Origin of the sequence: Aurantimicrobium minutum (assembly GCF_029892845.1) — a bacterium.
GTDB lineage: Bacteria > Actinomycetota > Actinomycetes > Actinomycetales > Microbacteriaceae > Aurantimicrobium > Aurantimicrobium minutum_B.
Genome location: NZ_JARXVT010000006.1, coordinates 1 through 56,991, shown reverse-complemented (window position 1 = coordinate 56,991; position 56,991 = coordinate 1). Strand labels below are relative to the sequence as shown.

Annotated in this window: 59 protein-coding genes, 1 tRNA gene and 1 pseudogene (1 of these 61 only partly in view); 30 read left to right on the top strand and 31 right to left on the bottom strand. The window is 55.5% G+C overall.

What is annotated here, in order from left to right:
* The 4 genes in view from ubiE to M2118_RS07935 are tightly spaced (at most 19 nt apart) and all read left to right on the top strand, a layout consistent with a single transcriptional unit that may run on beyond the window.
* A protein-coding gene (gene ubiE / locus M2118_RS07950; RefSeq protein ID WP_280795409.1) for a bifunctional demethylmenaquinone methyltransferase/2-methoxy-6-polyprenyl-1,4-benzoquinol methylase UbiE crosses the window boundary here: on the top strand, positions 1-3 show its 3' end. 705 nt of this gene lie to the left of the window's left edge; only the last 3 of its 708 coding nucleotides appear in the window; its start codon lies off the left edge, out of view; it ends in the stop codon at positions 1-3.
* Between the two features lie 19 nt (positions 4-22).
* Entirely contained in the window at positions 23-1,084 is a 1,062-nt protein-coding gene (locus M2118_RS07945; protein ID WP_280795408.1) for a polyprenyl synthetase family protein, read from the top strand.
* A gap of 3 nt (positions 1,085-1,087) precedes the next feature.
* The gene (locus M2118_RS07940; RefSeq protein WP_280795407.1) at positions 1,088-1,447 is read left to right on the top strand and encodes a sterol carrier family protein; all 360 of its coding nucleotides are present in this window, start codon (positions 1,088-1,090) and stop codon (positions 1,445-1,447) included.
* Position 1,448: 1 nt separating this feature from the next.
* A complete protein-coding gene (locus M2118_RS07935; protein ID WP_280795406.1) occupies positions 1,449-1,742 on the top strand; it encodes a hypothetical protein in 294 nt (97 codons plus the stop codon).
* Between the two features lie 11 nt (positions 1,743-1,753).
* Here M2118_RS07935 and purF read toward each other — a convergent pair whose 3' ends face one another.
* Complete coding sequence (purF, locus tag M2118_RS07930; RefSeq protein ID WP_280795404.1) at positions 1,754-3,211, bottom strand: amidophosphoribosyltransferase; 1,458 nt, start codon at positions 3,209-3,211, stop codon at positions 1,754-1,756.
* 97 nt (positions 3,212-3,308) lie between these two features.
* On the opposite strand from purF, the gene purM reads away from it, so the two are divergent.
* Together purM and M2118_RS07920 are read left to right on the top strand one after the other, a co-directional pair.
* The gene (gene purM, locus M2118_RS07925; protein ID WP_280795403.1) at positions 3,309-4,415 is read left to right on the top strand and encodes a phosphoribosylformylglycinamidine cyclo-ligase; all 1,107 of its coding nucleotides are present in this window, start codon (positions 3,309-3,311) and stop codon (positions 4,413-4,415) included.
* A 12-nt stretch (positions 4,416-4,427) separates the two neighbouring features.
* Positions 4,428-5,180 (top strand): sulfite exporter TauE/SafE family protein, encoded by a 753-nt coding sequence (locus tag M2118_RS07920; RefSeq protein ID WP_280795402.1) that lies wholly within the window; start codon positions 4,428-4,430, stop codon positions 5,178-5,180.
* On the opposite strand, the gene M2118_RS07915 is transcribed toward M2118_RS07920, so the two are convergent.
* The 4 genes from M2118_RS07915 to M2118_RS07900 all read right to left on the bottom strand — a co-directional run bounded on the left by M2118_RS07915 (position 5,181) and on the right by M2118_RS07900 (position 8,231).
* On the bottom strand, positions 5,181-5,375 hold the full coding sequence (locus M2118_RS07915; protein WP_280795401.1) for a DUF3073 domain-containing protein: 195 nt from the start codon (positions 5,373-5,375) through the stop codon (positions 5,181-5,183).
* A 91-nt stretch (positions 5,376-5,466) separates the two neighbouring features.
* Positions 5,467-5,847 (bottom strand): fluoride efflux transporter FluC, encoded by a 381-nt coding sequence (locus M2118_RS07910; RefSeq protein ID WP_280795400.1) that lies wholly within the window; start codon positions 5,845-5,847, stop codon positions 5,467-5,469.
* The gene (locus tag M2118_RS07905; protein ID WP_280795399.1) at positions 5,844-6,248 is read right to left on the bottom strand and encodes a fluoride efflux transporter FluC; all 405 of its coding nucleotides are present in this window, start codon (positions 6,246-6,248) and stop codon (positions 5,844-5,846) included. Before M2118_RS07905 ends, M2118_RS07910 begins: the two co-directional genes overlap by 4 nt.
* A 15-nt stretch (positions 6,249-6,263) precedes the next feature.
* Positions 6,264-8,231 (bottom strand): APC family permease, encoded by a 1,968-nt coding sequence (locus tag M2118_RS07900; RefSeq protein ID WP_280795448.1) that lies wholly within the window; start codon positions 8,229-8,231, stop codon positions 6,264-6,266.
* A 188-nt stretch (positions 8,232-8,419) separates the two neighbouring features.
* Between M2118_RS07900 and M2118_RS07895 the strand changes: the two genes are divergently transcribed.
* The 9 genes from M2118_RS07895 (at position 8,420) to M2118_RS07855 (ending at position 17,570) form a co-directional block, all read left to right on the top strand.
* On the top strand, positions 8,420-11,602 hold the full coding sequence (locus M2118_RS07895) for an efflux RND transporter permease subunit (RefSeq protein WP_280795398.1): 3,183 nt from the start codon (positions 8,420-8,422) through the stop codon (positions 11,600-11,602).
* Positions 11,603-11,615: 13 nt separating this feature from the next.
* A complete protein-coding gene (locus M2118_RS07890; RefSeq protein WP_280795397.1) occupies positions 11,616-12,536 on the top strand; it encodes a DMT family transporter in 921 nt (306 codons plus the stop codon).
* Between the two features lie 36 nt (positions 12,537-12,572).
* Entirely contained in the window at positions 12,573-13,127 is a 555-nt protein-coding gene (gene pyrE, locus M2118_RS07885) for an orotate phosphoribosyltransferase (RefSeq protein WP_280795396.1), read from the top strand.
* A gap of 2 nt (positions 13,128-13,129) precedes the next feature.
* The gene (locus M2118_RS07880; protein WP_280795395.1) at positions 13,130-13,765 is read left to right on the top strand and encodes a TrmH family RNA methyltransferase; all 636 of its coding nucleotides are present in this window, start codon (positions 13,130-13,132) and stop codon (positions 13,763-13,765) included.
* 9 nt (positions 13,766-13,774) lie between these two features.
* Positions 13,775-14,395, top strand: coding sequence for a class I SAM-dependent methyltransferase (locus M2118_RS07875; protein ID WP_280795394.1), 621 nt, complete (start codon positions 13,775-13,777; stop codon positions 14,393-14,395).
* 100 nt (positions 14,396-14,495) lie between these two features.
* Positions 14,496-15,782 carry an adenylosuccinate synthase gene (locus M2118_RS07870; RefSeq protein ID WP_280795393.1) on the top strand — a complete coding sequence of 429 codons (1,287 nt, stop codon included), beginning with the start codon at positions 14,496-14,498 and terminating at the stop codon, positions 15,780-15,782.
* 84 nt (positions 15,783-15,866) lie between these two features.
* Complete coding sequence (locus tag M2118_RS07865; protein WP_280795392.1) at positions 15,867-16,781, top strand: DMT family transporter; 915 nt, start codon at positions 15,867-15,869, stop codon at positions 16,779-16,781.
* A gap of 24 nt (positions 16,782-16,805) precedes the next feature.
* On the top strand, positions 16,806-17,108 hold the full coding sequence (locus M2118_RS07860) for a chorismate mutase (RefSeq protein WP_280795391.1): 303 nt from the start codon (positions 16,806-16,808) through the stop codon (positions 17,106-17,108).
* 3 nt (positions 17,109-17,111) lie between these two features.
* On the top strand, positions 17,112-17,570 hold the full coding sequence (locus tag M2118_RS07855; RefSeq protein ID WP_280795390.1) for an HtaA domain-containing protein: 459 nt from the start codon (positions 17,112-17,114) through the stop codon (positions 17,568-17,570).
* Positions 17,571-17,661: 91 nt separating this feature from the next.
* On the opposite strand, the gene M2118_RS07850 is transcribed toward M2118_RS07855, so the two are convergent.
* The 12 genes from M2118_RS07850 to kynA all read right to left on the bottom strand — a co-directional run bounded on the left by M2118_RS07850 (position 17,662) and on the right by kynA (position 31,428).
* Positions 17,662-17,862, bottom strand: coding sequence for a hypothetical protein (locus M2118_RS07850; RefSeq protein ID WP_280795389.1), 201 nt, complete (start codon positions 17,860-17,862; stop codon positions 17,662-17,664).
* A gap of 18 nt (positions 17,863-17,880) precedes the next feature.
* Positions 17,881-18,198 carry an AIR synthase-related protein gene (locus M2118_RS07845; RefSeq protein ID WP_432418397.1) on the bottom strand — a complete coding sequence of 106 codons (318 nt, stop codon included), beginning with the start codon at positions 18,196-18,198 and terminating at the stop codon, positions 17,881-17,883.
* A 56-nt stretch (positions 18,199-18,254) separates the two neighbouring features.
* Positions 18,255-19,802, bottom strand: coding sequence for a hypothetical protein (locus M2118_RS07840; protein WP_280795388.1), 1,548 nt, complete (start codon positions 19,800-19,802; stop codon positions 18,255-18,257).
* A 145-nt stretch (positions 19,803-19,947) separates the two neighbouring features.
* A complete protein-coding gene (locus tag M2118_RS07835; protein ID WP_280795387.1) occupies positions 19,948-20,580 on the bottom strand; it encodes a response regulator transcription factor in 633 nt (210 codons plus the stop codon).
* 4 nt (positions 20,581-20,584) lie between these two features.
* Complete coding sequence (locus tag M2118_RS07830) at positions 20,585-24,151, bottom strand: beta strand repeat-containing protein (RefSeq protein WP_280795385.1); 3,567 nt, start codon at positions 24,149-24,151, stop codon at positions 20,585-20,587.
* Between the two features lie 384 nt (positions 24,152-24,535).
* A complete protein-coding gene (gene purL / locus M2118_RS07825; RefSeq protein ID WP_280795384.1) occupies positions 24,536-26,827 on the bottom strand; it encodes a phosphoribosylformylglycinamidine synthase subunit PurL in 2,292 nt (763 codons plus the stop codon).
* A 51-nt stretch (positions 26,828-26,878) separates the two neighbouring features.
* A complete protein-coding gene (locus M2118_RS07820) occupies positions 26,879-27,361 on the bottom strand; it encodes a DUF3817 domain-containing protein (protein ID WP_280795383.1) in 483 nt (160 codons plus the stop codon).
* Positions 27,362-27,366: 5 nt separating this feature from the next.
* Positions 27,367-28,068 carry a phosphoribosylformylglycinamidine synthase subunit PurQ gene (gene purQ, locus M2118_RS07815; protein ID WP_280795382.1) on the bottom strand — a complete coding sequence of 234 codons (702 nt, stop codon included), beginning with the start codon at positions 28,066-28,068 and terminating at the stop codon, positions 27,367-27,369.
* The gene (purS, locus tag M2118_RS07810; protein ID WP_110234659.1) at positions 28,068-28,316 is read right to left on the bottom strand and encodes a phosphoribosylformylglycinamidine synthase subunit PurS; all 249 of its coding nucleotides are present in this window, start codon (positions 28,314-28,316) and stop codon (positions 28,068-28,070) included. The genes purQ and purS overlap by 1 nt, the downstream gene beginning before the upstream one ends.
* 44 nt (positions 28,317-28,360) lie before the next feature.
* Entirely contained in the window at positions 28,361-29,611 is a 1,251-nt protein-coding gene (locus M2118_RS07805) for a kynureninase (protein WP_432418396.1), read from the bottom strand.
* A complete protein-coding gene (locus M2118_RS07800; RefSeq protein WP_280795380.1) occupies positions 29,608-30,570 on the bottom strand; it encodes an amidohydrolase family protein in 963 nt (320 codons plus the stop codon). The genes M2118_RS07805 and M2118_RS07800 overlap by 4 nt, the downstream gene beginning before the upstream one ends.
* Positions 30,571-30,579: 9 nt before the next feature.
* On the bottom strand, positions 30,580-31,428 hold the full coding sequence (gene kynA / locus M2118_RS07795; protein ID WP_280795447.1) for a tryptophan 2,3-dioxygenase: 849 nt from the start codon (positions 31,426-31,428) through the stop codon (positions 30,580-30,582).
* A 130-nt stretch (positions 31,429-31,558) separates the two neighbouring features.
* Between kynA and M2118_RS07790 the strand changes: the two genes are divergently transcribed.
* A complete protein-coding gene (locus M2118_RS07790; RefSeq protein WP_280795379.1) occupies positions 31,559-33,196 on the top strand; it encodes an alpha-glucosidase in 1,638 nt (545 codons plus the stop codon).
* A 9-nt stretch (positions 33,197-33,205) separates the two neighbouring features.
* Here M2118_RS07790 and M2118_RS07785 read toward each other — a convergent pair whose 3' ends face one another.
* From M2118_RS07785 to purD, 7 genes are all read right to left on the bottom strand, one after another.
* Positions 33,206-33,418, bottom strand: a complete 213-nt coding sequence (locus M2118_RS07785; RefSeq protein WP_280795378.1) for a heavy-metal-associated domain-containing protein — start codon at positions 33,416-33,418, stop codon at positions 33,206-33,208.
* A 17-nt stretch (positions 33,419-33,435) separates the two neighbouring features.
* A complete protein-coding gene (locus M2118_RS07780) occupies positions 33,436-34,929 on the bottom strand; it encodes a multicopper oxidase family protein (protein WP_280795377.1) in 1,494 nt (497 codons plus the stop codon).
* Positions 34,929-35,531, bottom strand: a complete 603-nt coding sequence (locus tag M2118_RS07775) for a DUF305 domain-containing protein (protein WP_280795376.1) — start codon at positions 35,529-35,531, stop codon at positions 34,929-34,931. The genes M2118_RS07780 and M2118_RS07775 overlap by 1 nt, the downstream gene beginning before the upstream one ends.
* Before the next feature lie 86 nt (positions 35,532-35,617).
* A complete protein-coding gene (locus tag M2118_RS07770) occupies positions 35,618-36,076 on the bottom strand; it encodes a hypothetical protein (RefSeq protein WP_280795375.1) in 459 nt (152 codons plus the stop codon).
* A gap of 51 nt (positions 36,077-36,127) precedes the next feature.
* A complete protein-coding gene (locus M2118_RS07765; protein ID WP_280795374.1) occupies positions 36,128-36,784 on the bottom strand; it encodes a YczE/YyaS/YitT family protein in 657 nt (218 codons plus the stop codon).
* A 61-nt stretch (positions 36,785-36,845) separates the two neighbouring features.
* A complete protein-coding gene (locus M2118_RS07760; RefSeq protein WP_280795373.1) occupies positions 36,846-37,733 on the bottom strand; it encodes a phosphoribosylaminoimidazolesuccinocarboxamide synthase in 888 nt (295 codons plus the stop codon).
* Positions 37,733-39,001 (bottom strand): phosphoribosylamine--glycine ligase, encoded by a 1,269-nt coding sequence (gene purD, locus M2118_RS07755; protein WP_280795372.1) that lies wholly within the window; start codon positions 38,999-39,001, stop codon positions 37,733-37,735. Before purD ends, M2118_RS07760 begins: the two co-directional genes overlap by 1 nt.
* Before the next feature lie 69 nt (positions 39,002-39,070).
* Between purD and M2118_RS07750 the strand changes: the two genes are divergently transcribed.
* Positions 39,071-40,426: an FAD-dependent oxidoreductase gene (locus M2118_RS07750; RefSeq protein ID WP_280795371.1), complete on the top strand. Its 1,356-nt coding sequence runs from the start codon at positions 39,071-39,073 to the stop codon at positions 40,424-40,426.
* Positions 40,427-40,479: 53 nt separating this feature from the next.
* On the opposite strand, the gene M2118_RS07745 is transcribed toward M2118_RS07750, so the two are convergent.
* Both M2118_RS07745 and M2118_RS07740 read right to left on the bottom strand, forming a co-directional pair.
* The gene (locus M2118_RS07745; protein ID WP_280795370.1) at positions 40,480-40,890 is read right to left on the bottom strand and encodes an arsenate reductase ArsC; all 411 of its coding nucleotides are present in this window, start codon (positions 40,888-40,890) and stop codon (positions 40,480-40,482) included.
* Positions 40,880-41,560: an MIP/aquaporin family protein gene (locus M2118_RS07740; RefSeq protein ID WP_280795369.1), complete on the bottom strand. Its 681-nt coding sequence runs from the start codon at positions 41,558-41,560 to the stop codon at positions 40,880-40,882. The genes M2118_RS07745 and M2118_RS07740 overlap by 11 nt, the downstream gene beginning before the upstream one ends.
* Before the next feature lie 262 nt (positions 41,561-41,822).
* Here M2118_RS07740 and M2118_RS07735 point away from each other — a divergent pair, with 262 nt between their 5' ends.
* Entirely contained in the window at positions 41,823-42,149 is a 327-nt protein-coding gene (locus M2118_RS07735; RefSeq protein ID WP_280795368.1) for an ArsR/SmtB family transcription factor, read from the top strand.
* Positions 42,150-42,154: 5 nt separating this feature from the next.
* Here M2118_RS07735 and M2118_RS07730 read toward each other — a convergent pair whose 3' ends face one another.
* Positions 42,155-42,838 carry a response regulator transcription factor gene (locus M2118_RS07730; RefSeq protein ID WP_280795367.1) on the bottom strand — a complete coding sequence of 228 codons (684 nt, stop codon included), beginning with the start codon at positions 42,836-42,838 and terminating at the stop codon, positions 42,155-42,157.
* Positions 42,835-43,977, bottom strand: coding sequence for a sensor histidine kinase (locus tag M2118_RS07725; protein ID WP_280795366.1), 1,143 nt, complete (start codon positions 43,975-43,977; stop codon positions 42,835-42,837). Before M2118_RS07725 ends, M2118_RS07730 begins: the two co-directional genes overlap by 4 nt.
* A 177-nt stretch (positions 43,978-44,154) precedes the next feature.
* Here M2118_RS07725 and phoU point away from each other — a divergent pair, with 177 nt between their 5' ends.
* The 7 genes and pseudogenes from phoU to M2118_RS08885 form a co-directional block, all read left to right on the top strand.
* Complete coding sequence (gene phoU, locus M2118_RS07720) at positions 44,155-44,820, top strand: phosphate signaling complex protein PhoU (protein WP_280795365.1); 666 nt, start codon at positions 44,155-44,157, stop codon at positions 44,818-44,820.
* A gap of 176 nt (positions 44,821-44,996) precedes the next feature.
* Complete coding sequence (gene pstS / locus M2118_RS07715; RefSeq protein WP_432418395.1) at positions 44,997-46,091, top strand: phosphate ABC transporter substrate-binding protein PstS; 1,095 nt, start codon at positions 44,997-44,999, stop codon at positions 46,089-46,091.
* Positions 46,092-46,226: 135 nt separating this feature from the next.
* The gene (gene pstC, locus M2118_RS07710; RefSeq protein ID WP_280795445.1) at positions 46,227-47,123 is read left to right on the top strand and encodes a phosphate ABC transporter permease subunit PstC; all 897 of its coding nucleotides are present in this window, start codon (positions 46,227-46,229) and stop codon (positions 47,121-47,123) included.
* Positions 47,123-48,193: a phosphate ABC transporter permease PstA gene (pstA, locus tag M2118_RS07705; RefSeq protein WP_432418394.1), complete on the top strand. Its 1,071-nt coding sequence runs from the start codon at positions 47,123-47,125 to the stop codon at positions 48,191-48,193. Before pstC ends, pstA begins: the two co-directional genes overlap by 1 nt.
* A gap of 29 nt (positions 48,194-48,222) precedes the next feature.
* The gene (gene pstB, locus M2118_RS07700) at positions 48,223-49,002 is read left to right on the top strand and encodes a phosphate ABC transporter ATP-binding protein PstB (RefSeq protein ID WP_277494625.1); all 780 of its coding nucleotides are present in this window, start codon (positions 48,223-48,225) and stop codon (positions 49,000-49,002) included.
* Between the two features lie 67 nt (positions 49,003-49,069).
* Positions 49,070-49,429: a hypothetical protein gene (locus M2118_RS07695; RefSeq protein ID WP_280795364.1), complete on the top strand. Its 360-nt coding sequence runs from the start codon at positions 49,070-49,072 to the stop codon at positions 49,427-49,429.
* Between the two features lie 15 nt (positions 49,430-49,444).
* A pseudogene (locus tag M2118_RS08885) lies at positions 49,445-49,726 on the top strand (hypothetical protein); the annotation flags it as partial.
* Positions 49,727-49,832: 106 nt separating this feature from the next.
* Here the strand turns inward: M2118_RS08885 and M2118_RS07690 are convergent.
* On the bottom strand, positions 49,833-51,158 hold the full coding sequence (locus M2118_RS07690; RefSeq protein ID WP_280795362.1) for an aspartate aminotransferase family protein: 1,326 nt from the start codon (positions 51,156-51,158) through the stop codon (positions 49,833-49,835).
* A gap of 155 nt (positions 51,159-51,313) precedes the next feature.
* On the opposite strand from M2118_RS07690, the gene M2118_RS07685 reads away from it, so the two are divergent.
* Together M2118_RS07685 and M2118_RS07680 are read left to right on the top strand one after the other, a co-directional pair.
* Positions 51,314-52,342: an alpha/beta hydrolase gene (locus M2118_RS07685; protein WP_280795361.1), complete on the top strand. Its 1,029-nt coding sequence runs from the start codon at positions 51,314-51,316 to the stop codon at positions 52,340-52,342.
* A 4-nt stretch (positions 52,343-52,346) separates the two neighbouring features.
* Positions 52,347-53,927, top strand: a complete 1,581-nt coding sequence (locus tag M2118_RS07680; protein WP_280795360.1) for a carboxylesterase/lipase family protein — start codon at positions 52,347-52,349, stop codon at positions 53,925-53,927.
* Here M2118_RS07680 and M2118_RS07675 read toward each other — a convergent pair whose 3' ends face one another.
* The gene (locus M2118_RS07675; protein ID WP_280795359.1) at positions 53,928-54,383 is read right to left on the bottom strand and encodes an Lrp/AsnC family transcriptional regulator; all 456 of its coding nucleotides are present in this window, start codon (positions 54,381-54,383) and stop codon (positions 53,928-53,930) included.
* A 90-nt stretch (positions 54,384-54,473) separates the two neighbouring features.
* On the opposite strand from M2118_RS07675, the gene M2118_RS07670 reads away from it, so the two are divergent.
* On the top strand, positions 54,474-55,412 hold the full coding sequence (locus M2118_RS07670) for a DMT family transporter (RefSeq protein ID WP_280795357.1): 939 nt from the start codon (positions 54,474-54,476) through the stop codon (positions 55,410-55,412).
* On the opposite strand, the gene M2118_RS07665 is transcribed toward M2118_RS07670, so the two are convergent.
* Entirely contained in the window at positions 55,409-55,897 is a 489-nt protein-coding gene (locus M2118_RS07665; protein ID WP_280795356.1) for a YajQ family cyclic di-GMP-binding protein, read from the bottom strand. The genes M2118_RS07670 and M2118_RS07665 overlap by 4 nt on opposite strands.
* A 63-nt stretch (positions 55,898-55,960) precedes the next feature.
* On the opposite strand from M2118_RS07665, the gene M2118_RS07660 reads away from it, so the two are divergent.
* Positions 55,961-56,728, top strand: coding sequence for a hypothetical protein (locus M2118_RS07660; RefSeq protein WP_280795355.1), 768 nt, complete (start codon positions 55,961-55,963; stop codon positions 56,726-56,728).
* An 82-nt stretch (positions 56,729-56,810) separates the two neighbouring features.
* Positions 56,811-56,895, top strand: a tRNA-Tyr gene (locus M2118_RS07655).
* Positions 56,896-56,991: the final 96 nt, after the last annotated feature.

Here is a 56,991-nt window from a genome sequence, read left to right as displayed (position 1 = left end):
TGAGCAGGACTAGGCTGAACGGGTGAACGCAAGCGTGAGTGGAGTAGCCGGAGTCACCGGTCATCTTTCACTGCGCCAAAGACTTTTTGCATCACCTGAGTCCAAGCAGCTCGCTGAGACTATCGATGCGGGCGTTGCCACCATTGAAGAAGGCTTGAGCAAAGAGCTTCACTTCACTGATGCTCTGGCTGATGTTTCTGGTCGCTATTTGTTTGGCGCAGGCGGCAAGCGCGTTCGCCCCATGCTCACTTTGCTCACTGCTCAACTGGGTAATGGCGCAACTCCTGACGTGATCACAGCTGCACAGGCCATCGAGATAACTCACCTCGCGTCGCTGTATCACGATGACGTCATGGACGAAGCTCCGCTTCGTCGCGGTGTTCCCAGTGCACACGAAGTCTGGGGCAACTCGGTAGCGATCCTCACTGGTGACCTTCTGTTCTCTCGTGCCAGCACCCTGATGACTCGCTTGGGCCAGAAGGCGATGCTGTTGCAGTCAGAGACTTTTGAGCGCCTGTGCTTGGGCCAGCTGCACGAAACCATCGGTCCTCGACCCGATGAAGACCCTGTATCCCACTACATCCAGGTCCTGGCTGACAAGACAGGTTCGCTGATTTCTGCAGCAGCTCGCTGCGGCATTGTGTATTCCGGTGCACCTTTGGAATACGAAGACGCCATGGTGGAGTTCGGCGACAAGATCGGTGTGGCCTTCCAGCTCGCTGATGACGTGCTTGACCTCTCTCCTGAATCTGCTGCCACCGGCAAGCAGGCCGGTACTGACCTGCGTGCAGGCGTTCCCACTCTCCCTACTCTTTTGCTTGAGCAGCAAGCTGCGACTGATCCAGCCGCAGCTGCATTGCTCGCTCGCATCCGCGATGACGCGGATGACGCCTCTGCTGAAGCAGATGCTGACCTTCAGCTCGCTATCGCTGAGCTTTATGCACACCCGGTTACTCAGGCCACTCGCGAAGAGGCTCGTCGCTGGGCAGCAGAAGCTGTTGCCGCCTTGGACATTTTGCCTGCAGGTGCTGTCAAGCAGGCACTTTCTGCCTTCGCAGAGCACGTCGTATCCCGCTCGGCCTAAGCCATGGCGAAGCCACGGGTTGATCCCACTGAGGGACGTGCAGCTGTTGTTGCTGTTCTCGCTGGCTCGTCAGCGCGAGAAGATGTTGCCGGAGCGGTTCGATATCTCTTGCAGTTGATGAGTGACGCAGCACCCGGTCACACGGTGGAACTCCGTGTTCCTCCCTTCGGTGCTATCCAGTGCGTGGAAGGGCCAGAACATACTCGAGGAACCCCACCGAATGTGGTGGAGATGGATTCACCCACCTGGATTGCGCTGGCAACGGGCTCAGTGAGCTGGGCAGCTGCCTATGACGAGGGAAAGATCAGTGCCTCTGGCGTGCGCAGCAATCTGAGTTCTCAGCTACCACTGGCACAATGGTGACATGAGCGAAAAAGAGACGGTCACCACCGAACAGGTCACTGTTCGCAGAGCCCCTAAATTCCTGACCTTCATGGTCACCGGAATTATCTTGGGTATCCTCGCAGCACTCATCCTCACCTTTGCGTTGCCAAATGAGAGTGAGTTCACTCTGACGCAGATCTTCGGCTTCATGCTGTTGATCACGGGAACCGTGGGTGGGACCCTCGGCTTGATCTTCGCGTTGATTGTGGATCGCTACTTCTCGCGCCACGTCACTCAGGCAACAGCAGAGAAAATCGCTGTCACCAAGGACTAGTCCTTTTTGAACTAGCTCAGCTGGTTACGCTCGACCCAGTCCAAGTACTCAGGGGTGATGGTCCCGGTGACGTAGTCGCCGGTGAAGCAGCTGACATCAAGACCGGTGAGCTTGGAGCCTTCCATGATGGCCGCTTCCATGTCCGCAACTTCCTGATAAATCAGGTGGTCTGCGCCAAGTTCCTGAGCAATCTCAGGAATCTTGCGACCGTGAGCGATGAGCTCCTGACGCGACGGCATGTTGATGCCATAGACGTGGGGGTAACGAACTGGAGGAGCAGCAGAGGTGAAGGTCACCTTGTTTGCTCCAGCAGCACGGGCCATCTCCACGATCTCGCGAGAGGTGGTGCCACGCACAATCGAGTCATCCACAATGAGGACGTTCTTGCCCTTGAACTCTGCCGACATAGCGTTGAGCTTCTGGCGGACGGAACGCTTGCGCTGAGCCTGGCCAGGCATGATGAAGGTGCGACCAACGTAACGGTTCTTGAAGAAACCTTCGCGGTATTCCACCCCCAGCTTGCGAGCCACCTGCATGGCAGAAGGTCGTGAAGAGTCAGGAATAGGCATAACCACATCGATGTCACCCAGAGGCGCATACTGAGCAACCGTGGCTGCCAAGCGGTCGCCCATGCGTAGACGAGTTTCGTAAACCGAGATGCCGTTCATCACGGAGTCGGGACGAGCGAGGTACACATACTCGAACGAGCAGGGACGAAGAATGGGGTTCTCTGCGCACTGGCGTGAGAAGAGTTCACCATCCTTGGTGATGAAGATGGCTTCGCCGGGCTCAACATCGCGCACGATTTCGTAGCCACCGGATTCCAAAACGAGAGATTCGGACGCAACGACGTAGTCGAACTTGCCCTTCTCGTTGGCGCGCTGACCCAAGATGAGCGGGCGGATGCCAAACGGATCGCGGAAGGCCAAAAGGCCGTGACCTGCAATGATCGCGATGGTGGCATAAGAGCCCTCCACGCGCTTGTGAAGATTTTCTACTGCGGTGAAGACGTGCTCGGGACCGAGTTCGGTTCCCGAGACAGTTCCCTGGAGTTCGGTAGCGAGGACGTTGAGCAAAAGCTCAGTGTCGCTCGACGTGTTCACGTGACGACGGTCAATACGGAACAGGTCGTTGGTGAGTTCACGGGTGTTGGTGAGGTTACCGTTGTGAACCAAGATGATGCCGTAGGGGGCATTGACGTAGAAAGGCTGCGCCTCTTCTTCGTTAGCCGCAGCACCAGCAGTGGCGTAGCGGACGTGACCGAGGCCAACGTTACCTACCAGGGTGCGCATGTCGCGTGTGCGGAAACCCTCGCGCACCTGACCCTTGGTCTTGTGCATGTGCAGGTGTGAATCATCTGCCGTTGCGATACCGGTGGAGTCCTGACCGCGGTGCTGCAAAAGCAACAGTGCGTCGTAGATTTGCTGATTGACCGGCTCAGTAGAGACGATTCCGACGATGCCACACATGTGCGGTGGGAGCTCCTGAAAGTCGAGGGGCGTGAAGGAGCTCTGTCGAGTTCCTAGTCAAGTCTGGCACATCTTTCCTGAGGATAGACTTGACCCTGTGAGCCAGAATTCTTCCTACGCACGTGCGGGTGTAGACACCGCTGCCGGTGACCTCGCGGTCGAACTCATGAAGGCCTCGGTTAAGGCCACGCATGGCCCTGAAGTACTCGGTGGCGTAGGCGGTTTCGCGGGACTTTTTGACGTCACTTTCCTCAAATCTTTTGATCGCCCCTTGCTCGCAACCAGCACTGATGGTGTGGGTACCAAGGTGGCAATCGCTCAGGCTCTGGACAAGCACGACACCATTGGTCAGGACCTGGTCGGCATGGTTGTGGACGACATCATCGTCTGCGGCGCACGCCCCTTGTTCATGACTGACTACATCGCCTGCGGCAAGGTTTACCCTGACCGCATTGCCGCCATTGTGAAGGGCATCGCCGATGCCTGCTCCGCAACCGGCACCGCACTCGTCGGTGGCGAGACCGCAGAGCACCCAGGTCTCCTTGGTGTTGACGACTATGACGTAGCGGGTGCCGCTGTCGGTGTTGTCGAAGCAGTAGATCTTCTGGGTGCCGAGCGCGTGGTCAACGGTGACGTTGTTATCGCGATGGAATCTTCCGGTCTGCACTCCAACGGCTACTCGCTTGTTCGCCACATCCTGGCTGAGAACAAGCTTGGTTACTCCGACAACTCTGCTGACTTTGGTGGTGTGGTGGGCGAGGTTCTCCTCGAGCCCACTCGCCTTTACACCGGTCCTCTCGTTGAGGTGCTCGCTGACCCAGCCCTGGCTGGCAGCGTGCACGCGCTCAGCCACGTCACCGGTGGTGGCATTGCAGCTAACTTGGCTCGTGTGCTTCCCGTCGGTTCCTGGGTTGAAGTAGACCGCTCGACCTGGTCACCTAGCAACGTCTTCCGCGTGCTGACGTCTCTCTCTGGTGACACTCTCGAGAGCACGGAAGGAACCTGGAACCTGGGCGTGGGCATGTTCGCCGTCGTCAGCGCAGGTTCTGCTTCTGCCGTCGTGAGCAAGCTATCTGGCCTCGGTATTCCTTCGTGGGTTGTCGGTATGGTTTCCACTTCTGAGCGTGACTTCACTGGCTTTGAACAGGGCGCTAAGGGCGTCAACGGTGGCGCAGTGCGCCTGGTTGGCAACTACGCTAACTAGTTCCCCACTGCCGTGCTGATTCCTCTTCTTATCACCGGCGCTGTCGGAGGGTTTCTCTCTGGCTTCTTTGGTGTTGGCGGCGGCATCATCATGGTTCCGCTGCTCATGGCATGGGCGAAGTTTGACCAGAAGCGAGCTTCTGCCACATCACTGCTTGCCATTGTTCCCACTTCGCTTGTGGGCGCGATTACGTATGCCAGCAATCACCAGGTTGATGTTTTAGTTGCTGTGCTCGTTGCCATCGGCGCAATTGTTGGAGCCCCGTTTGGCTCCAAGTTGTTGCGAGTTCTTCCCGTGGCGGTCATTCACTGGACCTTCATCACCATGATGGTGATTGAGGCTGCGCGATTGCTCTTTGTCACCGAACAAACCCAGGGCAGTTTCGAACTGACGTTCCTCTCAGGTGCTGGACTGATCGGCTTGGGTCTGATTATGGGAGTTGCCTCCGGCATGCTCGGCATCGGCGGCGGTGTTATTGCCGTGCCGGTCTTCATGAGCTTCTTTGGGTTAGCTCCGTTACTGGCTAAGGGAACCTCGTTGCTGGCGATGGTGCCCACGGCGATTGCCGGAACTATCCCCAACCTCAGGGCAGGTCTCGTTGTGCTCACAGATGGAGTCATCGTGGGCATTGCTGCCGTGGCCGCATCGTTTGGTGGAGTCGCGCTGGCATTTATCTTGCCGGATCAACTCTCAGCACAGCTCTTTGGATTGCTGTTGCTGGGCGTTGCGATTCAGAGTTCAGTCCGAAGGCTGAAAAAGAAGTAGTTAGGCGGAAGCCGCAGCTTCACTTTCCTCATCTTCGTCATCGGGGTAGAGGTCAGCCCATTTGTCGATGAGTTCGTCACCTTCAGAAACGTGACCGATCTCTTTTTCAAGTGCAGAGAGGTCAGTGTTTGGGCTGAAGTACTTCAGCTCGCGCGCAACTTTAGTGTGCTTCGCTTTTTGACGGCCACGCCCCATGCGTAACCCCTTACCTTGCTAACCGGGAAAAATTCACCGGATGACCATTAGGAAAAATCTAAGCGTAAGTCTAACACTGGCTTTCGCCTGTTTAGCCGAGGGGACCGCCACCAAGAAGGTAACCAGCTCCGACAGCGAGAAGGCCAACCGCAGTACTACCCACTATGTTGAGACCGGCTTGCATCCAGTGCCCTGCGCGTAACCGCTCAATGGACTCCACCGCGAAGGTGCTCATGGTGGTGAGACCTCCACAGAATCCTGCAATCAGCACAAACCCCACTTCGGGAGCGAGGAGGGCATTCGCCATCAGTGCTGTGAGTAAGCCCACCAACAATGAACCGACTGCGTTCACGGCAAAGATCGCAAGAGGGAAGCCGTCCTTCTTTGTCGGGAGGATGGACGTGCTGGCATAACGCAGTCCTGCGCCCACACCACCGGCAATGATCGCCAGGAAGAGGGAAATGAAATTCATCGTTTCACCCTTCGCTTCGTGATGCTCTTCTTCGCAAAGGGTGTGCCCACCCACATGCCCAGAAGGGCTGCGAACAGGCTCATTCCAATAGACAGAGCAAGATAGCCAGCGGTTGTCCAGGGGTTTTGAATCAGCAGCGCTTGCAGCATCACGCCAGAAAAGGTGGTGAAGCCACCCAGCACACCAGGGCCCACAGCCAACTTCATCCAGTGCGGAGTCTTCGGCCTGGTCCAGATGCCTGCCACGAGAAAACCGAGCAGGAAAGAACCAATGGCATTGATCACCATCAAGCTGACCAGCGACATCGTGAAGAAGATGAGGCTGAGCATGATGTCCAACAAGATGCGTAAGGCGGTGCCAATGGCACCACCGATCGCAACCGGAAGGAGATTTTTTTTCACGAAGCTAGGTTTCAGCTACTGGTCGTCTTTGGTGCGCTTAGCCGGCGTGACAGGCTTACGCGCAATGGGGCGCACGGGCTCACCGCGTCGAGACTGTCCAGGAACTGGACGTGAACGGCGACCGTAGATGATGTCGGTGGAGTCAAGCAGCCAGGGCACAAGTGCAATGGCAACGCCGTGCTCCATCATGAGCTTCATCTTGAGACGACGAGCCTTGTGGTTGTGGAGCGCGTGCTCCCACCAGTGACCCACGATGTATTGGGGAAGGTAAACAGTCACAATCTCAGAACCATGCGTTGCACGGTGTTCGCGAATGTGCTGAATCAGTGGCCAGCTCAGGTCGCGATAGGGCGAGCTGATGATGCGCAGCGGCAGGTGAATGTTCTGACGGATCCAGTCGAGTTCCAGCTTGGCCGTAGAGAGCTCATTGATCGACACGTGCACAGCCTCGATGGAATCGTGACGGGCAGCGATGGCGTAGTCGATGGCCTTGAGGATGGGCTTTTGCATTTTGCCAACCAGCACGATGGCGTGGTCACCCTTGGCGCCGAAGGTAGTTTCTGCGTCCACAGTGACTTCTGCTTCGACGTCACGGTAGTAACGGTTCACGCCGATCATGAGGAAGTAGAGAATCGGCATTGTGACGAACACAATCCATGCACCGTGCGTGAACTTAGTAATCGTCACGATGATGAGAACGGTTGCGGTGAACGTGGCTCCGGTGATGTTGATCAGACGAGAGCGATGAATGCTTCCTGAGTTTTCAGGCTTGGTTTTCAGCAGCTTGGTCCAGTGCACCACCATGCCGGTTTGGCCGAGGGTGAAGGAAACGAATACACCGATGATGTAGAGCTGAATGAGCTGAGTGAGATCTGCACGGAAGACCGCCAGAATCACAATTGCAGCCAAGCCCAGTGCAATCACACCGTTCGAGTAGATGAGACGGTCACCGCGGGTCTCAAGAGCCTTGGGTGCGTAACCATCGTGAGCAAGAACAGAACCCAGCAGGGGGAAGCCGTTGAATGCAGTATTCGCAGCTAGCAACAGAACCAGTGCAGTACCAGCCTGGATGGCATAGAAGAACACGGTGTTATTACCGAAGGTCGCAGCTGCAATCTGAGCAATCAGCGAGCGCTGAGGCACCGTTTCACAGTTGGCATATCCAATAAGTTGGCAGGCACTTTCTGCATAGTGAACATTCGAGATGAATGCCATGGTGATCAAACCAGCGAAGAGGGTAATGGCGATAGCGCCCATCACGACAAGAGTGATCTGTGCGTTCTTAATCTTGGGAACGCGGAAAGCAGGAACACCGTTGGCGATTGCTTCCACACCGGTCAGTGCAGCACACCCACTGGCGAAGGAACGCAGCAACAGCAGAATCAGTGCTGCCTGAGCGATGCTTTCTCCCTCGACCATGTACTGAGCGGACTCAGCAATGGGAGCGTCACCCATCAGGGTGCGAGTGATGCCCACCACGATCATGATGAAGACGCTGGTGACGAAGAAGTAGGTGGGGATAGCGAAGGCCTTGCCGGACTCGCGCACACCACGCAGGTTGATAGCAGCCAGGATGATCACGAAGACGATGGCCAGCAGCACACGTTCAGGTGCAAGTTCTGGAATAGCCGAAATGATGTTGTCGACACCAGAGGCGACCGACACTGCCACGGTCATCACGTAGTCGACGAGCAGAGCCGAAGCGACAACAACACCAGATTTCTCACCCAAGTTCTTGTGAGCTACTTCGTAGTCACCACCACCGGAAGGGTAAGCCTTGATGAGCTGGCGGTAGCTGGCAATGACCACAACCATTAGCAAGATGACGCAGGCAGCAATCCAGGGGGCAAAGCTGAGGAATGCGAGGCCACCGATGAGCAGAATCATCAAGAGTTCCTGCGGGGCATAGGCCACCGAGGAGAGCGGGTCACTCGCGAAGATGGGAAGCGCGATGCGCTTCTTGAGCAGCTCGCCTTCCAGCATCGCTGTCGGCAGCGGGTCACCAATAATCCAACGCTTAGGTGACTTTGACTCAGGGATAGAACCAGTACCAGTATCTTCAGGACTCACGAAGAGCTACTTTACGCCGATTCACCCGGTAGAGAACTCACATTTTTTCGTTATAAAGAACTGCCAGACTGTTGTTTGTGTATTTCTTAGCTAAAGCCAGTATGAAAAACCGCGCCCTCATTGCGCTGGTGACCATTGTTGTAGCCATCTTCGGAGGGCTTGCACTAACCAACCTCAAGCAGGAATTGGCACCCAGCGTGCAGTTCCCGCAGCTGGCTGTCCTCACTGTTTACCCAGGTGCTGCACCTGAAGTCGTGAACCAGGATGTCTCTGGTCCTATCGAAACAGCTATCCAGGGTGTTCCGGGTATCGAAAACACCACCGCGACATCCAGCACCAACCTGAGCCTCATCTCGGTGTCCTTTACCTATGGCACCGACCTGATCATCTCTGAGCAGAAGATCAACCAGGCCATCAACCGCATCAAGTCACAGCTGCCCACCGATGTTGACCCTCAGGTCATTTCCGGATCGTTCAGTGACTTCCCCGTCATGCAGATTGCGGTATCCAGCGATCTAGACACACTCGAGCTGGCCGACATTCTCCGCTCCTCAACGCTGGCTGAAATCAAGGACGTCGAAGGCGTTCGTGATGCTGCACTCCTCGGTGCACCCGAGAAGCGCGTCACCATCGAGCCCAACCAGGCAGAACTCCGTGCACAGGGCCTGACCACCGCGTCGATCAAGGACACCCTGGATGCCAACGGCCTCCTGATTCCTGCCGGTGAGATCACCGAGAACGATCAGACGCTCTCGGTTCAGATTGGTGAGCGCATCAACTCTGTTGATGCCATTGCCGCTCTGCCTATTACCGGTGCTAACGGTCCTGGTGTTATCACCATCGGATCTGTCTCGACTGTTGCTCTCACCGACGCACCCACCACCACTCTTTCTCGCGTGAATGGAAAACCTGCGCTCACTATTGCGGTGACCAAGCTTCCTGGAGCAAACACTGTTGATGTGTCCAAGGCCGTCAACAAGGTTCTTCCCACCCTGGAAAAGAGCCTCGGCAACAACGCCGTCTTCACCACCGTCTTCGACCAGGCTCCCTACATTGAGAAGTCGATCGAATCTCTGACCACTGAAGGTCTGCTTGGTCTGCTCTTCGCTGTCATCATCATCCTGATCTTCCTGATGTCGATCAGATCCACCCTGGTGACCGCCATCTCCATCCCCACCTCGGTGCTGATTACCTTCATCGGTCTCCAGGCAGCGAACTACACCCTCAACATCCTGACTCTGGGTGCTCTGACAATTGCCATCGGCCGTGTGGTCGATGACTCCATCGTGGTCATTGAGAACATCAAGCGCCGTCTGGTGCCTGGAGTGGACCGCGCCACGGTCATCGTGGACGCTGTCCGTGAAGTTGCTGGCGCTATTACCGCCTCGACCGCAACCACCGTTGCTGTGTTCTTGCCGCTGGCCTTCGTCGGTGACATCACCGGTGAGCTGTTCCGTCCGTTTGCACTGACCGTGACCATCGCACTTGTTGCGTCACTGCTGGTCTCTCTCACCATCGTTCCTGTGCTGGCCTACTGGTTCCTCCGTGCTCCTTCTGAGACCGGTAAGCGTGCTGAGAAGGCAAAGGCTGCTGAGCTTGCTGGAGAAGAGAAGCCTGGCTTCCTCCAGAAGGGCTACCTGCCCGTTATCAATTGGACCCTCAAGCACTCGGTCACCACGATCATCTTGGCTGTCCTGGTTCTGGTTGGAACTGGCGCAATTCTGCCGCTGATGAAGACCAACTTCTTGGGCTCCTCTGGTCAAAACACCTTCACCGTGACCGAAGCCATCAAGCCCGGCACCAGCCTGGAAGCTCAGGACGTGATGGCTACCGATATTGAAGGTGCCCTGCTCGATACAGATGGTGTTGAGATTGTTCAGGTCTCGATTGGTTCTTCCGGAAACGCACTGCGTGACGCCTTCGTTGGCGGCGGCGACACCGCCATCACCTTCTCCGTCACCACCAAGGATGGCGGTGACCAGCAGAAGATTCAGGACGCTGCTCGCGTAGCTGTCGAAAAGGTAGCTGACAAGGACACCATTACCGTGGGCGCTCAGAGCGGCTTCGGCGCTTCGAGCGACATTGCTATCGACATCACTGCACCTAACCAGGAATCACTGGACAAGGCTGCAGCAGCCGTCGACAAGAGCATGCGTTCACTTCCTGCCGTCAAGCAGGTCACCAGCAACCTCACCGAGGCTCGCCCCTACATCGCCGTCACGGTCAACCGTGATGACGCTGCAGCTGCCGGCTTCTCTGAGGTCGCGCTCGCCGGCTATGTTGCTCAGGCCATGCGCCCGACCACCATCGGCACTGTTGTAATCGAGGGAACCACCCTGGACATCTACATCGCCTCGAATGATCCCCCCACCACAGAAGCAGAGCTTGCTGCTCTGACCGTGCCTACCGCCAAGGGACTCGTTCCTCTGGACACCCTGGCAACTGTCACGGTCAAGGATGGCCCTGCCACCGTGACCACCGTCAAGGGTCAGCGCAGTGCAACAGTGACGGTTACACCTAACAGTGAAGACTTGGGAACAGCTACTGCTGAAGTAACCAAGGCTCTCAAGGACGTGGATCTGCCTTCGGGTGCATCCGCCAAGATTGGTGGCGTCAGCGCAGACCAGGCTGCGGCGTTTAGCTCGCTCGGTATTGCTCTGCTTGTTGCCATCCTCGTGGTCTACATCATCATGGTTGCCACCTTCGGTTCTCTGCTGCAGCCACTGTTGCTGCTCATCTCTGTTCCCTTCGCAGCAACTGGTGCGATTGGTCTCCAGGTCATCACCGGTGTTCCACTCGGTGTTCCTTCCTTCATCGGTCTGCTGATGTTGGTCGGTATCGTCGTGACGAACGCCATCGTGCTTATCGACTTGGTCAACCAGTACCGCAACAAGGGTCTGGCCGTCTCAGATGCTCTCCGTGAGGGTGCCATCCGCCGTCTGCGTCCGATTTTGATGACCGCACTGGCAACCATCTTCGCGCTGATTCCTATGGCTGTCGGTATCACCGGCTCCGGCGGATTCATCTCGCAGCCGCTGGCCATTGTGGTTATCGGTGGTCTGATCTCCTCGACCCTGCTGACCCTGATTGTTCTTCCCACCATCTACAACCTGGTTGAAGGTGGCCGCGAGAAGCGCAAGGCAAAGCGAGCTGAGAAGAAGGCCGCCAAGGCAGGAGTCACTGCCTCAGCACCGGTCTCCAAGGAGCCCGTCTTTGACACCCTCGTCGTTGACGACGATGGTGACGATGACACTCCCATTCGTCGCCGCACTCCTTCCGCCTAACTAGGCTGGAGGGATGAAGACATCTCGCCTCGCATTGTGGTCACTGGTTTCAGTGGCTGCGATGTGGGGCGTTGCCTTTGTCGTGATGAAGCCGGCAATTGAGCAGCAGCCCTTCTTCGACTTCCTCGCTATTCGCTTCACTATTGCTGCCGCAATCATGTTGGTGATCAAACCCAAGGTGATCCTTGCACTCAAGGGCAAGATGCTTGCTGTGGGAGCTGTGCTGGGAGTTGTGCTGGGCCTGGCCTACGTCACCCAGACCATTGCACTCGAGATGACCACCGCGGCCATCACGGGATTCCTCACCGGAACCTACGTTGTGTTGACCCCCGTGCTGGGTTGGTTGATCTTCCGCCGCAAGGTGGGAATCAAGGTAGCAATTGGTGCCGTGCTGGCACTCATTGGTCTGGGTCTTATCTCCATCACGGGTGTCTCTATCGAGGTTGGTCAGATCTGGGGAATCATCTGTGCTGTTCTCTATGCCCTGCACATCGTGGGCTTGGGGCGCTTTAGTTCAGGACTTGATTCCTATGCGCTGACATTTGTCCAGCTGCTCTTCGTCGCAGTGGTCTGTTGGATCGGTGCCCTGCCCGATGGCTATCAAGGCCCACCCACGGTTGACGTCTGGATGGCAGTGCTATTCACTGCGATCTTTGCCACCGTTATTGGCTTTTTTGTTCAGACCTGGGCGCAAGCCCAGATGGAGCCCTCTAGAGTTGCCATCATCTTGACCCTCGAGGTCGTCTTCACAGCAGTTGTTTCGGTTGGTGTGGGACAAGAAGTTCTGGCGCTGAAGACCATCATCGGCGGGGCATTTATGGTCGCCGCCATGGTGATCGTGGAGATGCCCACGCGGGGACGGAAAGAACACATCGCAGGAACCCCCGGTCCCGAAGATGAGGACATCGTTCCTCTTGAGCCTCTCGCCCACTAGATATATCGGCTCTCTCGGGGCCGATAAACTGAAGTCATGACTTCTGCACGCGAACAGCTGATCAACTTCATTAAAGAAGAAGCCGTCTTCCACGGTGACTTCACGCTCACCAGCGGCAAGAAGGCCACGTATTACGTGGACATGCGCAAGATTTCTTTGGATCACCGCGTTGCCCCACTGATCGGACAGGTCATGTTGGACGTGCTGGCGCAGATTCCCGATGTGGACGCTGTGGGCGGTCTCACCATGGGCGCAGACCCCATCGCAACCGCAGTGCTTCACCAGGGCGCTGCCCAGGGCCTGACCTATGACGCCTTTGTTGTGCGCAAGGAGCCTAAGGATCACGGCCGGGGTCGTCAGGTTGAAGGACCCGACCTGGTGGGCAAGCGCGTCGTTGTTCTTGAAGACACCTCGACAACCGGTGGCTCACCACTGAAAGCTATTGAAGCTCTCGAGAAGGTTGGCGCCGAGATTGCTGGTGTTGCTGTGGTCGTCGACCGTGCGACAGATGCTCGTCAGCGCATTGAGACTGCTGGCTACCCCTACTTCTATGCCATTGGTCTCGAAGACCTCGGTCTCGAACCTCAGTAGTCGTGACTGACCTTCCAGAGTCACCCACCCACGAACTGAGCACCTCCGGTGTTGGTCCGTGGATTGGTGAACTCCCGGAAGACCCCTGGTTCGACCCTGAGCTCCTAGAAAAGGGCGATACGCGTAACGTTATCGACCGCTATCGCTACTGGACCATGGAAGCGATTGTCGCGGATCTCGACGAGAAGCGTCACCCGTTCCATGTCGCCATTGAGAACTGGCAGCACGATATGAACATCGGTTCAATCGTGCGCTCAGCCAATGCTTTTGGTGCAGACACTGTCCACATCGTGGGACGCCGTCGCTGGAACAAGCGCGGTGCGATGGTCACCGACCGCTACCAACACGTGGTTCACCACGACACAGTTGCTGACTTGGTCGAGTGGGCGAAGGCAGAGAACATGCCTATCCTCGCCATTGACAATGTTCCTGGCTGCGTGAAAATCGAAACCTTTGACTTGCCCGAGCGTTGCTTGTTCTTGTTTGGCCAAGAAGGCCCCGGGCTGTCTCCCGAAGCCATCGAAGCTGCAGAAGCAGTGATTGAAATCACGCAGTTTGGTTCAACCCGCTCCATCAATGCCAGTGCGGCAGCTGCTGTGACCATGCACTCATGGGTCATGCAGCACGTGACGTTCTAAAGGGGCACCATGACTACTCGGAACTCTCCTGAAGCCTGGGATAAGCGTTATGCCGAGGCAGAGATGGTCTGGTCGTTGGAGCCCAACGAGTTTGTCGTTGAGTACCTCTCCGATATTCCTGCTGGCAAGATGCTGGACCTGGGTGGCGGTGAAGGCCGCAATGCTCTCTGGTTTGCCAGCCGCGGTTGGCATGTGGAGAACTCCGACTTCTCCGCTGTGGCCGTGGGCAAGTTCTTGCAGCGCGCTGAGCACGAGGGGCTGACAGAACTCTGCACCGGCACGGCAGTTGATGCCACCAACCCTGAGTCCTGCGTGACCAAGCCCGTTGATCTGGCCGTGATGGCCTATCTTCAGATTCCTGCTGCAGACCTCGTTGCTGCGATTGCCACGGCAGCGCAGAGCCTGCGCTCGGGCGGCACGCTCTTTGGTGTGTGGCACGCACGTGAAAACCTTGAACACGGCTTCGGTGGTCCGCCCAGCCCAGAGCTCAACCCGACACAGGATGAGCTCCGCTCCGCCTGTGATGCCCTCGGATTAAACGTGCACACGCTGACGCTGCGGGATCGTTTCTTTGTCTCGGGTGGCGAAGAGCGCAAGGCCATTGACGTTGTGCTACTTGCCACTACTTAGCCTGAAGTAACCGCAAGAAAGAGGCGTTATTTAGCCGGTAGAATGAATTACTGGCAGGTCGCAGTTGCACAGGCCGTTCTAACGACGAGGGGATATCGTCATGCCAGCAATCGTTCTGATTGGTGCCCAGTGGGGCGACGAAGGTAAGGGTAAGGCTACCGACCTTCTTGCTGAACGTATCGACTACGTTGTGAAGTTCAACGGCGGTAACAACGCTGGTCACACCGTCGTTATTGGCGACGAGAAGTATGCCCTCCACTTACTTCCCTCCGGCATTTTGACTCCCGGCGTTACCCCCGTGATCTCCAACGGTGTGGTCATCGACATCTCAGTTCTTTTCGCTGAGCTCGACGCACTGAACTCACGCGGCATCGACACCTCGAAGCTGCGCGTGAGCGCAAACGCTCACGTCATCACCGACTACCACCGCACCTTGGACAAGGTCACCGAGCGCTTCCTCGGCAAGCGTCAGATCGGCACCACCGGCCGCGGCATTGGTCCCACCTATGCCGACAAGATCAACCGCGTGGGTATCCGCATCCAAGACATCTTCGACGAAGGCATCCTGCGCCAGAAGGTCGAAGCAGCGCTCGAGATCAAGAACCACTTGCTGGCCAAGATCTATAACCGTCGCGCCATCTCGGCTGATGCCGTGATTGAAGAACTACTTTCCTACCGTGAGCGTCTGGCACCCATGGTGGCTGACACTGCACTCGAACTGAACCAGGCTCTCGAAGCAGACAAGGTTGTGCTGTTCGAGGGTGGCCAGGCAACCATGCTCGACATAGACCACGGAACCTATCCTTTCGTCACCTCGTCGAACGCCACTGCAGGTGGTGCATCGACCGGTTCGGGAATTGGTCCTAACAAGATTGAGCGCGTGATTGCGGTCATCAAGGCCTACACAACCCGCGTGGGCGCAGGTCCGTTCCCCACCGAGCTCTTCGATGAAGACGGTGAATACCTGCGTGCCAAAGGCTTCGAGTTCGGCACCACCACTGGACGTCCCCGTCGCTGTGGTTGGTATGACGCCCCGATAGCTCGCTACACCGCACGCATCAATGGTGTGACCGACTTCGTCGTCACCAAGCTTGACGTTCTTACTGGCCTCGAGCAGATTCCGGTTTGTGTTGCCTATGACGTCGACGGTGTTCGTCACGATGAGGTTCCCGTGAACCAGAGCGACTTCCACCACGCCAAGCCCATCCTGGAATACTTCCCCGGTTGGACTGAGGACATCACCGGTGCACGTAAGTTCAGCGATCTTCCCAAGAACGCTCAGGACTACGTCACTGCACTAGAAGCAATGAGCGGTGCTCGATTCTCCGCTATCGGTGTTGGTCCTGCTCGCGATGCAATCATCGTTCAGCACGACCTCGTTGGCTAAAACCTCTCTCGTCTGACCTGCTGGTCAGATTGACTCGTTCGTTCATGCCCTAATGAACCTTGTCAGGTCTAGGCTGAAGAAGTTATGACCTCCACTTCTGTTGCCCACAAGCCTGGCCAGGCGCCCACCGTTGTCGTGTTCAAGTTCATTGCCTTAGCGCTGTTGTGGGGATCGAGCTTCTTCTTTATCAAGATCGCTCTGGACACCCTGAGTTGGGGGCAGATCGCGTGGTCGCGCGTTGTTGCCGGTGGAATTTTCATGTTGGTGTTCTGGCTGATTAGCCGTGAGCAACTTCCCAAAGACATCAAGCTCTGGGGACACATCGCCTTCGCAGGTGTCATTGGTATTGGAATCCCCTTCATCTTCTTCCCCTGGGCAGAGCAATACATCACTTCTGCTGTTGCCACAATCTATAACGGCCTCACCCCGATCATGACCGCGATCATTGCGGTCTATGTATTGCGCGTGGAGAACTTCAACCGCAATCAAGCAGTTGGTGTACTTGTGGGACTTGCAGGTCTTGTCGTTGTGATTGCGCCCTGGACCATTACTGACTTAGGCGGCAGCTTCTGGGGCCAGATTGCAGCACTTGGTGCAGCGGTGATGTATGGATTCTCCGGAACATACCTCAAGAAATACGTGTTCCCTCGAGGTGTCTCCTCGAAGTCCATCTCCATTATTGAAGTGGGCGCAGCAGCGATCTTCATCTTGTTGCTGACCCCCTTCCTTGCCACGGGACCTGTCACTATCGACTGGACCACCATCATCGCCATTAGCGTTATTGGCTTTGGTGGAACAGGGCTGGCCTATCTCTGGTTCAACGATGTGTTGGATTCATGGGGCCCCACTCGTGCTTCTTCCGTGACCTATGTCATGCCCATCGTGGGTGTCATGTTGGGCGTTGTCTTTTTGGGTGAAACCTTGCACTGGTATGAGCCCACAGGTGGGGCGATTGTCATCCTGGGTGTTCTGATTATGCGCAGGCAGGTCAAGAACTAATCCCTCCTGCGCTAACCTGAAAGCATGGCGCAGAACGAGATGACCCCTGAGGTTGCCCAAGAGCTCGCAGGTATTCGCGAGAGCATCGACAACATCGATGCAGCTCTCATTCACATGCTCGCTGAGCGTTTCAAGTTCACCCAGAAGGTGGGCAAGCTCAAGGCCACCAACGATCTTCCCCCCTCAGACCCCGAGCGTGAGGCCCGCCAGGTTGCGCGCCTGCGCGCACTGGCGGAAGAGGCCAACCTCGACCCTACCTTCGCGGAGAAGTGGTTCCACTTCGTGGTGGAAGAGGTCATTCACCACCACGAACAAGCTCGGGGCTAAACCATGAGCGACTTTGAACTGCACTGGTCTGTCAAAGACAGCCTCATTGCCTACATCTCTGGTTTAGAAGATGGCACCGTGGAAGCTCTCGAGCCTGCGACCAGAACAGAGTCCGGTTTCACTTTCGCACTCAACGAGGTTGCTTCAGACTTCAACGCTGATACTCACACCGGTGAGCTACAGTTCCTGGGAACTGCTCACTTCACCGGCCACTGGGGCATGATGAACATCACCATCAAGGACCCTCGTATTGAGCTCACTTCAGGTCATGGAACGTTGTCTATTGCGCAGGGAGGAATTCTCTCTCCGGAGGTTCATGTTCCCTTTGTGAATGTGAACGTCATTCCTGGATCACACCCACTCATGCTGACAGCTGCATTGACGGCAGAAGGCCGTGGCGTGATGGGTGAGCAATACAGTGTGGGGCAAGAACTCAGCACAGTGACTCTGGTTGCTAAATAACCCTTGCCAACAGGGTTATTTATCTGAGAAACTCAAATTCTTCGGGTGGGCCCCTGCAATGGGACCTGCTCGAAGCTCGTTAAGCCTGTACTTAGTTTTGGTCTAAGTCCTTGAGCTGCGCCGTTCCTGTCTTACCAATGAGGTTCTCCTGGTAAGAGTCAGCAGCCGCAACAAGCGGCTCAGCAACAGCCTTGAGGCGCTGCCCCTTCTTCGCTCTGATGAAGCGCACCACGAGCCCCACAATAATGGCTGCCCAAAAGACACCAATCAGAATGGCAATAAATGGATCCATGGTTCCCCCGAACCGCTGTTAGCCGAAGTACTGAGGCAGTGTCTCGTTGCTACGCTGACGAATCTCAGCGACAGAAACCTCGAACAGACCCTGTACGTCAAGCTTAGCGTCGTCCCCTCCCAGATCGGTCACACCGATACGGAGCACGGGGTAGTTGCGGGCTTCACAGAGTCCCAAGAAGCGCACGTCATCTTCTCGAGGAATTGAGACGATCACACGACCGGTGGACTCAGAGAACAGCGCAGTGGCAGCGTCTACGCCGTCACGCTCGATGATTTCATCGAGCCAGATGCGTGCGCCATCTTTTACCCTGACTTTGCCGAGAAGTGGTTCCACTTTGTCGTCCGGGAGGTCATTAAGCACCACCAGGCCATCGCTAACGGTGATAAAGCCTAACTTGCCGAGCTCTCTAAAAGAACCTCGAGTTCGGTCTGGTTCACTGCCCGTCGCGTGAGGCTCCACGAGTTTGCTGTTGAATCAAACAAGGTCGTTCCCAACCCTGAATGGTTTCCAACCGGACCTTTCCCGTTGTCTATGCAGTGAATCGAAACGTCAGTCGTCGTGGCACCCGATCCGATTGAGATGTTTATTTCTGTTGCCGAACCGTGACGCACGGCGTTGGTCGTGCCTTCCTCGACTACCAGTACCGCAGTCTTGCGAAGATTGCGGTCTCTGTTGAGTAATCGTTCGATTGATGGGTCTACCGAAAAGCGGACCTCAGCGAGACCTTTCCATAGGCCTTGAATTGATTGCAGTTCGGTCGAAATGTCCGACAACTCTCGCTGAGATGAGACTGTCAGTACTTCATCGAGAATGGCGTATAGCTCATCCTGAGCAGGTGAGATGTCTGCCGGCGCCCCGTCCGCCCCCAGGCGCAGAGCCACTGAGAGCATCCCATTCTGCACACGACTATGCAAGTAGTGAGCCAATTCGCGATTCTCGAATTGTTGCTGCGCCGACATCGAATATGCCTGCGCGGTCTGTTCTGAGAGCTCGGTCAGTTGCGCACGAACATCCTTCTCCTCATTTTGGGCTGCACGAATAGTCCCTAGGATCAGGCCAGACAAGACAAAAAAGAGAAGCAAGAAGGTCACCGCTCCCCAGCGCGGGTAGTCGGGCAGAGGGCCGAAGATAAGAATGCTTATGGCGTCAAGAGCAAAAACAAGAAAGCCGTTCACCAGCGCGAAGGCCATCACGCCATAGGTACCGCCCCGATTCGGGAGGAACTGTGCGAGCCAGAGGATGCCAAATACGATCACCGCTTGAACGAGCAAACGGAGTAGTCCGTTTAATATCCCTGCGTACCAGAGCTGGGGAGCGATGAACGTGATGACGTAGGCAACGGTTGTCCCTACCGGGGTGAAACGGTAATCCCTCCAGACAATGCGAATAAGGTCGGGGATGCGGAAGCTGGGCAACGACTGTCGAACTTGCTCAGAAAGAGTTCGACTCAGCGGCCGTAGCTCATTGTCGATGATGGTGTTAAGTGTTCGGTTGAGTTCGAGCGGGTTGCGGGCGTGGGAGACCGATGTTCGGGTGAGTTCAACGAACGACGAAATGTCTTGGTCGTAGGAGCGGTTCTTTGAAGAGCCACCGAGGGCGGGTCGAAACTTTCGGAGCACGAGCTCGCGAGCCAGGGCATCCCGCTCGCGTTCATAGCGGGCGAGCGTCGCATACAACACTGAGATGGCGGGAATGAGCCATGCCCCCAGTACGGCAGAAATGGCGATTCGCGGGCCGATGCCATCGAGGGGCCCGTGTGTGATGCTGACGGCGACGAGAGTGGTAACCACGGCTTTAATGGCACCGACAGCAGCTCCAAACGCACTGACGAGCAAGAGCGGGATTGGCTTCGCCTGACTGTTTCGAAACACGCTCGCGTTCGACAGAGCCATCAATCCCACGGCTGAGAGAACTCCAGCCGAATTGGCGAGTGCCATCAAGGCAAACTCGCTAAGCGAGGTCAGCCCCGGCGTCGCAAAAACCGATGCCACGACCCAGATGGGTCCGACCCACAGGTAGGCCGGAAGGTAGTTAAACCACCGACCTCCGGCCTCGTCGCTCAGACGCGAAAATCTAGTCGTGCTACGGGCCACTTAAACCACTGGCTTCGAAATAGGCGCGCGCGAGCATGACGCGCTGGTTCGCATCTGCCGAGGAGGGAATCTCCAGCGCTTTAACTAGTCGTGCAATTAGTGATTCGACCGTCTTGACGGTTGTCTGGCGAATCCTAGCAATTTGCTGGTTAGTGTGACCCTCCGCGATCAACCTCAGCACGTCATGTTGCGTATCAGTAAGGTTGGCTAGTTTCGGCTGATTAGCATGCGCAGGTTTGACGGTATGTGAGCGCACAGCGATTGCAAGGGCTCGCACGAGGTCATCAATGTGTGTCACGGAACGCTTGGTGATGTACTGGGTCCCAGCCGGGGGCTCCGACATGGTGGCGCTGAGCATGCGGGGATCGTCGTAACTGGTCAGGATGACGATTCCGATGCTGGGGTCGTTCCGCCTCAGAGCTTTGGCCAGGTCGATACCGGTAGGGCCGGGGCCCAGGTGTAGATCGAGCACGGCGGCGGTGGGCATCCAGTCTTCGGCCTTGGTGGCAGCGGCGCTGGCCAGTGCAGTGTCAAAGACGTCGAAGTGCTCCTCGCGAAGAGCCGCGGCAATGCTCAGGCGCGTGAAGTCGTCGTCTTCAACAACGAGCACTCTAATGTTCACTGTTTCAGTATGTCCTGCGACGACGCCAGATGACTATAGCGATACCCACGAGCAGAAGCAGCGCTCCGGCGGTGAGGGTCGTGAAGACTCGCGCAGTGGCTAGACCGGTATTCGACAAGCGTGCGACCGAGGGCTGCAATGCATCCCATGCAGCGTTTGCTTCGGCCTCTGTCGTATAGACCCCAATTATTGTGTCGGATTGGTCAGATACGAACCAGAGTTTTTGAATCTCGGTGACGCTGTTCGATGCTGTCGAGCTCACTTCCACACGGTGCACTCCGGCTGCCACTGCAGGAATGGTGCCGCTGAAGATCACAGCGGCGGACCCATCGGTCGCACCTGAACCCAGTGTCACCGGAGTCGAGTGAACCTTAACGTTCCACGACGAGCCGACTTGCCGGTCGGTTTGCGTTATGTTCACGGCGCGAGTGACTGCGTTGATGCTCAGAGGTGCTGCATTGATGGCATTCCAGCTGGCGTAGAGGGTCGTTGCCGCTGTGATGTTTGAGCCGGTACTGAAGTCGTAGGTGGGGCCGGATGCGGAACCCGTGTGCCACGTATCCATGGCATAACCCGCCAACGTCGGATCAGTTGGACGATCGGGTCGCGAACCGTATCCGACCTCTTGTTGGGTGACACTACTGCCGCTACCGCTGTTGAAACTCACGTCGTAGTTGAAGGTGAATGTGACGGTGCCATTTTCTTCTGTTTTTGTGACCGAGCGAGCGGGTGCCCCATTAGTAGCTGTGGAACTTGACGTTGTGGGCGCAAAGCCACCAGTCGTGCCGCTCCCATTTGGAATGGGGGTGAAGGGGCTTGAAGTCAAAGTGACCACAGTGAGAGTTCCAGCGTCTGAGTAAGAACGGGGTAGGTAACCTGAACCAATCGCCGCACCGCTAACGGGCACGCCAGAGACAATACCTGGCGTTGCGATCGCCTGGGTTTTTCCTCCGCTCAAGGTTACGTTACAGCCGGTTCCAAGGAATCCAGCGCCGATTCCAGCCGCAACCTGGCCACCGGTCGCTGTCACATTTCCAGCACTAATCGAAATGTTGCCGCACGTTGTGGCCGCATACCCAGAGCCGATTCCAGCTCCATACGGGCCACCTGTTGCAGTAACGGCACCCCCGTTTATCTCCAGAGCGATCAAACCAGCACTCGGCATGGCACCATCGCCGATGCCAGCGCCGAATTCACCACCCATGGCATTTACGATTCCGCCATTGATAGTGATGTACTCACCTCGCCCGTTCTCTCCTCCGCCGATACCGGCACCATATGCGCCAGCCGTTGCAGAAACAAACCCATTGTTGATTACGGTGATGCCACCACGACCTTTGTTCCCCCCGCCGATTCCAGCGGCGCGAGAACCTCCCACGGCAGTTGTGACGCCGCCGTTAATAGTGGTCACACCACCGTTTCCTCGGTTGGCAGATACGGTGTAGCCTGCACCGCCACCAATTCCAGCACCGTACCAAGCTGCCGTTACGGTGATGACACCATCGTTAATTGTGGTTGCTCCACCGTCTCCGCCGTTGCCGCCGCCAATTCCTGCCCCGCTATAGCCCGCAATGACATTTACCTGCCCACCGTTAATTGTGGTTGCTCCACCCATACCACCGTCTCCGCCGCCGATTCCTGCGGCAAAAGCACCGCCTCTGGTGGTGACGTTTCCGGAGTTGATAGTGAGGGAACCCCCGGTGGCGCCATTCCCGCCACCAATCCCAGCACCGTTTGCGCCTCCAACAACAATTAATACATTGCTACCGGGATGTGAATCCTGAATCGTGAGATAGGCCCCCGTATTTTCAATTGCGGCGTGGTTGTCATCCGCGTCGGTGACGAAGAGAGAATATCCGTTCAAATCAAGCGTCACGTATGCGCCGGAGGACAGAGTGAGGTGCATGTTGGCCACAGAGATGATAGCCCCGAGGCAGACCACTTTCGGATTTGCAGACGAAGTGTTACTACTTGTTGCCGACGAAACCGACCCGATGAGCTCTGCCCAAGACGTTGGTTTGTTCTCGCTGCTACAGGTCGTATCGAGCATGCCCCAGCTGGCATAGAGCGTGGTTGCCGCGGTTATGGTCGTGCCAGAGCTGAAGTTGTATGTGGGTCCAGAAGCTGAATCTGTGTGCCAGGTATCCATGGCGTAGCCAGCGCGTGTCGGTGGCGCCGGTAGGGTGGGGCGCTGGCGATATGCCACATCTTGCTGGATGACACTACTGCCGCCACCGGTATTGAAGCTCACCGCGTAGTTGAAAGTAAAAGTCACGTAGTCGTAACCCTCAGTTCTGGTTACCGATGCCGCGGAGGCACTTGACGACGGTGTCGTACTTGTTGAAGAGGGCGCGTGTCCAGATGTACCACTTGTATCGAGATTGATCCATGAGATTGGGCTGACAGTGGTAACAGTGAGACTTCCCCCCTGCGAACCGCCGGCGCCACTCCCGATCTCAGCTGATGAACGCACCCACCTAATAGCTTGAATACGTCCACCACTAAGGGTCACATTTCCGCCATCTCCGCCATTTCCGCCGCCGATTCCTGCTGCATCGGCACCTCCTGTGGCAACGACGCTTCCAGCGGTAACAGTGATGCTGCCGCCGTTACCGTTACCGCCGCCGCCGCCGATTCCAGCCCCAGAGAACCCGCCCATTGCGGAAACATTTCCCCCGCCGATGGCGATGATGCCACCATCGCCATCAATTCCGCCGCCGATCCCTGCTCCGAAATCACCGCCGGTAGCGCTGATTGTTCCCCCGCTGATGGTGATGGTTCCGCCATTTTCACCAGCACTGCCGCCGATCCCTGCGCCGCTGAAACCGCCAGTAGCGCTGATTGTTCCACCACTGATGGTGATTGTCCCGCCGCCGCCGCCGCCGATCCCTGCGCCGCTGTTACCGCTAGTAGCGCTGATTGTTCCACCGTTGATGGTGATGGTTCCGCCATTTCCGCTATTACCCCCGCCGACCCCTGCTGCGCCGAATCCGCCAGTTGAGGTGATGTTTCCTGAGTTGATGGTGATTGTTCCGCCATCTCCCAGCCACCCGCCGCCGATCCCTGCTCCGAGGTTACCGCCAGTAGCGCTGATTGTTCCACCGTTGATGGTGATCATTCCGCCATTTCCGCCATTACCCCCGCCGACCCCTGCTGCGCCGAATCCGCCAGTTGAGGTGATGTTTCCTGAGTTGATGGTGATGGTTCCGCCATTTCCCCCGCCATTTCCCCCGCCAATTCCAGCAGCATAACCCCCTCCTGTTACCGAGATATTGCCACCGTTGATGGTGATCATTCCGCCATTTCCGCCATTTCCGCCGCCGATCCCTGCGCCGCTGGTTGCGCTGGGTGCGCCGGTTGCGATGATGGTTCCTGAGTTGATGGTGATGGTTCCGCCATTTCCGCCATTTCCGCCGCCGATCCCTGCTGCGCCATTTCCGCCGGTTGCGGTTAAAGTATTGCTTCCCGGGTTAGAGTCTTGAATCGTAAGGTGACCATCGACGTTGGTGTCGATACCGGCACCGGCCGTCCCACCCGAAATAGCTAACGAGTACCCACTGAGATCAAGCACTACATACTGTAAGTGTCCGAGCCGCAGATTTTGATCTGCGGGACCCACAAGATTTGCCCCAAGGCATACGACGTTTGGCGAAGCGCTGGTGCCCGTGTTCATCATTGCAATCTGCAGGTCTGCCCACGTCGTTGGGGTAGACGTACAGGTGGGAGGAGTGGCGTGTGCAGCCGTCGGTGTCATGACTACGCCGCCAAAAATGACGAGTGTGAATGCGGTGAAAACTAAGAACAATCGACGCAACGAACACGCTCCCTAAACCGGGGCATTAAGCCCAGGATTTCAGGCTAGGAGCGAGTCCTAGAGACCTTAAGGATGTGCGTGGAGGCGCCAGCAAAACACAGGGATAACCCTGCATGCCAAGAGAACTCAGTGATCTAAGAGTTAACCGAAGTACTTGGGCAGAGTCTCGTTGCTGCGCTGACGAATCTCAGCAACAGAAACCTCGAATAAGCCCTGAACGTCGAGCTTGGCATCTTCTCCACCCTGGTCGGTAACACCGATGCGCAGGACAGGGTAGTTGCGAGCTTCGCAGAGTCCCAAGAAGCGCACGTCATCTTCGCGAGGAACAGAGACGATGACGCGACCGGTTGACTCAGAAAAAAGGGCGGTTGCAGCATCTACGCCGTCACGCTCGATGATTTCATCGAGCCAGACGCGAGCACCCACGCCAAAGCGCATGACGGACTCAGCCAGTGCCTGTCCCAGACCACCATCACTGAGGTCGTGAGCAGAAAGAATAAGGCTCTCGATTGCAGCACCCTGAAGCAGGTCTGCCAGTTCCTTTTCTTGGGCCAAGTCAACAACGGGAGGAACGCCACCTAAGTGGTTGTGAATGGTGCCAGCCCAAGCCGAACCATCAAGTTCGGTGCGGGTGTAGCCGAGGAGGTAGATGTTGTTGCCCTCGTCCTGCCAGGAAGAAGGAATGCGACGAGCAACGTCATCGATAACACCCAGCACGCCCACAACAGGGGTGGGGTGGATGGGAGCGTCACCGGTCTGGTTATAGAAGGAGACGTTTCCACCGGTGACGGGGATCTCGAGTTCCAAGCAACCATCAGCAAGACCTTCAACAGCACGCTTGAACTGCCACATCACTTCTGGGTTCTCAGGAGAACCGAAGTTGAGGCAGTCAGTGACCGCTGCAGGAACAGCACCTGATACTGCCACGTTGCGGTAAGCCTCAGCCAGAGCCAAGCGAGCACCCTGGTAGGGGTCAAGCTGGCAGTAACGACCGTTGGCGTCGGTGGCGATAGCGAAACCGAGACCGGATTCTTCATCCACGCGGATCATGCCGGCATCGTCAGGGAAGCTGAGTGCCGTGTTACCCATGACGAAGTAGTCATACTGGGTGGTGATGAGGGACTTGTCTGCCAGGTTAGGGCTGGCAACGAGGGAGAGGAACTGGTCCTTGAGTTCTGCACCACTCTGGGGGCGAGCCAGCTTGTCAGCTGAGTCTGCCTGCAGAGCATCAATCCAGGTGGGGTATGCCACGGGACGCTCATAAACAGGACCGTCGATTGCGACGGTGCGGGGGTCGACGTTCACGATCTCTTCGCCTCCGTGGTGGATCACGAGACGACCGGTGTCGGTGACTTCACCGAGAACACTGGTTTCCACATCCCACTTGTTCACGACAGCCATGAACTGATCCAGCAGCTCAGGCTTGACCACAGCCATCATGCGCTCCTGGCTCTCCGACATGAGGATTTCCTCAGCGGTGAGGGTGGGGTCGCGCAGCAGAACGTGATCGAGCTCAACGAACATACCGCCGTCACCGTTAGAAGCAAGCTCACTGGTGGCGCAAGAGATTCCCGCTGCACCAAGGTCCTGAATACCTTCAACCAGGCCTTCGCGGTAAAGCTCGAGGCAGCACTCAATGAGTACCTTCTCAGCGAAGGGGTCACCCACCTGGACAGCAGGTCGCTTGGTGGGGCCAGTGGAGTCGAATGAGTCCGACGCGAGGATCGATGCGCCACCGATGCCGTCGCCACCGGTGCGCGCCCCGAACAGAACAATCTTGTTGCCCACACCTGAAGCATTAGCCAGGTGAAGGTCTTCGTGGCGGAGCACACCCACAGAGAGTGCGTTCACCAGAGGGTTGCCTTGGTAGCAGGAGTCGAAGTAGGTCTCGCCACCAATGTTGGGAAGGCCAAGGCAGTTGCCGTAGAAGCTGATTCCGCCAACAACACCGTGCAGAACACGAGGAGTGTCAGGGTGGTCGATTGCGCCAAAGCGGAGCTGGTCCATCACAGCAACGGGTCGTGCACCCATCGAGATGATGTCACGGACGATTCCACCCACACCGGTGGCAGCGCCCTGGAAAGGCTCAATGTAGCTGGGGTGGTTGTGGCTCTCCACCTTGAAGGTGACAGCCCAGCCCTCGCCGACGTCGACAACACCGGCGTTCTCGCCCATGCCAACCATGAGCTTTTCCTTCATCTTTTCGCTGACCTTCTGGCCAAACTGACGAAGGTAGATCTTTGAAGATTTGTACGAGCAGTGCTCACTCCACATCACGGAGTACATCGCCAGCTCACCTGAGGTGGGGCGGCGGCCGAGGATCTTGCGAATCTCTGCGTACTCGTCATCCTTGAGTCCCAAGGCGCCATAGGGCTGAACCTTGTCTGGGGTTGCGATGGCGTTGTCTACGGTGTCGGCGACGTGGGTGCTCACGCGTCGGTCCCTTCGTTGTGGGTGATGTGGAAAGTGTGTGAGCCCATGGCTTTAGCGTCCTCCAGGAGGACCAAGGATGAGCAGGGTGGAGAAGACGGCAACAATCGCCATCACAATGACGAGGATCAGCAGCACTGGGCGAGCAAGGAACCAGCGGAACAGTCGGTCCAATGCCTTCTTGTCACGTGGGTCATCAGTTGCCTTAGTACGCCATGGGCCTTCGAGTGCTCCTCGCTTGGCCTGAACCAGCTCAAAAGGAATAGTGGCATAGGGGAGTATCGCGGTGATCACCGCGAGTAGACCCAGCCAGAAACCCCAACGTTGGTTGAATGCAACCAAGATCGAGGTTGCACCATAGCTAATGAACACCAAACCGTGCAGACCACCGATGGTGGTGAACAGGGTCTGGTCAATGCCTGTAGTTGCGCGAAGGATCAGCCCGGTGATGAGCAAGGTCCAGGTGCAGGCTTCTGCAATGGCCAGCACAAAGTAGAGCTTGCGAGGAGTGAAACCTGACTTGGTAGATGTGCTCATGGCGCTTATGCCTTGGAGAGGATGGTGCTCTGAATGACAGAGGTGAAGAACTTGAGGCCGTCAAGACCAGAACGCATGGCCTGAGCAGTGTCGGGACCGAAACCGGGCTCAACTGCGTGCTCGGGGTGAGGCATCAGCCCCACGACGTTGCCCGCTTCGTTAGAAACACCCGCAATGTCATCGAGTGAACCGTTGGGGTTCATGCCGACGTAGCGGAAGGTGACCTGACCGTTGTCTTCAATGCGCTTGATGGTGTCTGCATTAGCAACGAAACGGCCATCTGCATTTTTCAGCGGAATGATGATCTCTTCACCCTGGGCAAAGTCTGTGGTCCACGCGGTGTTGTTGTTTTCCACAATCAGTTTCTGATCGCGGCGAACAAAAGTGCCACAGTCATTACGGCCGTGAGCGCCAGGAACCAAGCGAGCTTCAGCAAGCATCTGGAAGCCGTTACAAATACCCAGGACAGGCATGCCCTTGTGAGCTGCATCAATGACCTCAGCCATGATGGGAGCGTGGCTGGCAATAGAACCTGCACGCAGGTAGTCGCCGTAGCTAAAACCACCGGGAAGAATGATGGCTTCAACGCCTTCGAGGTCGTGTGCACCGTGCCAGAGAGCAACAGGTGTTCCACCCGCGAGCTTCACCGCACGCTGGGCGTCACGCTCATCAAGTGAGCCGGGGAAGGTGATGACTCCGACGCGCATTACTTGGCCTCGGAGATGCTGACGACATCTTCGATGACCGAGTTCGAGAGGATGTCCTCTGCGATGGTCTTGGCTGCTGCGAGAGTCTCAGCAGTGACGGGGCCGTCAACGGTGAGCTCGAAGCGCTTGCCGATGCGAACACCGGAGAACTGGTTGTGACCAAGGCGGGTAAGCGCACCAGCGACTGCCTTGCCCTGGGGGTCAAGAATTTCAGCCTTGGGCATTACCTCGACGACGATGGTGGGCATGGGGGCGACTCCAGCGGTTTCGCGAGTAAGGGAATACCTCAATCCTACCCGAGTGAGAGCAGTGTCTCTTTGACCTTTTCCATGCCGAGGAAGACTTCTTCGAAAGAAGTTGTCAATGGAGACAGGCCAATGCGCAAACCGTGTGGATCACGGTAGTCAGGAATGATGTCTTCCTTCCACAACAGCGCATTGACTTCTCGCATGTGAGGGTGGTTCAAGGTGACGTGACCACCACGCTGGGCGGGGTCGCGAGGCGTTGCTACAGTCACTCCCAGAGGTGCGAGAACCTCGTCGGTGTAGTCGATCACGTATTGGGTCAGTAGCAATGACTTCGCACGAACTGCTTCGATACTGACCTCGCCGATGAGTTCAACAGGGTCAATCATGGCCTGCATACCCACGACGGGAGTCGTGCCCGTGATGAAGCGGCGCAGGTCGTTCTCAGGGTCATAACCAGGGCCCATGAGGAACATGTTCTTGGTGCCCCACCAGCCTTGGATGGGCTGTTCAATCTGGGTCTGCAAATCCTTGCGCACGTATGCCCAGGCTGGAGCACCGGGACCGCCGCAGAGGTACTTGTAGGAACAGCCCACAGCAATATCGACGTTCCACTTGTCTAGTTCAACAACAACGGAACCCACAGAGTGGCTGAGGTCCCAGACAATCAGCGCACCGGCATCGTGAGTGATCTTGGTGATGGCTGGAGCATCTGCCATAAAGCCAGAGCGGTAGGCAACGTGGCTGAGGAGAACCAGGGCGGTGTTGGAGTTCACCACGGCAGCAACCTGCTCAGGGGTCACGCCGGAGTGAGTGTCTGCTTCGATCCAGACCAGAGTCATCTTGAGCTCGTCTGCAATACCTTCCAGGAGGTAGCGGTCGGTGGGGAAGTTGTCGGTATCCAGCACAATCTCCGTGCGACCGGGACGCGCACCAATGGCAGCACGTGCCATCTTGTAGAGAAGCACACTGGTGGAGTCGCCGACAAAGGTCTGTCCAGGTGCGGCACCGAGGGCTGAGGAACCAATCTTGTTGCCGAGCTGCAGAGGCAGGTCTAACCACTGCTCATCCCAGCTGCGAATGAGACGTGTTCCCCAGTCGTGACGCAGGAAGGCAGCAATGCGATCAAAGCTGGCACTCATTGGGCGACCCAGAGAATTGCCATCGAAGTAAGCCAGAGGCATCCCGGGTGTTGAAGACTGGGTAGCTTCATCGGTGCCAAAGAACTTGGCACGGTGGGCGGCTAACGGGTCAGCAGCATCAAGTTCTGCAGCACGGGTTTGGAAACTAGTCATCATGACTCCACTTCAGTGTTTTCGACGATACGCGCAGAAGCTAGCCACGTGCTGAAATCTGCACAGTTGTTGTCTGACATCTCAGAGATAAAACTCATTCGGCATGGAGAGAAACCACCCAGCAGTTGTGGCTGGTGATCCCACCACGCGGTGATGGACTCCACAACTTGTGCAGGGGAGAGCCCACACTCCTGCAGGGCAGTGAGCTCACGAACATTGATGCCCAGAGGCAACGGCCCATTACCCATGTCCGTGCCATAAAACACTGTTCCACCTGCAGCAGCAAATCTACGTAGATTGGCGCAGGCCACATCAAAGTCAGTGCCGTAGTCGCCATAACCATGAATATCGAGGGTGCTCATCCAACCCAGGTTGTGAAGAGCCGCATATTCAATGAGTTCATCCGAGAGAACCTCAGTAAACGGAGTGTGAGCCAGAACGACTAGACCAGAGCGGATAGCTCTTTCAGCTTGCCCGGCACCCTCGGCATGAATCACGGGGAAGCGACCGGTCTCTAGCGTTGAACTCACCAGCTGGGAAAGTACCTCGTCAGAATGCACGGGGCCTGCGTCAGCGTTGAGAGTGATCTTGATTGCTTTCACGCCGGCAACAACCTGGTCAGCCACAGCGTCTGCGCTGTTCTCAACAAAGACTGTGGCATCCGTCGGTGCCCAGGAACGATCAGAAGGGTAGCCGCCGGGAGCCGCAAGGAAGTTTCCTGCATATTCCACGTCTAACCCAGGGATACTTCCGGACGCCCATTGTTTCTGTTCAGGAATGGACCACCCCAAATCCAGAACACGACCGATGCCGCCAGAGGCGAGGCCTTCCGGCTCAACGAGTCCGAGGTGCACATGGGCATCACCAAAGAGCGGGAACAGTGTTCCGCGCTCGCCGGATGACAGGCGCACAGAAACCCCAACCCCATAGGGGTTGCCAGGTTTCTGAACTTCGGAGCTCATGAAGGAGAACTACTTGCCAATCTCGGTGCGCACGGCAAAGAGTTCAGGGAAGAAGGTGAGCTCAAGCGCCTTCTGTAAGAAGGGTGCACCAGACGATCCGCCGGTCCCCATCTTCATACCGATGATGCGTTGCACGGTGCGCAGATGACGGAAGCGCCAGAACTGGAAGTTCTCTTCCAAGTCGACGAGCTCTTCACAGCTCTCGTAGGCTTCCCAGTGCTCGTCGTGGTTGTTGTAAATCTCAATAAAGACCGGCATGAGCTCTTCAGAGAACGTCCATGCTTTGGTCACATCGCGCTCCAAGATGGAGGCAGGAACGTTGTATCCCTTGCGGGAGAGGTAACGCAGGAACTCGTCATAGATGCTGGGGGAGTTCAGTGCAGTAACCAGAAGTTCTTGCGCAACAGGATCTGCGTCAAAGACGTGGATCATCTTCTCATTCTTGTTGCCCAGCATGAACTCGATAGCTCGGTATTGGTAAGACTGAAAGCCACTGGAGTTACCGAGCTTGTCGCGGAACTGGGCATACTCGCTGGGAGTCAGCGTGGCGAGGACAGACCATTGCTCAGTGAGAGTCTTCTGGATGTGTTTGAGACGAGCCATGCACTTGAGTGCTTGCCCGAGGTCGTCGTTGCGAAGGTAGCTTGCAGCACCAATAAGTTCATGCACCATCAACTTCATCCAGAGCTCAGTGGTCTGATGCTGAATGATGAACAGCAGTTCATCGTGGTGATCACTCAGGGGCTTCTGCGCTGAGAGAAGAGTGTCGAGATCGAGATAGCCGCCGTAGCTCATGCGGTCAGTGAAGTCGGTGACGACTGTTTCTTCAATATCGCGGGTGTTGTTTTCTACGCCCATGGGTGGGACCTCCTTGTGGGAACTCATTCACCCTAGCCAGAACAGTTCATTCTTCGTCAGTGCTGGCGAGAAAAAGTTTATGAAGCCCCACACACCAATACAGTTGTTTCTTGAGACAACGAGGAGACACATGAGCATCACCCTGGGTAAAGAAGACTGGTGGAAGGGTGCCGTCGTGTACCAGATCTACCCTCGCTCGTTCGCTGACTCGAACGGCGACGGTATCGGTGACATCCCCGGTATTACCTCCAAGCTGGACTACCTGGCTGACTTGGGTGTGGATGTGCTGTGGCTTTCCCCTGTCTACAAGTCCCCTCAGGATGACAACGGTTACGACATCTCGGACTACCAAGACATCGACCCTCTCTTTGGCACGCTCGATGACATGCGTCACCTCATCGCTGAGACACATGCCCGCGGCATGAAACTCGTGATGGACCTGGTGGTCAATCACACTTCTGATGAGCACGCCTGGTTTGTGGAGAGCTCCTCTTCATTGGATAACCCCAAGCGTGATTGGTATATCTGGCGCGATGCTGTTGACGGCCACGAACCCACCGATCACCAGGCTGCTTTCTCTGGCTCGGTCTGGCAGTGGAATGAGAAGACCCAGCAATACTTCCTGCACATCTTTTCCAAGAAGCAGCCTGACCTGAACTGGGAAAACCCCGAAGTCCGCGCAGCTGTGTATTCGATGATGAATTGGTGGCTCGAGCAGGGCGTGGATGGCTTCCGGATGGATGTGATCAACCTCATCTCCAAGCACCAAGATTTCTCGGCTGCTGATGACCTGTTCGGACCCTGGATGAACGGGCCTCGTATTCACGAATTCCTGCAAGAAATGAACCGTGAGGTTCTGCGCGACAAGGGTTTGATTACCGTCGGTGAGATGCCCGGCTGCACGGTGGAGCTTGCTCAGCACTACACCGCACCAGAGCGTCACGAGCTCAACATGGTGTTCACCTTCGAACACATGGATCTTGACACCAACCCTGACGGCTATGGAAAGTGGGACTTGGTTCCCTTCACCGTGAAGGCACTCAAAGAGAATCTGAATAAGTGGCAGAAGGGTCTCGAGCAGGTTGGCTGGAATTCACTGTATTGGAACAACCACGACCAGCCACGTATTGTCTCGCGCTGGGGTAATGACTCAGCAGAACACCGGGTGAACTCGGCTAAGGCCTTTGGCACCGTGCTGCACTTGATGCGAGGAACGCCCTATGTGTATCAGGGTGAAGAGTTTGGCATGACCAGTGCTCACTTCACCAAGCTGAGCCAATACAGAGATCTGGAAACCCTCAACTGGGCTGCAGAGGCTCCAGAGATGGGCATCTCGGAGGACTACGTCCTCAAAGCCGTGGGCTACAAGGGCCGCGACAATGCCCGCACGCCCGTGCAGTGGGATGACTCTGCCAACGCAGGATTCACCACGGGTGAACCTTGGATCTCGGTCAACTCCAACTACCCCGAGATCAACGCAGCAGCTGCTGTTGATGACGCCGACTCCGTCTTCCACCACTACCAAAAGCTCATCGCCATGCGTCATGGCATGGATGTAGTGGTCAATGGTTCGTTTGACATGCTCTGGATAGAGCATGAGCAGCTCTTCGCTTACACGCGTGAGCTAAACGGTCGAGTGTTGACGGTTGTTGCGAACCTCTCTGATGAGACGGTGTCACTACCTGGGGCAGTCGCAGGCGATGCCGTGCTTGGTGTGAAGTCAGAGGCGCTTGCTCCGTGGCAAGCTTTCGTGACGTTGCAGAACTAAAGAGCAGGTTTAGTTCATTGCGACGGCTGGATATCCAGCCTTATCGATAGCAGCGATGATCTCATCTTGAGGAATAGAGGAGTCGCTTTCGACGGTCACTGTGCCGCTGGGTAAGTCAATGGAAACAGATGTCACGTGTGCAAGCTCGGACACTTCCCTGGTGACGCTTGCTACACAGTGTTGACAGGTCATCCCTGTAGCGGTGAATGTTGCTGTTGTCATCGAATACTCCTCATTTGTCAGGCAGGGTTGGCTTCAATAATGCCCATCATTCCTAAATCTTCATGATCGAGAATGTGGCAGTGGTAAACAGCTAGTCCGTCGAATCGGTCGAAATTCATGCGAACCACACTGCGCGAATTTGCGGGAACGTTCACCACATCTTGGTATTCAACATCTGTTACCGAATTGTCCCCGATAGAGAGGACCTGCATCGGCCACACGTGGAGATGGAAAGGGTGATCCATTGTGGTGGAATTCACAATCGTCCACTCTTCCACGGTGCCCAGACTGACCGACGTGTTAATGGTGTCCATGTTGAAGGGTTCACCATTGATAGTGAAGCCGCCATTCATATTTCCCATCCCACCCATTCCGCCCATGGCGGGCATGGCTAAGGTGAACGCCCGCTCTGCTGCGATTTCACTTGATCGAAGATCCGGACCTGACTGTTGTGGCGGAATTGAATCCACCGAGCCGGCTTGTGAGTCGTCAGGGGTAAAAGTTGCGAGCGGGTAATTGGAATATTCCTGGGTAGATGCGCCCATCATCATGGCGTCAGGGTGTGGCACCGTGGTGTAACTCAGGGCTACAGGTTCTGCTCCCATGGTGATGAGGAGGTCCGCCCTGTTGCCTGGAGCGAGGGAGACTTCTGTTATCTGGCGGGGAGTAGAAAAGCGACCAGAGTCTTTTCCTAACAAAACAGCTGAGCCACCGGAGAAACTCAGTGACAGATACCGAGACGTGCATGAGTTCACAATTCGCCATCGTTCAACAGCATTTTGTTGAGTTGAATACGAGGGCTGAATTTGTCCGTTGAGCAAAAGTATGTCGCCTTCGCGACCCATCATTTTGCTCATCATGTTTGCGCCTGAGACGTTGCCATCACTCTGGATTGAAATATCTGAGATAACGAGAACACGTTCTGTGGTGACAGGAATCTCTTTAGGGTCCTCAATAACTACTGCACCATAGAGCCCAGCAAATACCTGATCAGCGGCCATGCCGTGATGATGCGGGTGATACCAATAGGGACCTGCTGGATGGTCTGTATCGAGAAGATATTCGTAAGTGAAAGTTTCACCGTTCGCGATGTGAACAAAAACGTTGTCACTATTTCCAGAGGGGGAGACATGGAATCCATGCATGTGGAGATTTGTGGGTTCGCCAAGATTATTTGTGAAGTTCACCGTAATCAGGTCACCCGGTTTGACCATCAATGTGGGGCCGGGGGTGGTGCCGTTATAGGTTTTTAGTCTGGCTACTTTGCCTGCAACGGTGACTTCGGTATACGAGGCGATGAGGTCCACGGTGAGTTTGCCACCGGAGCTGCGGAGAATCTCTGGTTCTTTGCCAGAACCAAGCTCTGTTCCGACTTTTGGAGTTCCCTCAATATTTTGTCCCACGGTGGTTCCCAGCCAATAGCCACCACCGAGTACGGCGAGTGCTCCAACAGCAGTACCGCCTGCGATAAGAACTGTTCGGCGAGAAATACCCGTTTCAGCGGTAGTCATTACATCGCCGCCAGCATCTGCTTCATCTTTTCGATTTCAGCGGTTTGGCTGGTCACGATGTTGGCACCAAGTTCTTTTGCCTCAGCATTGTTGGAGTCAGTGATCATCTTGGCCATTTGGATTGCACCCTCATGGTGGGCAATCATGCCTTGGAGATAGAGCTTGTCGAAGGCTGCACCTTGGGCGTTCTCCAGTGCAGCCATCTGCTCATCGGAGAGCATGCCACCCATTCCCATGTCATGACCCATCTCCATCCCAGCACCTGCTGAATCTATCCATGCCGTCATTTGTTCAATCTCAGGAGCTTGGGCATCTTTGATTTGCTTGGCAAGAGCCAAGATTTCAGGGTTAGTGGTGTGGGTCTCAGCAAGCGTGGACATGTCCACTGCTTGCTGGTGGTGAGGAATCATCATCTGCGCGAACATGATGTCTGTTCCGGAGAAGTCGGAGGCGCTCTGGTTGTTCCCCATCATGCCGTCGTTCATCATTCCGTTTGAGTCGGAATTAGTTCCGCCCAAATTGATGGTGCATCCAGCGAGAGCAACGGCTCCTGCGAGAGAGAGGGCAGCGATTCCAGCGATACGGGATTTCTTTTCAAACATGGTGTTTTCCTTTACGTCAATAAAAAAGTGTGTGGATTTTTGTGCACACAAGCAACGTGCGTCGCCTGTGCACGGTGACGTATGGCTTATGTTCGAGAAATACAGAGAGCGTTGAGATCAACCTGGCTCGGCGGCCTGGCTCGTGCCTGTCCAAGCCGAGAAAGTTTCTTATGGATTGGTTCAGGCACAGCAATCACAAACCTTCGAGCAAGCACTTGTGTGTAATAGCGCAAGCCAAGAAATGTCAGCAGGCTGAGTCCAGCAGTAATCATGATGGTACCCAAGATGTTTGCTGTCTCAGCATTCTGGTTTGTTCCCACTGCAACGAGAGTCTTCGATTCTGAGGTATCCATGTTCATCACTTCAGGTGCAATATCTGAAGACATATTCATGACAGTGCCATCACCCATGATGTGACTCATGGGTGATGTAGAAGATGCTTCAAGAGCTGAGAAGCACACTGCGTGAAATACTGGCGCCAAGCCAAAAAGGAACGCCACAGTCACCATGGCGAAAATCGCGGGTAAACCTGCATGACGTTTCATAGTCCACATTGTTACAGAACAACCTATGAAGGAGCTATGAATCGATTCCGCCTAGTGGCCTTCGAGATCTTCTGGCTCTTTCACCTTGTCGAGATTGAACCAGGGGAGCATCACGTGAACCACGGGACCAATAGTGAAGGCATAAAGAACTGTTCCTAAGCCGATTGTGCCACCGAAGGCCCAGCCCAATCCCAGGACAACAACTTCAATGGCCGTGCGAATCAGCCACAGTGGCTTTCCTGTGCGCTTGACCAGACCCGTCATCAGGCCATCACGAGGGCCAGGGCCTAAGCCACCACCGACATACATCGAAATGCCAACGCCGTTAATGAAAATGCCCACCACGAAATACACAACACCGAAGAGGAAGTTGGAAGCAGTGGGGATCCAGGCATAAAACACATTGATGGAAATGCCAATAGTGATGGCATTCATGATGGTTCCGAGCCCCAGCTTCTGCTTGAGGAAAATCCAGAGGAACATCACAGCAAAGCCAACTATGACGACGACGGTTCCAATGGAAACACCGGTCAAGAAAGAAATGCCCTGGTGGAATGCATCCCATGGGTCCAGGCCGATGGCTGCCCGCAGCATGATGGCAAAAGCCAAGCCGCACACGATGAGGCCTATCTCAACCAAAATGACGCGCTTCCACAATGGGGCACCCGTGCGGGGCACCTCAAAGATGGCGTTGAGCAGTCGGCGCATAGTCTCAGGCTAGGCGGTGTGGTGCACTGAGTGAAAACATCGCCAAAGAATTGTTACGCGACTAGCCCAGCATGCGCGTGATGAGCTCGCGATAGCGATCTGCAGTGCGCTCGACAATGTCGGCAGGCAGCACGGGAGGTGTGCCGGTCTTGTCCCAGTTTGCAGAAAGCCAGTTACGGACAATCTGCTTATCAAAGCTGGTCATCTTCTCTGCAGCGGTGGTGCCGGCTGCATAGGCAGCAGCATCCCAGTAGCGAGAAGAGTCAGAGGTGAGAACTTCATCAGCGAGAGTGATCACACCACTCTCGCGGTCGCGACCGAACTCGAACTTGGTGTCAGCCAGGATGATGCCTTTGGCTGCAGCAAGCTCGGTAGCTCTGTTGAAAATCAGGAGAGACAGGTCACGTAGTGCGGTCGCATCTTCTAGACCCACCAGCTCAACGGTGCGCTCGAAAGTGATGTTCTCGTCGTGCTCACCGAAAGGAGCTTTCCACGCAGGGGTGTAGATCGGCTCGGGGAGCTTGTCGCCGTCCTGCAGGCCTGCGGGCAATGCAATGCCACACACGCTTTGGCTCTCCTGGTATTCAAGCCAGCCACTGCCGGAGAGATAGCCACGCACCACGCACTCAACCGGGAACATGTCCAGGTTGGCCACAAGCATTGCTTTGCCCTGAACCTCGGCAGGGATGTCTCCCTCACGCAGGTGGTTGGGAACACCCAGCTGGTCAAACCACCACATGCTCAGCGTGGTGAGGAGTTCACCCTTGCCAGGAATGCCGGGCTCGAGTACGTGATCAAAAGCGCTGACGCGATCACTGGCCACAACCAGAACGCGTGGAGTGGACTCCAGCGTCTCACCAGCGGGGACATAGAGGTCACGGACCTTGCCGGAATAGGCATGGGTCCAGCCATCCAGAGAAAGTTTCTCGCCACCCGTGAAGCCAGACATTACTTGGCAACCTTTTTGGCGATGTCGGTGCGGAACTGGCCACCCTCCAGCTGAATCTTGGCGAGGCCTTCATACGCACGTGAACGTGCTTCGGCGAAGTCCGCGCCGCGGCCGACCACGCTCAGGACGCGACCACCGGTGGCAATGAGGTCACCATCCTGGACAGCGGTTGCTGCGTGGGTGACGTGAACACCCTCGATGCTGTTGGCGTCATCAATGCCGATGAGCACGCGACCGGTCACAGGAGTCTCGGGATAGTTCTCGCTGGCGAGAACAACGGTGACAACAGCTTCGTCGGAGAACTCGGGACGGGGACGTCCAGCGAGAGTTCCTTCAGCAGAAGCCAGCATGAGCTCCGACAGGGGAGTCTTCAAACGGGGAAGAACAACCTGAGTCTCAGGGTCTCCAAAGCGAGCATTGAACTCAATGACGCGGATGCCCTTGGCGGTCAGAATCAAGCCGCAATAGAGCAGACCCTGGAAGGGGGTGCCTTCTGCTTCGAGCTGGCGCACAGTCGGGAGAGCAATAGTTTCGATGACCTCGGTCACGAATGCCTCTTCGCTGCCGAACTGATCAGCAAGCCAGGGCAGTGGTGAGTAGGCACCCATTCCACCGGTGTTGGGACCTTCGTCGTTGTCCTTCAGGCGTTTGAAGTCCTGAGCTGGAGACAGCGGCAGAACATCGTGACCGTCAGCAAACATGAACAGGGAAACTTCTTGGCCATCGAGGAATTCCTCAATCAGCACCGAGCCCTGGGTCAGGTAGTGAGAGGCGTGGGCAACTGCTGCATCGCGGTCGTGGGTGACCAGCACACCTTTACCAGCTGCAAGGCCGTCGGCCTTGATGACGTAGGGGGAGCCGTAGTCATCAAGAGCAGTCTCAGCATCTAACAAAGTAGAAACCTTGATGGCGCGACCGGTGGGAACACCGGCTTCATCCATGATGCGCTTGGCAAAGGTCTTCGAGCCCTCGAGAGCAGCAGCAGCTTGGTTAGGACCAAAGACGGGAATGCCCATCTCGCGCAGTGGGTCTGCAACGCCGGCAACCAAAGGAGCTTCGGGGCCGACGACAACCAAATCAACGTCTAAACCTTCAGCGAGGAAGGCCACAGCTTCAGGGTCGAGGATGTCTGTGGTGACGCAGGGAACATCGTGCGCGATGCCTGCGTTGCCGGGGGCAACGGTGATCTCGTGGTCAGCATTTTCGGCGAGCAGGGCGGTAACAATTGCGTGCTCACGTGCGCCGGAGCCAAGAACCAGGATTTTCACCTCTTAAGCCTATTGCCCCCAGCTAAACTGGGGATTCACTTGACTGACACGTAAGAGGATTTATACCCCGTGAACAAGCTTCGTCTGGCCATTGTTGGCGCCGGTCCCGCTGGTATTTATGCAGCAGATATTGCTCTGAAGGCAGAGCGCGATTTCGATATCTCTATCGATCTCTTCGAAACCCTTCCTGCCCCTTACGGACTCGTTCGTTACGGCGTTGCCCCTGACCACCCCCGCATCAAGGGCATCATTGGCGCACTGCGTGAGGTGCTCGACCGCGGCGACATCCGCCTCTTTGGCAACGTCGAATACGGCGTGGACATCACAATGGATGATCTGAAGAAGCACTACAACGCCGTCATCTTCTCCACCGGTGCCACCAAGGATGTTCCCATGAACATCCCCGGCATCGAACTTGAGGGCAGCTACGGCGCAGCTGACTTTGTCAGCTGGTATGACGGTCACCCTGACGTTCCTCGCACCTGGCCGCTGACGGCTCAGTCTGTTGCCGTGATTGGTAACGGCAACGTGGCGCTGGATGCAGCTCGCATGCTGGCCAAGCACGCTGATGATCTTCTCGTGACCGAGATCCCTGATAACGTCTACCAAGGCCTCAAGGCTTCTCCTGTTACTGATGTTCACGTCTTTGGTCGTCGCGGACCTGCCCAGGCGAAGTTCTCTCCTCTTGAGTTACGTGAACTCGGTGAACTGCGTGACGTCGACATGATCGTCTATGACGAAGACTTCGACATTGACCCTGCGAGCCAGGCACTGATTGATTCCAACAAGCAGGTATTCGTTCTCAACAAGGTGATGAACGAATGGCGCACCCGTGAGACCGGCAAGGCCTCACGCCGTCTGCACCTGCACTTCTATGCCAACCCACTCGAGGTTCTGGGCGATGCTGACGGTAACGTCACCGGTTTCCGTTACGAGCGCACAAAGCCAGATGGCAAGGGCGGCGTGGTCGGCACCGGTGAAATCCGCGAAGTCGAAATCCAGGCCTACTACCGTGCCATTGGTTACTACAGCTCTCCCTTGAAGGATGTTCCCTTCGACGCAGCCAAGGGCGTTATTCCAAACCATGAAGGCCAGGTCATTGACGAATCTGGCAAGCAGATCCCAGGTACCTATGCCACGGGCTGGATCAAGCGTGGCCCAGTTGGCCTCATTGGTCACACGAAGAGCGACGCGATGGAAACCATCGCGCACGTTCTTGCTGATCAGGCAACCTGGTGGACTCCAGAAGAGCCTGAAGAGGGCGCCATTGTGGATCTGATGAACAGCCGCGGCATCGAATACACCACCGCTGAGGGCTGGTCTGCACTGGACGAATACGAGCAGAAGCTCGGTGAACCAGAGGGACGTGCTCGCATTAAGGTCGTTGACCGCGAGACCATGCTCAAGGCTTCACGTGCTGAATAAGTAGTACTTAACGAACTATGGCCACCCAACAGGGTGGCCAAAGTTATTTGCTGCTAGAACTTCTCGTCGATCTCAGCGATGAGAGCTTCGATCTTGCCGCGGATCTCATCACGGATGGGGCGCACAGCGTCAACGCCCTTGCCTGCGGGATCTGCAAGTGGCCAGTCCAAGTACTTCTTACCGGGGAAGAAGGGGCACTTGTCGCCGCAGCCCATGGTGATGACGTAGTCAGATGCAATGACTGCTTCATCGGTCAGAACCTTAGGAGTGGACGAGCCGAGGTCGATTCCCTCTTCTGCCATGACAGCAATTGCTGACGGGTTGACCTGGTCGCGAGGTTCTGTTCCAGCTGAGAGAACCTCAACACGGTCACCCGCGAGGTGCTGGAGGTAGCCAGCAGCCATCTGTGAGCGTCCTGCGTTGTGTACGCAGACGAAAAGAACGGTTGCTTTCTTATCCGACATGATTTTCTTTCTTGTTGGTGGAGTCGATGATGGCCCAGGCCAGCACAGCACCGAGTGCTGCGCCAATGAGCTGGGCGAGAACAAAGGGACCGACAGACGCAGGGGCAATACCGGCAAAGCTGTCGCTGAAGATGCGACCAATAGTCACGGCAGGGTTGGCGAAAGACGTAGAAGAAGTAAAGAAGTAGGCAGAGCCGATCCATGCCGCCACAGCAAAGGGAACGAAGCGGGCTTGGTCGCGGGCAATGAAAACCAGAATCACGACGAGCAGACCGGCGGTGGCAACAATCTCGCCGATGAAAAGTCCGGGCGAAACACGTTCAGTTGCCGCGATCTGAATGGGTGCCTGGTCGAACATGACATTCGCCAAGATTGCCCCGCCGATGGCGCCAGCAATCTGGGCGATGACGTAGGGGAGGACATTCACGCCAGGCTGTAGTTTCTTTGCCCACAGCACCAAGGTGACAGCAGGGTTAAAGTGAGCGCCACTGATGGGTCCCAGAATCAAGATAAGAAGTGCCAGCACAAAAATGGTGGAGAGCGTGTTGATCAACAGCGCAACACCAGGATCACTCGACATCTGTGTCCCCATGATTCCTGAGCCCACGACGGTGGCAACAAGAACGAGAGTTCCAAAGAACTCTGCGAGGGCAAGTCTGAGAGTGTTCATATTTCTATTCTGAGTGCAGTGGAGTTGGTTTGGACAAGAGTGAAGCCCCATCTGTTTCAAGAACGGGTGGGGCTACTCAGCAAGTGATTAGCAGCAGCCAGTGTCGCCGCAGCAACCGCCGTCGCCGCCCGAGATTACGTTGAGCTTGATCATGGTTATTCCTTTCTCTCATGTTGAGATGAATGGAGCATGAATCGAAGTTTATCGATTCGTTAATACTGTAGCACTGTCATATCGATAAATGTCAATATATACTTTTGCTATGTCGACAACACAGGAACTCACCTCAACTGCACTGCTCGCACAGCAGCTCAAAGCTTTAGGTGATGAAACCCGGTTGAACCTCTTGCTCAAGATTGCAGGTGCCAACTGTGTTGATGGCGCGTGCATCTGCGATCTGACACCAGATACAAACCTTGCTCAGAGCACGGTGAGCCACCACATGAAGTTGTTGGTAGATGCTGGGCTTCTGACCCGTAGCCAAAAAGGCAAGTGGGCCTACTTCTCACTCACCCCAGCAGCAAGCAATATTTTGATCGCTCTGAACGTGGGACCAGTCAGCACGTCTGATTCCTGCTGCGCTGACTAAGCATCTTAAGCGTCGAAGCGATATCCCAGACCACGCACCGTGACCAGGTTCACGGGCTCAGCAGGGTCTGCTTCAATCTTGGAGCGCAAGCGCTTGATGTGAACATCAAGCGTCTTGGTGTCTCCGTAATAGTCACTACCCCAGACGCGGTCAATTAATTGACCACGAGTGAGGACGCGGCCCACGTTGCTCATCAGGTACTCCAGGAGTTCAAACTCTTTGAGTGGAATAGCAACAAGAGCACCTTGAACGTGAAGGGTGTGACGATCTGCATCGAGTCGGATACCTGCGATATCAATGACACCGTCGTCCTCGAAAGCGTCATCCTTCACATTGCGGCGAAGAACAGCCTTGATGCGGGCCAGCAGCTCACGAGTTGAGTAGGGCTTGGTGACGTAGTCGTCAGCGCCCAGTTCCAATCCCACAACCTTGTCCACTTCAGTGTCCTTAGCGGTGAGCATGATGATGGGGATGTTTGAGGTTGTGCGAATCTGGCGGCACACCTCATTGCCCGGGACCTTGGGGATCATCAGGTCGAGCAGGATGATGTCAAAGTTGCCATTGGCAAAGATGTCGAGGGCCATCTGGCCGTCTTCAGCTATCTCAACTTCAAAGCCTTCGCGGGTGAGAAGGAATGAAAGAGTTTCGCTCAAGGAGCTTTCATCTTCAACGAGCAGGATGCGGGTCACGCGGAGGTGTCCTTTCCAGGGGTTATTGCTTCCGGGATTCTGATGGTGAACGTAGAGCCCTTGCCGGGGGAAGACCACACGCGGATGTCTCCACCGTGGTTAGAAACAATGTGCTTCACAATGCTGAGGCCTAAGCCACTCCCACCAGTGGATCGTGAACGGGCTTGGTCAGTTCGATAGAAGCGTTCAAACACACGCTCTGACTCATCCTTGGTCATGCCGATTCCTTGGTCAGTGACGGCAATTTCAATGAAAGAATTACGGCGGACAGCCCCGATGCCAACCTGAGAGTTATCGGGGGAGTAATGAACAGCGTTAGCAATGAGGTTATTCAGGGCGACAGTCAAGCTTTCGGCATCACCATAAATAACAGCATCTAGATCACCGCCGGTGGCCAGCTTGATCTTGCGGGACTTAGCCATCACTCGGTTTTGTTCCAGTGCGTTCATCACCACAGTTTCGACCGTGACCGGTGCAAACTCGGCAAGAGCACCTTCTGCCTGGAGGCGAGAAAGTTCGATGATCTCTCGAGTGATTGCTCCGAGGCGCTGAGATTCTTTCGTGAGTCGTTCTGCGAAGTGACGGACGGTGTCTGGTTCATCAGCAGCTTCGACAAGTGCTTCAGCAAGAAGTCCCACAGAGGCAATCGGTGTTTTTAGTTCGTGGCTCACGTTGGCTACGAACTCACGACGGACATCATCTAGACGCTGGTATTCGCCGCGATCAATCACAGTGAGCAGCACGAAACGGTTACGAAACGGTGAGGCGTGAACGGTCACCGTGAGTGTGGCGTCACCGAGCGGTCCGCGGGAGATCTCGAAATCTTCCCGAGAAACACTTTTACCCTGCGCAGCTTGTTCGGCAATTAACACAAGTTCGGGAATCAGAAGGCGGCCATTGCCAGAAAGACCCAGACGGCTCGTTGCTTCGGAGGCAACCAGGACGTTGAGTGATTTATCGAGAACAAGAACGGCACCATCGAGTTTGTTCACTAATTGCGCGACTCCGCGAGGAAGGTCACCAGAAGTTTTCTCGTTGTCCATTCTGCGTTGGCGCAGCACCCACATAATGAGAAGGACAACGGCGACACCAGCAATGGCTCCAACCCCAAGGGCGAGCAATACAACAGATGCCGACATGATGCTCTAACGGTAACCCACCACGTGCCTCTCTCAAAAAGAAAAAGGGCAGGAGTAGGGTTGAAACGTCAACTGTTAACCAGACTCGCTCTTTACGTTAACCTTCGTGACACAGCGGATTCACCATCACGGGGCTTACTTAGAGTGCGGTTGACCACAACTATTTAAGGAACCATCATGCGCGACGTATTTCAGCAGGAACTTCACGAAGTTCAGCAGCGCCTTGTAGAAATTGCCGAACTTGTTGCCGAAGCAATGCGTAAAGGTACAACTGCATTCCAGACCAGTGACATTGCACTTGCCGAACAGGTCATCGAAGAAGATGCCCGCATCGACGAGCTTGCACTCACTCTCGACGAACTTTCTATCCAGATCCTCGCTCGCCAGCAGCCCGTAGCGCGCGACCTTCGTGTTGTCGTCAGCGCACTTCGCATGAGCGCTTCTCTCGAACGTATGGGTGACATGGCTGAGCACCTCGCACAGCTCACTCGCTACCGCTTCCCTGACAAGGTCATTGCCAAGGGTCTGCGTTCAACCTTTAAAGAGATGGGTGAACTCGACATCAAGATTGCTGAGAAGCTGATCAAGATGCTCAAGACCCAGGACATGAAGTTCGTTGATGCCATCCGCGACATCGATGACCAGATCGACGCACTTCACTTGTCTGTCTTCGACAAGGTTCTGAGCGAAGCCTGGGGCGGCACTTCGATGGACACGGTTGATGCCACCTTGGCAAGCCGCTACTACGAGCGCTTCTCAGATCACGCCATCTCCATTGCACGCAAGGTCAAGTACCTCTCAACTGGTGAATGGGCTCCTGAACTTTCTTCTGAAGAGGCCTAAAAACTTTGAAACAAAAACCCCGGTTTCCCCGGGGTTTTTGTGCTTAACCTGCGAATTATTAACCGTTCATCTCCTGTTAACCTTGCGTGTGCCAGTAGGTCACCAAGCCCTCTTACAGTGAACTCAGGATTCAAAAAGAGTCCACACACCAAGAAAAAATCCTGAAAGGATTTCACGTGAACATCACGCGTTTCGGCCGCCCCATGGCAGCTATTGCAATGGCAGCAACCGCTGCACTCGCACTCTCCTCTTGTGCGGCAAACGAAGAAGCAGCTCCCGCAGAGGTCAGCACTCTTGCTGGTTCTCTCGTAGGCGCAGGCGCATCCAGCCAGGGCTCAGCTCAGGAAGCATGGATCGCTGCATTCCAGACCGCAAACCCCGACGTCACCATCACTTACGACCCCTCCGGTTCCGGTGCTGGTCGCGAGACCTTCATTGCTGGTGGATCTAACTTCGCTGGTTCTGACTCTTACCTCAAGGACGAAGAGCTCGCTCTTCCCTTCGCAGCATGTGCAGCTGGCACCCTCCCATTCGAGGTTCCTGCTTACATCTCCCCCATCGCAGTTATCTACAATGTAGATGGCGTAACTGACCTGAACCTCGACGCATCCACCATTGCGAAGATCTTCTCGGGCGCAATCACCTCATGGGATGACGCAGCAATCGTTGCACTCAACCCCAAGGCAAAGCTTCCTGCACTCGCAATCACCGCAGTTCACCGCTCGGATGACTCGGGTACCACCAAGAACTTCTCTGACTACCTCTTCCAGACCGCTAAGGCTGACTGGGCAATCGAGAAGCCTGCTGACCCATTCCCCTTCCAGACCGGTGAAGGCGCACAGGGCACCTCGGGTGTTGTTGACGCAGTCAAGAACGGTACTGGAACCATTGGTTACGCAGACGCTTCGAAGGCTGGAAAGCTTTCTGTTGCAAACATCAAGGTGGGCGACAAGTTCATCAAGTACACCCCTGAGGCAGCAGCAGCAGTTGTAGCTAACGGTGCAGCAGTTGACGGCCGTGACGCATCTGACATGGCAATCAAGATTGACCGCACCACCACTAACCCAGCTGAGTACCCCATCGTTCTCGTTTCTTACCTCATCGGTTGCAACGAGTACGCAGAAGCTGGTGTAGCTGACCTGGTCAAGCCTTACTTCGAGTACATCCTGAGCGAGCAGGGTCAGGCAGATGCAGCAGCAGCAGCTGGTTCCGCTCCACTCGATGCAGCAACTGCCAAGAAGGCATCTGCAATCGTTTCAGCAATCAAGTAACACCCTTTGATGCCCGGTCTGGGGAATCTCTTAGATTCTCTGGACCGGGCATTACCAAAATCCCCCTATTTGCAGTAAGAAGGACTCGTGGCTATCGAAGTTCAGGAATCGACCCAGGCTAAAGCTCCTGGTCGTATGGGAGACAAAGTCTTCTCGACCTCTAGCCTCGTCGCAGGATCTCTCATCCTTGCCGTCCTCGCTGCAGTCGCCATCTTCTTAGTTGCACAAAGTCTTCCTGCGTTCCTCGCAGACCCCGCAGATGTCAATGACGGACAAGGTTTCTGGACCTACGTCATTCCATTGGTCTTCGGAACAATCTGGGCTGCCGCCCTCGCACTCGTGATTGCCCTTCCCTTCGCAATCGGTATCGCACTCTTCATCTCCCACTTCGCGCCCCGCAAGCTTGCTCAGGGTTTGGGATATGTCATTGACCTCCTGGCAGCTGTTCCTTCGGTCGTCTTTGGCCTCTGGGGCATCACCGTTCTGGCTCCCGCTGTGCAGCCTTTCTATTCCTGGTTGGTGGACAACCTGGGTTGGATTCCCCTGTTCGCCGGCCCCGTTTCCGGTACCGGTCGCAGCATCTTGACCGTGGCCGTTGTGCTGGCCGTCATGATCCTGCCGATCATCACTGCTCTTTCTCGCGAGATTTTCCTGCAGACTCCTCGTCTGCACGAAGAAGCTGCTCTTGCTCTCGGTGCTACCCGCTGGGAAATGATCAAGGTTGCTGTGCTTCCCTTTGGTCGTCCCGGCATCATCTCCGCCACCATGCTGGGTCTCGGACGTGCTCTCGGCGAGACCATGGCTGTGGCTATGGTGCTCTCACCTTCGGTGATTATTTCGTTCGCACTGATTCAGTCGCAGAACCCCACCACGATTGCTGCCAACATTGCGTTGAACTTCCCTGAGGCACACGACCTCGGCGTGAACGTACTGATTGCAACTGGTTTAATTTTGTTCCTCATCACACTGCTGGTGAACTCACTTGCTCGTATGGTGATCAACCGCCGCAAGGCATTCTCGGGAGCTAACTAATGACCGCCCTCGTAGTTCCCGCACCCACGAGTGCACGTCACCTGTCCAAGGCAGTGATGTGGATCACTGCCGGCGTGAGTGCGCTGGTTGCTTTTGGAATCTTTGCTGTTCTTTCTGCCGCAGGTATCTCTGAAGGCTTCAACATTGTCGCGGCAGTCTTTGTCTCGGCCATTTTGTTTGTTCTTCTGTCCTACGTGCTCTCTCGCATCGTGGAGGGCCGCCGTAAGGCGTCTGACCGCCTCGCTACGGGCTTGGTCACCACCGCGTTCATCGTTGCGCTGTTGCCTCTGGTTTCGCTCGTCTCCACGGCATTTGTCAACGGTCTTCCTCGCCTTGATCCCCTGTTCTTCAGCTCATCCATGCGTAACGTCGTAGGACAGGGCGGTGGTGGTCTTCACGCCATCATTGGAACACTCGAGATCACCCTTGCAGCAACAGTTATTTCTGTTCCTATCGGAATCATGACCGCCATCTACTTGGTTGAGTACGGCACCGGCCGTCTAGCTCGCGCAATCACCTTCTTCGTGGACGTGATGACCGGTATTCCCTCGATCGTGGCTGGTCTGTTTGCCTTCGCACTCTTCGCCATTGTCTTAGGTCCCGGCATCCGCTTCGGTATCGGTGGCGCTGTTGCTCTCTCGATCCTCATGATTCCTGTGGTGGTTCGTTCCACCGAGGAAATGCTCAAGCTTGTTCCTAACGAACTGCGTGAGGCGTCCTACGCCCTCGGTGTTCCCAAGTGGCTCACCATTGTGAAGATTGTTATCCCTACGGCTATCGGTGGAATCATCACCGGTGTGATGCTCTCCATCTCTCGCATCATCGGTGAGACGGCACCTTTGCTCATCATCGTGGGTATGAGCACGAGCATGAACTACAACCTGTTCTCAGACCGTATGGCTACCCTGCCCGTGTTCGTCTACACCCAGTACGCCAGCCAGGGTTCGGATGCCCAGGCATACATTGACCGCGCCTGGACTGGTGCACTCGTGCTGATCTTTATCGTGATGGCCCTCAACCTCATTGCCCGCCTCGTATCTAAGCTTTTGGCTCCCAAGGGCCTCCGCTAAGTTTCACCCCCACCGAAGAAGGAAATCTCGTGTCTAAGCGCATCGAAGTCAAAGACCTCAACGTGTACTACGGCAAGTTCAAGGCCGTCGAAGACGTTTCGCTCACCATCGAGCCCCGCACCGTCACCGCCTTCATTGGCCCTTCCGGTTGTGGCAAGTCCACCTTCCTCCGCACTCTGAACCGCATGCACGAGGTCATCCCCGGTGCTCGCGTTGAAGGTGAGGTCATGATCGATGGCAAGAACCTCTATGACGCAGACGTGGACCCCGTATTGGTTCGTCGCCAGGTGGGCATGGTGTTCCAGCGCCCCAACCCTTTCCCCACCATGTCGATTGCCGACAACGTTCTTGCTGGTGTGAAGCTCAACAACAACAAAATGTCGAAATCAGATGCTGAGCACTTGGTTGAGAAGTCACTCAAGGGTGCCAACCTCTGGAAAGAGGTTAAGGACCGTCTGAACCTTCCAGGTTCTGGTCTCTCCGGTGGTCAGCAGCAGCGTCTGTGTATTGCTCGTGCGATTGCCGTGTCTCCCGAGGTCATCCTGATGGATGAGCCTTGCTCGGCTCTGGACCCCATCTCCACCCTCGCAATTGAAGACCTCATTGATGAGCTCAAGGCGAAGTACACCATCGTCATTGTGACCCACAACATGCAGCAGGCATCTCGTGTCTCTGACAAGACCGCCTTCTTCAACATTGCAGGCACTGGTGAACCTGGAAAGCTCATCGAGTTCGATGACACCACCACGATTTTTGAGAACCCTCACGTTCAGGCAACTGAGGACTACATCTCTGGTCGTTTCGGATAAATCGAAACTTCTCCACACCTTTGGGAATTAGCTCATAGTCACTTTGGCTATGAGCTAATTTCGTTAAATGACCCAACGCCCAACAGCAATTGTTTATGTGGACGGGTTCAATCTCTACAAATCAAAACTCGAAAAACGTGGCGACCTCAAGTGGCTCAATTTAGAAGCCTTATTCGATCAAATTCTCCCCGAATATTCAGTAGTCAAAATTCATTTCTTCACTGCACGGCTCAAAGGGAAAGCAAATCCGGAAGACCCAGGAGCACCTGACCGACAAAGCACCTACCTTCGCGCGGTTTCGCAACTATCAAGGGTAGAAATTCACACATCAAATTTTTCAGTTATGCCTGGACGCGCGAGGCTATTCCAGGAGGACGTACCAGAGCCTCCCTCAACCTGGCTACCTGTGTGGAAAGTCCAGGAGTAGGGTTCTGACGTCAAACTTGCAGTTCAGCTGGTGTTGGACTCTTTAGATCGAAAAGCGGATTGTCTCGTGGTGGTGAGCAATGACTCAGATCTTTCTAGAGCCATAGAGGTAGCGACCACAAGATTTGGTTCAAAAGTTGGTGTAGTTCATCCGAAAGATTCTCGTTCGACCAAATTCGCTGAATACCCTCTTGAGTTCACTCGATTCATCAGAATCAGTGAACTAGCTTCTTCGCAGCTGCCCAGAGTAGTTCAGACTCCTCAACACCATATTGTGAGACCTTCAGGGTGGAAATGACGCAGGGCCCCGGTTTCCCGAGGCCCTGAACTCAATCCTGAGGAATGAGCGTAGTAATTGAATTCTAACTCAATTAACGGACAATAAAAGAATATTTTCCACAGGTTTAGGCGCTCAGTTCCGTGAGAACAGCATCAATGATGGCGAGACCTTCACGAGCTTCGTCCTCGGTGACCACACAGGGTGGCACCACGTGGAGGCGGTTATCAGCCATGAAGGGCAGAAGCTTGTGAGCCAAGAGTGCAGCCTTGAGCTTGCCCATCCAGGCAGCGTCAACGGGTTCCTTGGTGTCGCGGTTGGTCACGAACTCAACAGCCCAGAACACACCTGAACCACGGACGTCACCAATGATCTGGTGCTGGTCCTTGAGAGCGTTCAGGCCGGGGCCGAGAACTTTCTCACCGATCATCTTGGAGTTCTCGACGATCTTCTCTTCTTCCATCGCTTCGATGGTGGCCACGATGCTGGCACATGCCAGAGGGTGACCAGAGTAGGTGAGACCACCGGGGAAGACGCGTTCATCGAAGGCGTGAGCAAGCTCGTTGTTGATAATCACGCCACCAACGGGGATGTAACCGGAGTTCACGCCCTTAGCGAAGGTGATGAGGTCAGGAACCACATCGAACGCGTTGAAGGCGAACCACTCACCGGTGCGACCGAAGCCAGCCATGACCTCATCCAGGATGAGAACAATGCCGTACTTATCTGCCAGGGCACGAACACCCTTGAGGTATCCGGGTGGGGGAGTCAGAATGCCTGCAGTGCCGGGAACGGATTCAATCAGGAAGGCCGCAATGCTTGCAGAGCCTTCTGCTTGAATGGTGCGCTCGAGGAAGTGGAGGGCACGTTCGGTTTCCTGCTCAGGGGTGGTTGCCCAGTACTCAGTGCGGTAAAGGTAGGGGCCAAAAACGTGCTTGTGACCACGTGAGTATTCGTTAGGAATTCGACGCCAGTCACCAGTGGAGACAATCGCAGCGCCGGTGTTGCCGTGGTAGCTGCGGTAGAACGAAATGACCTTGTCGCGGCCGGTGTGCAGGCGTGCCATACGAATAGCGTTTTCGTTTGCGTCAGCACCACCGTTGGTAAAGAAGATCTTCTCGAATCCCTTGGGAGCGTGAGAGAGAATCTTCTGCGCTGCGAGGGCACGAATGTTGTTGGCGTGTGCAGGTGCCACCGTGGTGAGCACATCAGCTTGAGCCTTGATGGCTTCAATCACCTTGGGGTGCTGGTGGCCAATGTTGACGTTGACCAGCATGGAGGAGAAGTCGAGGTAGGTGTTGCCTTCGTAGTCCCAAATGTGGGCACCCTTGCCTCCAGCGATGACAAAAGGCGCGAGTGTGCCTTGAGCCGACCAGGAGTGGAAGACATTGCTGGTGTCCGCTTCGCGGACGCTGGCGTTGTCGGCAGGGTGCATCAGTGGTGATTCAGTCATGGTTTTCCTTTATGGATGCGAAATCTATGGCAAGAATGTGCTTTCGCTATCGAAAATGATAGTTCGCAGCCAATTTTCCTGAGGATTTTGTCAGTTCTGATGCTATTGGCTGGGTTCACAGTCACACAACATATTTCATAGGTCAGAATGGAAATGTGGAAAAGACAGTTGAGTGGAAACAAGACGTCCTGGGGGACGGCTTCCTCCAGTCAACGCTAGAGCTTGCTCCTGATTCCGAAGGTCCAGTTGTTGCCACCATCGTGAAGGCACCTGCACCTGTGCAACCTGGTTTTTTAAACAAGCTTCTGGGCAGATCATCACAGGTCGCTGCCAATACAGATGTTCTCTATATCCATGGTTGGTCTGACTACTTCTTTCAGAAGAACTTGGCAGAGTACTGGCGCTCGCAGGGGGCCCAGTTCTATGCCCTGGATCTGCGTAAGTATGGTCGCAGTATTCGTCCGGGTCAGTCAGACGGCTTCATTGACAACCTTGCTGACTACGACGAAGACATTGAAGCAGCTCTCGAAGTAATGGGCCACGGCTCCAAGAAGTCGGGAGCCAACGACAAAGCGCTCGAAGGTCGCAAGTTGGTCTTGATGGGTCACTCCACAGGAGGCTTGGTCTTCAGTTTGTGGGCGAATAGGAATCCCGGTCGAGCCGATGCGATTGTACTGAACAGCCCTTGGTTGGAGTACCAACTCACTGCTGCAGCTAGAGCACTGGTTGCCCCCATGCTCCGGGCTGGAACCAGAATCAACCCCAAGGCGCAGATGCCCAGCATTGACTTTGGTTTCTACTCTCGCACCGTGGACAAGAACAAAGACGGCGAGTGGGAGTTCAACTACGACTGGCGCCCAGAGCACGGCTTCCCTGTTCGACCTGCCTGGCTGAATGCCATCCTCACCGGTCATGCCCAAGTTGCTGCTGGTCTGGATATTCAAGAACCCGTCTTCACCTGGCTCTCTACAAGAAGCCTGTTGGTTCCCAAGTGGAGCCCGGACATGAAGAAGGCAGACATCGCCATCGATGTGAACATCGTGGCCGCCCGCGTTCACCAACTGGGCAAGCTCATCACCCTCTCCCGAATTGAGGGGGCCATGCACGACGTGGTTCTGTCTGCACGCCCGGTCAGAGCACACGCATTCGATGAACTCACCCGCTGGCTTAAGGCATACCTTTAGAACTATGGACGCATTCGCAGACCCCACACTTCTCGTCACCACCAAGGCGGGGATTGTTCGCGGTTCCCGCGATGGCAATACCCACCGCTGGCTCGGCATTCCTTATGCACAGCCACCCGTGGGCGACCTGCGCCTGAAATCCCCTCGAGCTGTGGAGCCATGGGCCGGTATTCGCGACGCCATTGAGTTTGGCAATGCTGCACCCCAAGAACCAACCAAGGTCATCCCACTTCCGGTCGGAGTCAAGATTGATGAAGACTGCCTCAACCTCAACGTCTGGGCACCCCCTCGCGCAGAGGGGGACACTCGTCAACGCCCAGTCATGTTCTGGTTGCATGGTGGTGCGTATTTCATCGGTTTCTCCGCACAGCCTGTCTATAACGGACGGGCGCTCGCCGAGACTGGCGATGTTGTCATTGTCACGATCAACTACCGCCTTGGTGCGCTGGGCTTTCTGGATTTCACCACGTTCAGCGATCCAGCTGACCCCTTTGAGTCCAACCTCGGAATGCGCGACATTGTTCTTGCCCTGAACTGGGTCAAAGACAACATTGCTGCCTTCGGGGGTAACCCAGACGACGTCACCATCTTTGGGGAATCCGCCGGAGCTGGATGTGTCACCACCTTGATGACCATGCCTTCGGCCGAGGGACTCTTTCATCGTGCCATTGCCGAGAGCTCACCGGCGACCAGTGTCTACAAGCCCGAGCGTGCTGCACTCGTCGCACAGGCTTATCTCGATTTGATCGGGGTAGAAGCAAAAGATGCTGCCAAGCGCTTGCGCGAGATGGATGCAGTCACGCTGGCCAAGCAGACCACGAATCTTCTTGACCATGTGGCAACCACCTGGCCAGGAACGGTTGCATTTGCTCCCATCGTGGACGGGGACTTGATCCCGGGCTATCCCGTGGCGGCGTTCCGTGCGGGTAAGCAGATCAAGGTGCCGTTGATCATTGGTACTAACCATGACGAAGCAGCCCTGTTCAAGATGATGAAGTCGCCACTGATGCCCATCAGTGAATCCTCCATCAACGAGATGTTTGAACTCGTGGCCAAAGACAACCCCAAGCTCAAGGATCTCGAACCTGGCATCATCGCTGAGTACCCCAACTTCCCGAAGCAAAAGGGCGGCATGGAAATTGCGCGCGATGCCGGATTCCGTATGCCTTCCATCTGGGTTGCTGAAGCACACTCCAAGGTTGCCCCCACGTGGATGTATCGCTTTGACCAAGCGCCACCGTTGATGAAGCTGCTGGGTATTGGTGCAAGCCATGCCACCGAACTCCCTTACGTCTTTGGCACCCTGCCCGACAAGCTCTCTGAAAAGAAGGCACTCCAGTTCCGTCTGGGCGGACTGAAGGAAGCTCGTGAAATCTCAGGGCGCATGATGGCTCGCTGGTTGAGCTTTGCTCGAACGGCAGACCCGGTCACCATCGACAGTGAAACAGGTGAAGAACTTTCCTGGCCTCGCTATGACGAAAACACTCGCACCACGTTGATTATCAACGGAACTGACACCATCGAGAACGACCCAGATGGCGACATTCGCAAAGCGTGGGGCGAAGAAGTTCTCGGATTTAAGTAACTAGTTCACGGGAAGTGGAGTGGGGGGCTTCGTCACTCCAAACGCGAAGGATGTTTCAATCGACGCAATACCGGGAAGTGTCCGAACATCGTCGCGTATGAACTCTTCGAATTCGGTGAGGTCTTTCACCATGACCTTTAGTAAATAATCCGCACCACCAGACATGAGGTGTGCCTCAACGATGCGGACAACGCCCCGGATGCGCTCTTCTAAATCAGCAACCACATCAGAGCTGTGTGAGTTCATCGTTATGCGGACAAAGGCCGTTACATCAAGACCTACAGCGCGTGGACTGATGCGAGCGGTGTATCCGGTGATCACGCCACTTTCTTCGAGTTGTCTCACGCGACGCAGACACGGTGAGGGGGAGAGACCAACTCGATCAGCGAGATCTTGGTTACTCAAGCGGCCATCTAGCTGAATCTCCCATAAAATCTGCTTATCTATGCTGTCCATATAACAATATTGGCAGAATATTGCGCAAAATACTTTTTTTGCGCGATAACTGGCAATCGACTGCTTCGTGTTTTTGCCTAGCGTTGAGGCATGAAGACAACACGAATGGTGTGGGGATATCTCGCCATGGGAGCAGTCGTTCTCATCTGGTCAACTTTTGCCTTGAGCATTCGTGCTGCCGGCAACACGTCCCTTACTGCAGGTGATGTTGCACTGTTGAGGTTCGGCGTTCCAACACTCCTACTCATCCCGGTAATTCCACAAAGCTTCCGTATCATGATCCGCCAGCCTTGGTACTGGACAGTGCTGATTATCATCGGGGGTGGTTTCCCATTCCTCATGCTGGTTCAGCTTGGGGGTGCGGCAACTTCTGCTGCTCTGGTGGGGACAATTCCACCTGGAACAATTCCGGTCTTCATTACAATCTTTGGTGCAATTCTCGGTGCGCACTTCACCGCCGTCCGATGGTTTGGCATCGCCTGCATCGCGGCAGGGGTCGTTGTGGCAATGCAAGGAAGCGGATCGGCACATCTTGCTGGAGTGGGATTGCTCCTCACGGCCGGGGCGTTGTGGTCTCTTTATGTCCTAGCTGTCTCTAAAACCCGTTATCGACCTCTCGACATTGTGGTCTTGTTGGCCGTTCCCTCATTTGGCATGACTGGCGTCTTCATCTCAACGGATCTGCTCCACACAACCTTCTTCACAGGCAATTCAGACCTCTCAGATGTATTGACCTACGCCGTGCTCCAAGGAGTTGTTATTGGAATCATTTCTACGTTGCTGTACTCATTTTCCATAACAAGCCTGGGGCCTAGTCGCGCAGCCTTGATGGGAAGTGTGAGTCCCGTGTTGACAACGCTGGGCGCCATTCCATTATTGGGTGAAACCCTAGCAATGGGCACAGTAGTCTGCTTGGTTTTGGTTTCTTCAGGGGCTTTGATCGCTAACCTCTGGGGCACAGCAGTGCCCTTAACGCACACGCGCAGCCGGCTAGGAGCCAGGCTGCGCGTGAAGAATGCGGTTGTTTAGCGGAAGTTCACAAATTGAAGTGCAACGGGAAGGTCTGCTCCCTTGAGCAGGGCCATGGTTGCCTGCAGGTCGTCACGGCTCTTGGATGAGACGCGGACTTCGTCACCCTGGATCTGAGACTTGACCGACTTGGGGCCTTCGTCGCGGATGAGCTTGGTGACCTTCTTGGCGTTCTCCTGGTCGATGCCTTCTTTCATCTTGGCTTCGATGCGGAATTCCTTACCTGAAGGGAAGGGGTCTCCAGCGTCCAGGCTGCGCAGGGAGATGCCACGCTTGATCAGCTTTGCTTCGAATACTTCGAGGATTGCCTTCACGCGCTCTTCCGAGTTGGCCTTCATGAGGACCTTCTCGCCGCTCCACTCGATGGAGGCGCCAACGTTCTTGAAGTCGTAACGCTGCTCAACCTCTTTGATTGCTTGGTTGAGGGCGTTATCGGTCTCCATTTTGTCGACCTTGCTTACTACGTCAAATGATGAATCAGCCATGAGTCCATGTTATCCAGCCCGTCCTCGGCTGATTGTCAGCCGGGGCTTAGAGAATGGATACAGATGGCATCCAAGAAAGTTCGACGTAACCGCACACTCATGGTGATTGCGGTGCTTGGTGTTGCCACGTGGGCTTTGGTGTCATGCACAACCTCGGGTGAAATCACACCAGATACCGGCCCTTTTGCCCCCGCGTTGGCGACCCCTCCCCACGTTGAAGGCCTAACACTGGACCAATTAGCCCACAGCGCGATCGCTGATTTGCCGGATCCGACCTGGGTGAAAGAAACCTCCCAACAAACTGGAATCCCTGAGCGTGCACTCACCGCGTATGCCGGAGTCACAATCGGCCTCTCAGTTGTCGATCCCGAATGCCACTTATCCTGGAACACCTTGGCTGGCATTGGCTGGGTGGAGTCCCATCACGGCACTATCTTTGGCGGGAAGATCTTGCCTAATGGCAACATGTCTGAACCCATCTTCGGCATTCCTCTTGATGGCAAGAACGACACCAAGGCATTGCCGGACTTTGATGATGGCAACTTTGACGGAACCGCAGAGTTTGATCGCGCTGTAGGCCCCATGCAGATTGTTCCGCCGACCTGGGCCGCTTGGCACAGTGACGGAAATAACGACGGCAACGAAGACGGACAGAACATCGATGACTCCGTCCTCGCAGCTGGCCGCTACCTCTGCTATTCCGGCGGGGATCTGTCCACTATCCCGGGATGGAAGGATGCGATCTATTCCTACAATCAAGTTCAGAAGTACATGGTGGACGTGGCAAACAAGGCCAATGAATACGCCAGCAAGGTTCCAGCAACCAACTAGACCTACAAGGATTTTCAACATTGGCTTTGTGCCGGTAATGTTGAGGGGCACTGAGTCTTGAGTAATCAAGACGAAATGCGATGGCGTGTTACCCAAGCGGCCAAAGGGATCTGACTGTAAATCAGACTGCTCAGCATTCGGGGGTTCGAATCCCTCACACGCCACCATTGTGATGTTCCAGGACATCGTGGACACCTGAACCCCCGAAACGGGGTTCAGGTGTCTTTTTATTTCTTGGGTTGATAGTTCTTGTGTGGATCGAT

Bases quoted from the DNA above. Each gene is read 5' to 3' on its own strand.
- M2118_RS07940 (WP_280795407.1), top strand. From the start codon at position 1,088: ATGGCGAAGCCACGGGTTGATCCCACTGAGGGACGTGCAGCTGTTGTT.
- M2118_RS07935 (WP_280795406.1), top strand. From the start codon at position 1,449: ATGAGCGAAAAAGAGACGGTCACCACCGAACAGGTCACTGTTCGCAGA.
- purF (WP_280795404.1), bottom strand. From the start codon at position 3,211: ATGTGTGGCATCGTCGGAATCGTCTCTACTGAGCCGGTCAATCAGCAA.
- M2118_RS07915 (WP_280795401.1), bottom strand. From the start codon at position 5,375: ATGGGGCGTGGCCGTCAAAAAGCGAAGCACACTAAAGTTGCGCGCGAG.
- M2118_RS07910 (WP_280795400.1), bottom strand. From the start codon at position 5,847: ATGAATTTCATTTCCCTCTTCCTGGCGATCATTGCCGGTGGTGTGGGC.
- M2118_RS07900 (WP_280795448.1), bottom strand. From the start codon at position 8,231: ATGCTGGAAGGCGAGCTGCTCAAGAAGCGCATCGCGCTTCCCATCTTC.
- M2118_RS07895 (WP_280795398.1), top strand. From the start codon at position 8,420: ATGAAAAACCGCGCCCTCATTGCGCTGGTGACCATTGTTGTAGCCATC.
- M2118_RS07890 (WP_280795397.1), top strand. From the start codon at position 11,616: ATGAAGACATCTCGCCTCGCATTGTGGTCACTGGTTTCAGTGGCTGCG.
- pyrE (WP_280795396.1), top strand. From the start codon at position 12,573: ATGACTTCTGCACGCGAACAGCTGATCAACTTCATTAAAGAAGAAGCC.
- M2118_RS07875 (WP_280795394.1), top strand. From the start codon at position 13,775: ATGACTACTCGGAACTCTCCTGAAGCCTGGGATAAGCGTTATGCCGAG.
- M2118_RS07870 (WP_280795393.1), top strand. From the start codon at position 14,496: ATGCCAGCAATCGTTCTGATTGGTGCCCAGTGGGGCGACGAAGGTAAG.
- M2118_RS07865 (WP_280795392.1), top strand. From the start codon at position 15,867: ATGACCTCCACTTCTGTTGCCCACAAGCCTGGCCAGGCGCCCACCGTT.
- M2118_RS07860 (WP_280795391.1), top strand. From the start codon at position 16,806: ATGGCGCAGAACGAGATGACCCCTGAGGTTGCCCAAGAGCTCGCAGGT.
- M2118_RS07855 (WP_280795390.1), top strand. From the start codon at position 17,112: ATGAGCGACTTTGAACTGCACTGGTCTGTCAAAGACAGCCTCATTGCC.
- M2118_RS07850 (WP_280795389.1), bottom strand. From the start codon at position 17,862: ATGGATCCATTTATTGCCATTCTGATTGGTGTCTTTTGGGCAGCCATT.
- M2118_RS07840 (WP_280795388.1), bottom strand. From the start codon at position 19,802: ATGGCACTCGCCAATTCGGCTGGAGTTCTCTCAGCCGTGGGATTGATG.
- M2118_RS07820 (WP_280795383.1), bottom strand. From the start codon at position 27,361: ATGAGCACATCTACCAAGTCAGGTTTCACTCCTCGCAAGCTCTACTTT.
- purQ (WP_280795382.1), bottom strand. From the start codon at position 28,068: ATGCGCGTCGGAGTCATCACCTTCCCCGGCTCACTTGATGAGCGTGAC.
- purS (WP_110234659.1), bottom strand. From the start codon at position 28,316: ATGCCCACCATCGTCGTCGAGGTAATGCCCAAGGCTGAAATTCTTGAC.
- M2118_RS07805 (WP_432418396.1), bottom strand. From the start codon at position 29,611: ATGATGACTAGTTTCCAAACCCGTGCTGCAGAACTTGATGCTGCTGAC.
- M2118_RS07800 (WP_280795380.1), bottom strand. From the start codon at position 30,570: ATGAGCTCCGAAGTTCAGAAACCTGGCAACCCCTATGGGGTTGGGGTT.
- kynA (WP_280795447.1), bottom strand. From the start codon at position 31,428: ATGGGCGTAGAAAACAACACCCGCGATATTGAAGAAACAGTCGTCACC.
- M2118_RS07790 (WP_280795379.1), top strand. From the start codon at position 31,559: ATGAGCATCACCCTGGGTAAAGAAGACTGGTGGAAGGGTGCCGTCGTG.
- M2118_RS07785 (WP_280795378.1), bottom strand. From the start codon at position 33,418: ATGACAACAGCAACATTCACCGCTACAGGGATGACCTGTCAACACTGT.
- M2118_RS07780 (WP_280795377.1), bottom strand. From the start codon at position 34,929: ATGACTACCGCTGAAACGGGTATTTCTCGCCGAACAGTTCTTATCGCA.
- M2118_RS07775 (WP_280795376.1), bottom strand. From the start codon at position 35,531: ATGTTTGAAAAGAAATCCCGTATCGCTGGAATCGCTGCCCTCTCTCTC.
- M2118_RS07770 (WP_280795375.1), bottom strand. From the start codon at position 36,076: ATGAAACGTCATGCAGGTTTACCCGCGATTTTCGCCATGGTGACTGTG.
- M2118_RS07765 (WP_280795374.1), bottom strand. From the start codon at position 36,784: ATGCGCCGACTGCTCAACGCCATCTTTGAGGTGCCCCGCACGGGTGCC.
- M2118_RS07760 (WP_280795373.1), bottom strand. From the start codon at position 37,733: ATGTCTGGCTTCACGGGTGGCGAGAAACTTTCTCTGGATGGCTGGACC.
- M2118_RS07745 (WP_280795370.1), bottom strand. From the start codon at position 40,890: ATGTCGGATAAGAAAGCAACCGTTCTTTTCGTCTGCGTACACAACGCA.
- M2118_RS07740 (WP_280795369.1), bottom strand. From the start codon at position 41,560: ATGAACACTCTCAGACTTGCCCTCGCAGAGTTCTTTGGAACTCTCGTT.
- M2118_RS07735 (WP_280795368.1), top strand. From the start codon at position 41,823: ATGTCGACAACACAGGAACTCACCTCAACTGCACTGCTCGCACAGCAG.
- M2118_RS07725 (WP_280795366.1), bottom strand. From the start codon at position 43,977: ATGTCGGCATCTGTTGTATTGCTCGCCCTTGGGGTTGGAGCCATTGCT.
- phoU (WP_280795365.1), top strand. From the start codon at position 44,155: ATGCGCGACGTATTTCAGCAGGAACTTCACGAAGTTCAGCAGCGCCTT.
- pstC (WP_280795445.1), top strand. From the start codon at position 46,227: ATGGGAGACAAAGTCTTCTCGACCTCTAGCCTCGTCGCAGGATCTCTC.
- pstA (WP_432418394.1), top strand. From the start codon at position 47,123: ATGACCGCCCTCGTAGTTCCCGCACCCACGAGTGCACGTCACCTGTCC.
- M2118_RS07695 (WP_280795364.1), top strand. From the start codon at position 49,070: ATGACCCAACGCCCAACAGCAATTGTTTATGTGGACGGGTTCAATCTC.
- M2118_RS07690 (WP_280795362.1), bottom strand. From the start codon at position 51,158: ATGACTGAATCACCACTGATGCACCCTGCCGACAACGCCAGCGTCCGC.
- M2118_RS07680 (WP_280795360.1), top strand. From the start codon at position 52,347: ATGGACGCATTCGCAGACCCCACACTTCTCGTCACCACCAAGGCGGGG.
- M2118_RS07675 (WP_280795359.1), bottom strand. From the start codon at position 54,383: ATGGACAGCATAGATAAGCAGATTTTATGGGAGATTCAGCTAGATGGC.
- M2118_RS07670 (WP_280795357.1), top strand. From the start codon at position 54,474: ATGAAGACAACACGAATGGTGTGGGGATATCTCGCCATGGGAGCAGTC.
- M2118_RS07665 (WP_280795356.1), bottom strand. From the start codon at position 55,897: ATGGCTGATTCATCATTTGACGTAGTAAGCAAGGTCGACAAAATGGAG.
- M2118_RS07660 (WP_280795355.1), top strand. From the start codon at position 55,961: ATGGCATCCAAGAAAGTTCGACGTAACCGCACACTCATGGTGATTGCG.